Source organism: Methylobacterium sp. E-041, from assembly GCF_022829665.1.
GTDB lineage: Bacteria > Pseudomonadota > Alphaproteobacteria > Rhizobiales > Beijerinckiaceae > Methylobacterium.
Genome location: NZ_JAKSYQ010000076.1, coordinates 54506 through 110423, shown reverse-complemented (window position 1 = coordinate 110423; position 55918 = coordinate 54506). Strand labels below are relative to the sequence as shown.

Annotated in this window: 52 protein-coding genes, 1 tRNA gene and 1 pseudogene (2 of these 54 cut by a window edge); 17 read left to right on the top strand and 37 right to left on the bottom strand. The window is 69.7% G+C overall.

What is annotated here, in order from left to right:
* Both MKK70_RS07445 and MKK70_RS07440 read right to left on the bottom strand, forming a co-directional pair.
* Nucleotides 1-98 carry the 5' portion of a hypothetical protein gene (locus tag MKK70_RS07445; protein ID WP_187276161.1) on the bottom strand. 67 nt of this gene lie to the left of the window's left edge, so 98 of the gene's 165 nt are visible here — the first part of the coding sequence; the start codon lies at nucleotides 96-98; its stop codon lies off the left edge, out of view.
* 251 nt (nucleotides 99-349) lie between these two features.
* Complete coding sequence (locus MKK70_RS07440) at nucleotides 350-1435, bottom strand: site-specific integrase (RefSeq protein ID WP_243937952.1); 1086 nt, start codon at nucleotides 1433-1435, stop codon at nucleotides 350-352.
* 114 nt (nucleotides 1436-1549) lie between these two features.
* Here MKK70_RS07440 and MKK70_RS07435 point away from each other — a divergent pair, with 114 nt between their 5' ends.
* Nucleotides 1550-1687, top strand: a complete 138-nt coding sequence (locus tag MKK70_RS07435; protein WP_187275488.1) for a hypothetical protein — start codon at nucleotides 1550-1552, stop codon at nucleotides 1685-1687.
* Between the two features lie 85 nt (nucleotides 1688-1772).
* Here the strand turns inward: MKK70_RS07435 and MKK70_RS07430 are convergent, their stop codons facing one another.
* Together MKK70_RS07430 and MKK70_RS07425 are read right to left on the bottom strand one after the other, a co-directional pair.
* On the bottom strand, nucleotides 1773-3329 hold the full coding sequence (locus tag MKK70_RS07430) for an NACHT domain-containing protein (RefSeq protein WP_243946632.1): 1557 nt from the start codon (nucleotides 3327-3329) through the stop codon (nucleotides 1773-1775).
* Entirely contained in the window at nucleotides 3283-3576 is a 294-nt protein-coding gene (locus MKK70_RS07425; protein WP_243946630.1) for a hypothetical protein, read from the bottom strand. The genes MKK70_RS07430 and MKK70_RS07425 overlap by 47 nt, the downstream gene beginning before the upstream one ends.
* Nucleotides 3577-3848: 272 nt before the next feature.
* Here MKK70_RS07425 and MKK70_RS07420 point away from each other — a divergent pair, with 272 nt between their 5' ends.
* Both MKK70_RS07420 and MKK70_RS07415 read left to right on the top strand, forming a co-directional pair.
* The gene (locus tag MKK70_RS07420; protein ID WP_243946628.1) at nucleotides 3849-4739 is read left to right on the top strand and encodes a metal-dependent phosphohydrolase; all 891 of its coding nucleotides are present in this window, start codon (nucleotides 3849-3851) and stop codon (nucleotides 4737-4739) included.
* A gap of 56 nt (nucleotides 4740-4795) precedes the next feature.
* Nucleotides 4796-5020: a hypothetical protein gene (locus MKK70_RS07415; protein WP_147728059.1), complete on the top strand. Its 225-nt coding sequence runs from the start codon at nucleotides 4796-4798 to the stop codon at nucleotides 5018-5020.
* 187 nt (nucleotides 5021-5207) lie between these two features.
* Here the strand turns inward: MKK70_RS07415 and MKK70_RS07410 are convergent, their stop codons facing one another.
* The 3 genes from MKK70_RS07410 to MKK70_RS07400 all read right to left on the bottom strand — a co-directional run bounded on the left by MKK70_RS07410 (nucleotide 5208) and on the right by MKK70_RS07400 (nucleotide 7301).
* Nucleotides 5208-6152 (bottom strand): ribose-phosphate pyrophosphokinase, encoded by a 945-nt coding sequence (locus tag MKK70_RS07410; protein WP_147728058.1) that lies wholly within the window; start codon nucleotides 6150-6152, stop codon nucleotides 5208-5210.
* Between the two features lie 171 nt (nucleotides 6153-6323).
* Entirely contained in the window at nucleotides 6324-6551 is a 228-nt protein-coding gene (locus MKK70_RS07405) for a DUF4170 domain-containing protein (protein WP_147728057.1), read from the bottom strand.
* 147 nt (nucleotides 6552-6698) lie between these two features.
* Nucleotides 6699-7301, bottom strand: a complete 603-nt coding sequence (locus MKK70_RS07400) for a PAS domain-containing protein (protein WP_243946626.1) — start codon at nucleotides 7299-7301, stop codon at nucleotides 6699-6701.
* A 156-nt stretch (nucleotides 7302-7457) separates the two neighbouring features.
* Here MKK70_RS07400 and MKK70_RS07395 point away from each other — a divergent pair, with 156 nt between their 5' ends.
* Entirely contained in the window at nucleotides 7458-8207 is a 750-nt protein-coding gene (locus MKK70_RS07395) for a GNAT family N-acetyltransferase (protein ID WP_243946625.1), read from the top strand.
* Between the two features lie 35 nt (nucleotides 8208-8242).
* Here the strand turns inward: MKK70_RS07395 and xseA are convergent, their stop codons facing one another.
* Nucleotides 8243-9925 (bottom strand): exodeoxyribonuclease VII large subunit, encoded by a 1683-nt coding sequence (xseA, locus tag MKK70_RS07390; RefSeq protein ID WP_243946624.1) that lies wholly within the window; start codon nucleotides 9923-9925, stop codon nucleotides 8243-8245.
* Nucleotides 9926-10056: 131 nt separating this feature from the next.
* Between xseA and purD the strand changes: the two genes are divergently transcribed.
* Entirely contained in the window at nucleotides 10057-11337 is a 1281-nt protein-coding gene (gene purD / locus MKK70_RS07385) for a phosphoribosylamine--glycine ligase (RefSeq protein ID WP_147841946.1), read from the top strand.
* Nucleotides 11338-11387: 50 nt separating this feature from the next.
* On the opposite strand, the gene rlmB is transcribed toward purD, so the two are convergent.
* On the bottom strand, nucleotides 11388-12332 hold the full coding sequence (gene rlmB / locus MKK70_RS07380) for a 23S rRNA (guanosine(2251)-2'-O)-methyltransferase RlmB (protein WP_243946623.1): 945 nt from the start codon (nucleotides 12330-12332) through the stop codon (nucleotides 11388-11390).
* A gap of 230 nt (nucleotides 12333-12562) precedes the next feature.
* On the opposite strand from rlmB, the gene MKK70_RS07375 reads away from it, so the two are divergent.
* Nucleotides 12563-12637: transfer RNA gene (locus MKK70_RS07375), tRNA-Glu, on the top strand.
* Between the two features lie 448 nt (nucleotides 12638-13085).
* On the opposite strand, the gene MKK70_RS07370 is transcribed toward MKK70_RS07375, so the two are convergent.
* Genes MKK70_RS07370 through MKK70_RS07325 form a run of 10 tightly spaced genes read right to left on the bottom strand, consistent with a single transcriptional unit; the run spans nucleotide 13086 to nucleotide 24872 of the window.
* A complete protein-coding gene (locus MKK70_RS07370) occupies nucleotides 13086-14222 on the bottom strand; it encodes an acyltransferase family protein (RefSeq protein ID WP_243946622.1) in 1137 nt (378 codons plus the stop codon).
* The gene (locus tag MKK70_RS07365; RefSeq protein ID WP_243946621.1) at nucleotides 14219-15460 is read right to left on the bottom strand and encodes a glycoside hydrolase family 5 protein; all 1242 of its coding nucleotides are present in this window, start codon (nucleotides 15458-15460) and stop codon (nucleotides 14219-14221) included. Before MKK70_RS07365 ends, MKK70_RS07370 begins: the two co-directional genes overlap by 4 nt.
* A 55-nt stretch (nucleotides 15461-15515) precedes the next feature.
* Nucleotides 15516-16670: an FAD-dependent oxidoreductase gene (locus MKK70_RS07360; RefSeq protein ID WP_243946620.1), complete on the bottom strand. Its 1155-nt coding sequence runs from the start codon at nucleotides 16668-16670 to the stop codon at nucleotides 15516-15518.
* On the bottom strand, nucleotides 16667-17944 hold the full coding sequence (locus MKK70_RS07355; RefSeq protein ID WP_243946619.1) for a GNAT family N-acetyltransferase: 1278 nt from the start codon (nucleotides 17942-17944) through the stop codon (nucleotides 16667-16669). Before MKK70_RS07355 ends, MKK70_RS07360 begins: the two co-directional genes overlap by 4 nt.
* A complete protein-coding gene (locus MKK70_RS07350; RefSeq protein ID WP_243946618.1) occupies nucleotides 17941-18816 on the bottom strand; it encodes a hypothetical protein in 876 nt (291 codons plus the stop codon). The genes MKK70_RS07355 and MKK70_RS07350 overlap by 4 nt, the downstream gene beginning before the upstream one ends.
* 4 nt (nucleotides 18817-18820) lie before the next feature.
* Nucleotides 18821-20062 (bottom strand): glycosyltransferase family 4 protein, encoded by a 1242-nt coding sequence (locus MKK70_RS07345; RefSeq protein ID WP_243946617.1) that lies wholly within the window; start codon nucleotides 20060-20062, stop codon nucleotides 18821-18823.
* Nucleotides 20059-21294, bottom strand: coding sequence for a glycosyltransferase family 4 protein (locus MKK70_RS07340; RefSeq protein ID WP_243946616.1), 1236 nt, complete (start codon nucleotides 21292-21294; stop codon nucleotides 20059-20061). The genes MKK70_RS07345 and MKK70_RS07340 overlap by 4 nt, the downstream gene beginning before the upstream one ends.
* Complete coding sequence (locus MKK70_RS07335) at nucleotides 21291-22097, bottom strand: polysaccharide deacetylase family protein (protein WP_243946615.1); 807 nt, start codon at nucleotides 22095-22097, stop codon at nucleotides 21291-21293. Before MKK70_RS07335 ends, MKK70_RS07340 begins: the two co-directional genes overlap by 4 nt.
* Nucleotides 22090-23418: an O-antigen ligase family protein gene (locus MKK70_RS07330; protein ID WP_243946613.1), complete on the bottom strand. Its 1329-nt coding sequence runs from the start codon at nucleotides 23416-23418 to the stop codon at nucleotides 22090-22092. Before MKK70_RS07330 ends, MKK70_RS07335 begins: the two co-directional genes overlap by 8 nt.
* Nucleotides 23418-24872 (bottom strand): GumC family protein, encoded by a 1455-nt coding sequence (locus MKK70_RS07325; protein WP_243946612.1) that lies wholly within the window; start codon nucleotides 24870-24872, stop codon nucleotides 23418-23420. Before MKK70_RS07325 ends, MKK70_RS07330 begins: the two co-directional genes overlap by 1 nt.
* Nucleotides 24873-25067: 195 nt before the next feature.
* On the opposite strand from MKK70_RS07325, the gene MKK70_RS07320 reads away from it, so the two are divergent.
* Both MKK70_RS07320 and MKK70_RS07315 read left to right on the top strand, forming a co-directional pair.
* Nucleotides 25068-26342, top strand: a complete 1275-nt coding sequence (locus MKK70_RS07320; protein ID WP_243946611.1) for a lipopolysaccharide biosynthesis protein — start codon at nucleotides 25068-25070, stop codon at nucleotides 26340-26342.
* Entirely contained in the window at nucleotides 26339-27496 is a 1158-nt protein-coding gene (locus MKK70_RS07315; RefSeq protein ID WP_243946610.1) for a GNAT family N-acetyltransferase, read from the top strand. The genes MKK70_RS07320 and MKK70_RS07315 overlap by 4 nt, the downstream gene beginning before the upstream one ends.
* 107 nt (nucleotides 27497-27603) lie before the next feature.
* On the opposite strand, the gene MKK70_RS07310 is transcribed toward MKK70_RS07315, so the two are convergent.
* From MKK70_RS07310 to MKK70_RS07285, 5 genes are all read right to left on the bottom strand, one after another.
* The gene (locus MKK70_RS07310) at nucleotides 27604-28638 is read right to left on the bottom strand and encodes a glycosyltransferase family 2 protein (protein WP_243946609.1); all 1035 of its coding nucleotides are present in this window, start codon (nucleotides 28636-28638) and stop codon (nucleotides 27604-27606) included.
* A 530-nt stretch (nucleotides 28639-29168) separates the two neighbouring features.
* A complete protein-coding gene (locus tag MKK70_RS07300) occupies nucleotides 29169-30431 on the bottom strand; it encodes a right-handed parallel beta-helix repeat-containing protein (RefSeq protein WP_243946608.1) in 1263 nt (420 codons plus the stop codon).
* 88 nt (nucleotides 30432-30519) lie between these two features.
* Entirely contained in the window at nucleotides 30520-31713 is a 1194-nt protein-coding gene (locus MKK70_RS07295; protein WP_243946607.1) for an O-antigen ligase family protein, read from the bottom strand.
* A gap of 455 nt (nucleotides 31714-32168) precedes the next feature.
* A complete protein-coding gene (locus MKK70_RS07290; protein WP_243946606.1) occupies nucleotides 32169-32885 on the bottom strand; it encodes a WecB/TagA/CpsF family glycosyltransferase in 717 nt (238 codons plus the stop codon).
* A gap of 74 nt (nucleotides 32886-32959) precedes the next feature.
* Nucleotides 32960-33940 (bottom strand): UDP-glucuronic acid decarboxylase family protein, encoded by a 981-nt coding sequence (locus MKK70_RS07285; protein WP_243946605.1) that lies wholly within the window; start codon nucleotides 33938-33940, stop codon nucleotides 32960-32962.
* A 401-nt stretch (nucleotides 33941-34341) separates the two neighbouring features.
* Between MKK70_RS07285 and MKK70_RS07280 the strand changes: the two genes are divergently transcribed.
* The 3 genes from MKK70_RS07280 (at nucleotide 34342) to MKK70_RS07270 (ending at nucleotide 39490) form a co-directional block, all read left to right on the top strand.
* Nucleotides 34342-35574 carry a glycosyltransferase family 4 protein gene (locus tag MKK70_RS07280; protein ID WP_147859803.1) on the top strand — a complete coding sequence of 411 codons (1233 nt, stop codon included), beginning with the start codon at nucleotides 34342-34344 and terminating at the stop codon, nucleotides 35572-35574.
* Nucleotides 35575-35811: 237 nt separating this feature from the next.
* Entirely contained in the window at nucleotides 35812-37116 is a 1305-nt protein-coding gene (locus tag MKK70_RS07275) for a polysaccharide biosynthesis/export family protein (protein WP_243946601.1), read from the top strand.
* A 151-nt stretch (nucleotides 37117-37267) separates the two neighbouring features.
* Nucleotides 37268-39490, top strand: a complete 2223-nt coding sequence (locus MKK70_RS07270; RefSeq protein WP_243946599.1) for a GumC family protein — start codon at nucleotides 37268-37270, stop codon at nucleotides 39488-39490.
* A 261-nt stretch (nucleotides 39491-39751) separates the two neighbouring features.
* On the opposite strand, the gene MKK70_RS07265 is transcribed toward MKK70_RS07270, so the two are convergent.
* The gene (locus MKK70_RS07265) at nucleotides 39752-40387 is read right to left on the bottom strand and encodes a phospholipase A2 family protein (protein WP_409568252.1); all 636 of its coding nucleotides are present in this window, start codon (nucleotides 40385-40387) and stop codon (nucleotides 39752-39754) included.
* Nucleotides 40388-40886: 499 nt separating this feature from the next.
* Here MKK70_RS07265 and MKK70_RS07260 point away from each other — a divergent pair, with 499 nt between their 5' ends.
* Both MKK70_RS07260 and MKK70_RS07255 read left to right on the top strand, forming a co-directional pair.
* Complete coding sequence (locus MKK70_RS07260; RefSeq protein WP_243946597.1) at nucleotides 40887-41852, top strand: helix-turn-helix domain-containing protein; 966 nt, start codon at nucleotides 40887-40889, stop codon at nucleotides 41850-41852.
* 132 nt (nucleotides 41853-41984) lie between these two features.
* Complete coding sequence (locus MKK70_RS07255) at nucleotides 41985-42398, top strand: RNA polymerase sigma factor region1.1 domain-containing protein (protein ID WP_243946595.1); 414 nt, start codon at nucleotides 41985-41987, stop codon at nucleotides 42396-42398.
* Nucleotides 42399-42662: 264 nt separating this feature from the next.
* Here MKK70_RS07255 and MKK70_RS07250 read toward each other — a convergent pair whose 3' ends face one another.
* The 9 genes from MKK70_RS07250 to MKK70_RS07210 all read right to left on the bottom strand — a co-directional run bounded on the left by MKK70_RS07250 (nucleotide 42663) and on the right by MKK70_RS07210 (nucleotide 48427).
* Nucleotides 42663-43145 (bottom strand): YidB family protein, encoded by a 483-nt coding sequence (locus MKK70_RS07250; RefSeq protein WP_243936430.1) that lies wholly within the window; start codon nucleotides 43143-43145, stop codon nucleotides 42663-42665.
* Nucleotides 43146-43302: 157 nt separating this feature from the next.
* Complete coding sequence (locus MKK70_RS07245; RefSeq protein WP_243946593.1) at nucleotides 43303-43737, bottom strand: BA14K family protein; 435 nt, start codon at nucleotides 43735-43737, stop codon at nucleotides 43303-43305.
* A gap of 172 nt (nucleotides 43738-43909) precedes the next feature.
* Complete coding sequence (locus MKK70_RS07240) at nucleotides 43910-44293, bottom strand: CsbD family protein (RefSeq protein ID WP_243946591.1); 384 nt, start codon at nucleotides 44291-44293, stop codon at nucleotides 43910-43912.
* Nucleotides 44294-44364: 71 nt separating this feature from the next.
* A complete protein-coding gene (locus MKK70_RS07235) occupies nucleotides 44365-44568 on the bottom strand; it encodes a CsbD family protein (protein ID WP_147859832.1) in 204 nt (67 codons plus the stop codon).
* A 117-nt stretch (nucleotides 44569-44685) separates the two neighbouring features.
* Nucleotides 44686-45606: a PhnA-like protein gene (locus MKK70_RS07230; protein WP_243946589.1), complete on the bottom strand. Its 921-nt coding sequence runs from the start codon at nucleotides 45604-45606 to the stop codon at nucleotides 44686-44688.
* A 105-nt stretch (nucleotides 45607-45711) separates the two neighbouring features.
* Nucleotides 45712-46215, bottom strand: coding sequence for a CsbD family protein (locus tag MKK70_RS07225; RefSeq protein ID WP_243946587.1), 504 nt, complete (start codon nucleotides 46213-46215; stop codon nucleotides 45712-45714).
* A gap of 54 nt (nucleotides 46216-46269) precedes the next feature.
* Nucleotides 46270-46431 (bottom strand): CsbD family protein, encoded by a 162-nt coding sequence (locus MKK70_RS07220; protein WP_147843255.1) that lies wholly within the window; start codon nucleotides 46429-46431, stop codon nucleotides 46270-46272.
* 94 nt (nucleotides 46432-46525) lie between these two features.
* Nucleotides 46526-47986 carry a helix-turn-helix transcriptional regulator gene (locus MKK70_RS07215; RefSeq protein WP_243946585.1) on the bottom strand — a complete coding sequence of 487 codons (1461 nt, stop codon included), beginning with the start codon at nucleotides 47984-47986 and terminating at the stop codon, nucleotides 46526-46528.
* A gap of 141 nt (nucleotides 47987-48127) precedes the next feature.
* Nucleotides 48128-48427 (bottom strand): LysM peptidoglycan-binding domain-containing protein, encoded by a 300-nt coding sequence (locus MKK70_RS07210; protein WP_405043211.1) that lies wholly within the window; start codon nucleotides 48425-48427, stop codon nucleotides 48128-48130.
* A gap of 357 nt (nucleotides 48428-48784) precedes the next feature.
* Between MKK70_RS07210 and MKK70_RS07205 the strand changes: the two genes are divergently transcribed.
* Together MKK70_RS07205 and MKK70_RS07200 are read left to right on the top strand one after the other, a co-directional pair.
* Nucleotides 48785-49456, top strand: a complete 672-nt coding sequence (locus MKK70_RS07205) for a sigma-70 family RNA polymerase sigma factor (protein WP_243946583.1) — start codon at nucleotides 48785-48787, stop codon at nucleotides 49454-49456.
* Nucleotides 49457-49827: 371 nt separating this feature from the next.
* A pseudogene (locus MKK70_RS07200) lies at nucleotides 49828-51245 on the top strand (TAXI family TRAP transporter solute-binding subunit).
* 66 nt (nucleotides 51246-51311) lie between these two features.
* Here the strand turns inward: MKK70_RS07200 and MKK70_RS07195 are convergent.
* From MKK70_RS07195 to MKK70_RS07185, 3 genes are all read right to left on the bottom strand, one after another.
* Nucleotides 51312-51686, bottom strand: a complete 375-nt coding sequence (locus tag MKK70_RS07195; RefSeq protein WP_147843253.1) for a hypothetical protein — start codon at nucleotides 51684-51686, stop codon at nucleotides 51312-51314.
* A 153-nt stretch (nucleotides 51687-51839) separates the two neighbouring features.
* The gene (locus tag MKK70_RS07190; protein ID WP_243946581.1) at nucleotides 51840-52466 is read right to left on the bottom strand and encodes an alpha/beta hydrolase; all 627 of its coding nucleotides are present in this window, start codon (nucleotides 52464-52466) and stop codon (nucleotides 51840-51842) included.
* A 66-nt stretch (nucleotides 52467-52532) separates the two neighbouring features.
* The gene (locus MKK70_RS07185; protein ID WP_243946579.1) at nucleotides 52533-53462 is read right to left on the bottom strand and encodes a ring-cleaving dioxygenase; all 930 of its coding nucleotides are present in this window, start codon (nucleotides 53460-53462) and stop codon (nucleotides 52533-52535) included.
* A gap of 253 nt (nucleotides 53463-53715) precedes the next feature.
* On the opposite strand from MKK70_RS07185, the gene MKK70_RS07180 reads away from it, so the two are divergent.
* Nucleotides 53716-54978, top strand: a complete 1263-nt coding sequence (locus MKK70_RS07180) for a hemolysin family protein (protein WP_279593214.1) — start codon at nucleotides 53716-53718, stop codon at nucleotides 54976-54978.
* A 49-nt stretch (nucleotides 54979-55027) separates the two neighbouring features.
* A protein-coding gene (chrA, locus tag MKK70_RS07175; RefSeq protein WP_405043208.1) for a chromate efflux transporter crosses the window boundary here: on the top strand, nucleotides 55028-55918 show its 5' portion. It continues 522 nt past the right edge of the window; 891 of the gene's 1413 nt are visible here — the first part of the coding sequence; it begins with the start codon at nucleotides 55028-55030; its stop codon lies beyond the right edge, outside the window.

Genomic DNA, 55918 nt, shown 5'->3' with positions numbered 1-55918 from the left:
CAAGGCGTCCCGGTGCCGTCGTTGAGCGCCTTGAGGGCTTCATCCAGCGCCTCTTGGAGGCTGGGTAGCTCCCTCGGCTCCGTGGCCTTCGTGCTCATGTCGGCAGGCCATACGGTCAACGATGCCGGGCCTGAGAGGGAATGGTGGTACTGCATCATAATTCTGCGCTGGCCAATTTCCGCCGCTCGATGGCCGGCGATTAAGGCAATATATGGCACATCCCACTCGGAGAAGGCCCTGCGGCGATAGAGCGGGCTTAAAGCGTCAGAGGGTTACTGGCACCATGGGACAACTACTGTGCGGCGGCCGGGCGGGATGCCGTTCGGCTTAGACCTCCCACCGCAGAGCCTCACCTGCCTCGCCGCTTGGCGCTCGCCGGCTCAGGGGCCCATCGTGACCGCCGCAAGAGTGCGGGCGCCGAAACCACCGTAGGCGCCCCGAGCTTCGCCAGTTTGTCCGCCAACGCCTCGGGCCTCAGGTGGGTATACCGCATCAGCATCCGGGTATCGCGGTGGCCGCTGATGAGGGCGACCTCAGGGATGCTCAGGTTCAGCTCGAAGAACCGGCTCACAGCCTCGTGCCGGAGGTCGTGGTACCGGAAGTCGGGGAGGGGGGCCCGCTTCATCACCCACCGCCACGCCGTCTTCACCGCGTCCTCAGTCGTCGGAAAGACCCGAAGCTCCCCCGAGGCCGCCACCGCCATCCGCTCCCGGAGCACCGCCAAGGCCCGCCCAGTCAACGGTATGGTCCGCGCGTGGCCATTCTTCGCGGTCGGGATGAGCAGGGTGCGCTTGGTCCAGTCGATATCCTGCCACTGCATTCGGAGGACCTCTCCGCGCCTCATGGCGGTCTCTAGGCCCAGTTCGACCATGGGCAGGACGTTCGGGTTCCGAGATCGCCGGCACCCCTCCCGCAAGACCTCCCACTCACCGGCCTCCAAGCGTCGAGTCCGGGCATTGAGCACCTTGGGCTTCACTACGAGGGCGAATGGGTTCTCGGAGAGGGGTACGTCCCAGACCTTCCGAGCAACCTCGAAGGCATGCCGGTAGAGGGCCAGTTCCCGGTTGATGCTTGCGGGCTTCACCGTGCGGAGCCTGAGGTCTCGGTGGGCAGCCACCTTGGCGACCGTGAGGGCGCTCAGGGGCACCTTCGCGATGGCATGCTTGAGCAGCACCTTCACCGCCATTGCCTCCCGGACGGCTCCCCTCTTGGTAGGGGTCACGGTGTCTCGGTAGCGCACCATGATGTCACCCACGGTGAGGGTGTCGAGAGTCCTGAGGCCAACCGGGAGACCCCTCCTGTCTGCCTGGGTCTCGGTCTGTCGTGCCCAGGTCTGAGCATCGGCCTTGGTGAGAAACGACCGGGTCATCGTAGCGGACCCCTTACGCCTCACCTGGACGTGCCACTTGTCGTTCCGCTTCCTGATGGTGGCCATGGGTCTCACTCACTGTGCCCAGATTGTGCCAGCGAGTTCCGCGAGGGTATCCTGTCGCCTCCTACCCCTACCTACCCCCTAGACCGGGGTGGTGCCCTAAGGCACTATCAGTGCATGGCTTTGTACGTCGTCGCCATGAACCTCGAGACCACCGAGGAAGACCTGATGCACACGGTCTTCCCGCACCCGACGCTGTCCGAGATGATGCACGAGAGCGTGCTGGATGCTTATGGGAAGGTGATCCATACTTGAATTCTAAGATTGCAAAACATAATTCCTTCGGCAGCTATACATGAATGGAATATGATTTGCGTCGCGCAATTAAACGGTTGTTTAATTAGGGGTCCCTATCGAACATATGCAATAATAGTTCCTCTTGGCTATTTTGTCGTAGCTCAAGATTATTATTAATAGCCTGAAGTCGATGAAATAATAGACTGATATGATTGAATAATGGAGTGCCAATAATATCTATATTAGTTGGATTATCGATTTTTAAAATCATGTCGTCTTCAGCGTCTTCTTGCCGTTCGATAATTTCCGACCAGTCGAAATCACTCCCATCGAGATTATATCCGCCTGCGCTTGGATAACAGCGTTCAATCAAAGCTAGTAATCCATAATATTCCGCATAGAACATTCCAGATTGACTAGACTTTCCGACTAGAAATTGAATACTACTTTCATGATCAACCATATATCCTAAATAAAATAATGAAAATATTTCCGCCGGATTATTCTCTAGATCTATCTCATCAAATTTTTGCATGAGAATTTTCATTTTAGGTCTAATATACTTAATTTCTAGAGCCTCACTATTAATTTCATAGAGAAGCTCAATCACCTGGTCTTCTGATCGCGATGATGAAATTTTATTGATTGTACTCTCTATGTCTTTAAATGTTCTTTCGGCCAAGAATATTGCAGTAAAGTATTCTTGGAATGATCGATGGATAAAAGATAGTTCGTCACCCTCTAACAATAAGAAGGAAATCGATTCGCTAAGATCCATTATGAAATTTGCGGGCTTCTCTTGATTTGAGCAATGGTCGATAGATTTCTTTGCAAAATCTGCCGCGCTATTTTCTGTAAAAACGAATTGCTGCTTCATATAGGTAAGGGCGCAAAAGACTGATAGTATCTTTTTGAAATCATCGACTGCAAGTTCGGTATAAAACTTCCTTTTGAATGATGCCTTCATGCGATCATGTCTACTAAAAAGAACATCAAAAGCATGAGAATAGAACACATGCATTTTGTTTGGTATTTCCGCGAATTCTGTGAATGTCATCAGCATCATAGTGCACAGAAGCGGATTTGATAAGAAACTTTGATGAGTTTCGAATATTCTTGACTCGACTTCTTCGATAAAATCGATCTTTATAGTCTCGTCATAGTCAATTCTACTAATGAGCTCTTTCACTTTTTGTATGGAAAGGGGCTCAATGTGCCCTACGTAGAATTGATTCCACCCTGCAAATCTTCCATCCGGGCGACTGGAAACTATTATAGGAGTTCCGTCATATTTTTCAAACATATCTACAATATTTTTACTAACGTCATCGCGCTGATTTGAGTCTACCTCATCAAGGCCGTCCAGAAGTAAGATGAATTTCTTATTTTTAAGACCATATTCCAATTGAAACTTTGTAAATCCTTCGATGGAATTTGATATTTGTCTAGAAATATGCTCTATTATATCAAGATTGTCGGATTCAAGAGATCTTAGTTCGACAAATATGGGTATTAGGCCGATGTTATCACTACAAAATCTTATGAATAAATGCTTCATAAACATAGATTTGCCAGACCCGGCAATCCCTGTGATGACTATTCCGGTCCTATCCTCAATATTTTGTACAAATTGCTCTTCGTCCTCTGCTTTTTTTTCCAAACATAATGTTCGGGGAGCTATATATAGATTTGATATTAATTGGCTGATATCTGTGTAATAATGTTTTTACGGATGAATACTTTCTGATATTCTTTTGTATATACTCTTGGAAACCAACTTCAAATATAACTTTAATTTTTTCAATTTCTGTATGTGTTTTACCGGCAATGAATCTCATAGAAATTTTGCAAAAATCTGATATCAAAGCGCCTGCGCCTTTGATTGCTTCCTGCTCGAGGGGATCCATACCAAACTCCGTCACAAATTTCTTAAATTTATCTGCTCGGAAACCAACCACGTCCAGAGTGTTACTCTTACAATTTTAAATGGGCAACCACCTCTGCACCTTCTTTTCTAAAAAGAATAATCTCTATAGTTTTCAGATCAAGCTTTTGTTTCTTGAATTATGCAATAGGTGTATTATCGCCTCAATGACTAATATGTTTGATATAATCGAATTGTATAATAAGTCGCTCCACACAGCTAGTCAATTCATGGTTTTTCATTGATGGATCGCACATGCTCGACGCCACAAAGCTCCTCGCCGACGCCCTCGGCGAGCACCTCGCAAAAATCTACCGGCGCACTTTCGGCAGCCGGGAGCCGGGCTATGTCGAGGTGATCGAGGAATCGGCGCGGCTGACGATCGAGCGGATCGTGCAGAGCGACGCGCTCTACCACGACGCCTACCACACCACCCTGGTGACACTGGTCGCCCAGGACATCCTGCGCGGGCGCTTCGTGGCGCAGGGGGTGTCGCCGCGGGACTGGCTGCACGCGATCCTGGCCGCGCTCTACCACGACATCGGCTACGTCCGCGGCGTCTGCGCCGGCGACACGCGCACCCGGTTCGTGATCGACCGCGCCGGCACCACCGTCGGGCTGCCGCGCGGGGCCTCCGATGCCGGGCTCACGGCGCACCACGTCGAGCGCTCGAAGATCGCGGTGTGGGAGCGCTTTTCCGACCACGAGTTCGTCGACGCCGGCCGTGTGGCGCGCGCCATCGAGCTGACGCGCTTCCCGGTGCCCGACGACGGCGACCACGCCGAGACCGCGACGGAGGCCGGGCTGATGCGCGCGGCCGACCTCATCGGCCAGCTCGGCGATCCGCTCTACCCGCGCAAGCTCAACGCGCTGTTCCACGAGCTGAAGGAGGCGGGCCTGTGCGAGCCGCTCGGCTACGTCGACCCGGCGGATCTGGCCGAGCGCTACCCGAGCTTCTTCTGGGGCAAGGTCGAGCCGGTGATCGGCGACGCGATCCGCGCCCTCGACCTTACCGTGGAAGGCCGGCGCTGGGTCGCCAACCTCTACGCCCACGTCTTCGCGATCGAGCACGACCGCCGGCGGATGGGGCCGCATCCCGGCTCGGGCGAGCCGCCCCCGTCTGCGACCCCTTCCGCGACCCCTTGACCGAACCTTAACCAATCTGGTGTGTTCTCGTTATGTTCTCAAACGAGTCGCACCCCATGCCCGTCGCCTCCGCTCCCGCCCGCCGGGCCGACCTGCCGCCCGGCCGCTGCCCGGTCGAGGACATCGCCCGCGCCTACCTCCTCACCAGCGCGGGCGACGCCGACCTCGCCCTGCGCTGCGTCATCGCCGACGCGCTCTCCGACCTGCTCGAAGCCGACCGCCGGGCGCGCGAGCGCAGCCGGCTGATCTCGCGGGGCTTCGTGCGGGGACGGGACGGCTGAGACGAGCATTCGTCCCATCCATCTCCCTCATCCTGAGGTGCCCGCCTCAGCGGGCCTCGAAGGAGCCCTCCAGAACCCGCGGCGAAGGCTGGAGGGCTCCTTCGAGGCCTCCGCTTCGCTGCGGCGCCTCAGGATGAGGGGGATGGATGGGGGGAGGGCGTCCTTCTTCGGGCCGCCCGGCAAAGGCTTAGTCGAACAGGCTCGACACGCTGGCCTCGGTCGCGGTCCGGCCGATGGCTTCGCCGAGCAGCGGGGCGATCGTCGCGACGCGGATGTTGCGGGCGAGCTTGACGGCCTGCGTCGGCTGGATCGAGTCGGTGATCACCAGCTCCTTCATCCGGGAGGCGGCGATGCGCGAGACCGCGCCGCCCGAGAGCACCCCGTGGGTGATGTAGGCCGAGACCTCCTTGGCGCCGGCGTTGAGCAGGGCTTCGGCCGCGTTGACGAGGGTGCCGCCGGAATCGACGATATCGTCGACGAGGATGCAGGAACGGCCCTCGACGTCGCCGATGATGTTCATCACCTCGGACTCGCCGGCGCGCTCGCGGCGCTTGTCGACGATGGCCAGCGACGCGTCGATGCGCTTGGCCACCGCCCGGGCGCGGACCACGCCGCCGACGTCGGGCGAGACCACCATGCGGTCGGTGCTCGTCAGCCGCTCCTTGATGTCGCGCACCATCACCGGGGCGGCGAACAGGTTGTCGGTCGGGATGTCGAAGAAGCCCTGGATCTGGCCGGCATGGAGGTCGAGCGTCAGCACGCGGTCGGCGCCGGCCTCGGTGATCAGGTTGCAGACGAGCTTGGCCGAGATCGGGGTGCGGCCGGAGGTGCGCCGGTCCTGCCGGGCGTAGCCGAAATACGGGATCACCGCCGTGATGCGCCGCGCCGAGGACCGGCGCGCGGCGTCGATCATGATCAGCAGCTCCATCAGGTGGTCGTTGGCCGGGTAGGAGGTCGACTGGACGATGAAGACGTCCTCGCCGCGCACGTTCTCCTGGATCTCGACGAAGATCTCCATGTCGGCGAAGCGCCGGACCATGCACTTGGCGAGCGGCAGTTCCAGGTATCCGGCGATCGCCTCCGCCAAGGGCCGGCTGGCATTGCCGGCGATGATCTTGATCGAAGACTTCATGCCTGCGGGCTCAACATTTGGGGTCTCGGGCCGAGACACGTCCTGAAGACCTGGAACGACCGGCCGATCGACAGGCCCGTCGGCATCCGCGTCGATCGGGCTCTTATCAGCGCGGTCGAACCGTCACAATGGCCGGCGCCACGCCGGCCCGCGCTCTGCACAGCCGGCGCCCTACGGCTCCAGCAGGCGGTGGAGGTGGACGACGAAGTACCGGGTCTGCGCGCTGTCGACGGTGGCCTGGGCCTTGGCGCGCCACGCCGCCTTGGCCGAGGCGTAGTCGGGAAAGATGCCGACGATGTCGAGGCCGGCGAGGTCCTTGAACCGGATGCCCTCGATGTCCTCGAGCTCGCCGCCGAAGACGAGGTGGAGCAGCTGGTCGCTGGCGATCGTCGTGGTCACGGGTCTCTCCTGGTCGCGGCACGCGCGCCCTCAGGCAGGACGCGTGCCGCAGGGCGCGGCATCGCCGGGCGCGTCGCAAACCCCATCGCCGCCGTCAAGCCCGCCCGGCGCGGACCCGCCAAGCGCAGACCTGCCGGGCCGACGCCATCAGTGCCGGGAGGCCTCGCGCTCGGCCTGCGCGATCTCGCGGCCGATCTGGAACAGCAGCCGGTCGGTCATGCCGCGCAGGGCCTCGGACCCGCTCTCGGCGACCGCGGCGTGCAGCGCGATGCAGAGGTCGGCGGCGCGCAGCAGCGGCGCCTCCTGCTCCGGATCCGGCGCGGCCACCACGTAGCCGGCCTCGGCCTTCCGCCCTTCGGTGATGTCGATCAGGATGCCGGTGCTGCGCACGGGCCGGCCATGCGGATCGTGGAAGACCCGCCCGCGGCTCAAGACCCAGCGCGGCTGCCCGGAGAGCATCCCGGCGCGGTACTCCGCCAGCACGAGGCCGCCGACGCGCATCGCGCGCTGCACCTCGGTCGTCATCCACGGCAGGTCGTCGGGGTGGATGCCGGCGACCGCCTCGTCGAACTCGAGTTCGCGCCCGGCCAAAGCGGCGTCGCCCGCCAGGAGCTCGGCGGCCCCCCGGTCGTAGCGCACGCGACGCGTGACCGGGTTCCAGTCCCAGGTGCCGACGACGCCCGACGCCTGGAGGGCGGCATGCAGCTCTTCCGCCGCATGTCCTCTCTCGTCGATGCCGTCGAATTCCATCGGCCTGCCAAAGGTGTCATGAGGATCGGAAACGTCGAGCAACAATTCACATACGGTTTCGACTTCGTCGATACAACCACACGTTAAGAGTCTGGGCGGTCGGGTCCGCCTCCGTCCGTGATAGGAACCGCCCCCCGGGCAGCCCGCGGACAAGGCATGTCACAGCACGACGACCTCGCTTGGACGGCGGAAGCGGCCTGCCGCGACGCATGGCCCGCGACCCGTCAAGATCACCTCGACGGATGGCTGCTGCGCGCCTCGGGCGGGCCGACCCGGCGGACGAACTCGCTCAATCCCACCCGCGGGCCGCGCGGGCCCGCCGCCACGGCGATCGCGGCCTGCGAGCGCGAATACGCGGCGCTCGGCCAGCCGTCGATCGTGCGGGTGGTCAGCCTCGCGCCGGAGCTCGACCAACCGCTCGCGGACCGGGGCTACGGCGCGGAAGGCCATGCGCTCACCCTGTTCGCCGCCCTCGACGGGGTGCCGGCCGGGCTCGATCCGGCCGTGCGGCTGATGCCGGCGCCCGACGCCGGCTGGCTCGCGCTCCGCGCCCGGCTTGCCGGCGCGGGCGCGGAGGCCGCCGCGATCTACGCCGCGATGACCGGCCGCATCCGCGGCCCCCGCGCCTTCGCCGCCCTGGAGCGGGCGGGCGAGACCGCCTCGATGGGCTACGCGGTGATCTGCGGATCGCTCGCGGTGATCGAGTCCGTCGCGACGCCGGAGCGGCTGCGCGGGCAGGGCCACGCCCGCCGCACCGTCGGCGCCCTGATGCGCTGGGCCCGCGCCAACGGCGCGACCGGCGCTTGCCTCCAGGTGGTGGCCGTGAACGAAGCCGCCCGCGCGCTCTACGACGGTCTCGGATTTCGCACCGAGCTGCTGCGCTACCACTACCGCCGGCCGGGCTGAGCCCGCGCGATCAGCGGACCTTTTGTCGTCGGGATCTACGCCTCGAACAGCGAGCCCTGCGCGGCGGTCGGCGCGGGTGCGGCCGGCGCGGCCTTGGCCCGGCGCGGGGCGCGCTTCCGCGCCGGCGGGGCGCCCTCCGGCGGGGGTGCGGCCACTTCCCCCTCGGTCCTGGCCGCCACGAGCCCGTCGGCGAACTGCAGCGTCACGGGCGTGCCCGCCGGCAATCCGAGGCCGAAGCGCAGCGCAGCGCCCGCGCCGTCGCGGACCAGCACGTAGCCGCGGGCGAGCACGGCGCGGTAACCGAGGCTGCCGAGGAGGCCGCCGGCCCGTTCGAGCCGGGCGCTGCGGCGCTCGATCAACCCGGCCCCGGCCTGCACCATCCGCGCGTGCGACGCGGCCAGCCGCTCGCGCGACCGGGCGGTCTCGGTCTCGGCCCGGCGCAGCGTCGTCGTCCGCGCGACGACCAGCCGGTAGCTCAGCGCGGCGAGCGCGTCGCCCTTGCGGGTCGCGTGGTTGGCGAGCGACTGGCGCGGCCGATGGTCGATCGCCGCGAGCCGCGCCCGCGCCCGGGCCAGAACCAGTTCCGGCGGATGCCGCACGAGCCGGTCGAGCAGGCGCGAGAACCGCTCGCGGAAGGCGCGGGCGTTGCCCGCGAGCGCCGGCGCGAGCCGGGCCTCGGCGAGGTCGAGCCGCTGGCGCTTGCCCGCCAGGAACGCGTCGGCGCCGGGCATCGCCCGCAGCGCCGAGCGGAAATCCGCGCCGAGGCGGTCGAGCTTGCGCTCCACCGCGCCGCGGCGGCGGCGGGTCAGGTCGTCGAGGGTGAGCAGCAGATCGCCCCGCACCGGCACCGCCATCTCGGCGGCGCCGGTCGGCGTCGGCGCGCGCCGGTCGGAGACGAAGTCGATCAGCGTGGTGTCGGTCTCGTGCCCGACCGCCGAGATCAGCGGGATCCGGCTCTCGAAGGCGGCGCGCACCACCGCCTCCTCGTTGAACGCCCACAGGTCCTCGATCGACCCGCCGCCGCGGGCGACGATCAGCACGTCCGGCCGCGGGATCGCGCCGCTGGCCGGCAGCGCGTTGAAGCCGCGGATGGCGGCCGCGATCTCGTCGGCCGCGCCGTCGCCCTGCACGCGCACCGGCCAGACCAGCACGGGGCGCGGGAACCGGTCTTCCAGCCGGTGCAGGATGTCGCGGATCACCGCGCCGGTCGGCGAGGTCACCACGCCGACGACCTGCGGCAGGAAGGGGATCGCCCGCTTGTGCTCGGCCGCGAACAGCCCCTCGGCCGCCAGCGCGCGCTTGCGCTCCTCCAGCAGCGCCATCCAGGCGCCGATGCCGGCAGGCTCGAGGCTCTCGATGACGATCTGGTACGAGGACTTGCCGGGAAACGTCGTGATCTTGCCGGTGGCGACGACCTCGAGCCCCTCCTGCGGCTTCTGCCGCAGGCGATTGAAGGTGCCCTTCCACACCACCGCGTCGATGCGGGCGTTGCCGTCCTTGAGCGAGAAGTAGGCGTGCCCCGAGCCGTGCTGCCCGCGGAAGCCCGAGATCTCGCCGCGCAGCCGCACGTGCCCGAACGCGTCCTCCAGGGTACGCTTGAGCGCTGAGGCGAGGTCGCCCACCGACCATTCCGGCTGGTTGGCGACGAGCACGGCCGCGGGCGGGACGTCCGCGGCCGGCGGCGACCTGCGGGGGGCGGGGGGCGGGACGAGGGCCATGGCGAGAGTGCTATGCGGACGCGGCGCCAAGGTCAAAGGCCGCCGCGCGGCGGTGGATCCGGTGCACGACGCGCGCCTTCGTGCGAAACGGCCCTTTCCCCGCTTCCGGATATCGGGAACATCCTGATCGCATGAACATCCTTCTCATCGGCAACGGCGGCCGCGAGCACGCCCTCGCCTATGCCCTCGCGAAAAGCCCGCTCTGCACCCGGCTGCTCACGGCGCCGGGCAACCCCGGCACCGCGCAGCACGGCGAGAACCGGCCGGAGCTGAACGTCGCCGACCATGGCGCGGTCCGCAGCTTCTGCGAGGCCGAGCGCATCGGCCTCGTCGTGATCGGGCCCGAGGCGCCGCTGGTCGCCGGCCTCGTGGACGACCTGACGCGGGCCGGCATCCGCGCCTTCGGCCCGACGAAGGCCGCCGCGCAGCTCGAAGGCTCGAAGGGCTTCACCAAGGAGCTGTGCACCGAGCGTGGCATCCCGACGGCGGGCTACGGCCGCTTCGCCGCGCTCGATCCCGCCCTCGCGCACGTGCGCGCCGCGGGCGCCCCGATCGTGGTGAAGGCCGACGGGCTCGCCGCCGGCAAGGGCGTCACCGTCGCCGAGACGGTGGAGCAGGCCGAGGGCGCGCTGCGGGCGCTGTTCGCGGAGGCGGGCGCGGAAGTCGTGATCGAGGAATGCCTGTTCGGCGAGGAGGCGAGCTTCTTCGCCCTGTGCGACGGCACGCGGGCGATTCCGATGGGCACGGCGCAGGACCACAAGCGGGTCTTCGACGGCGACCGCGGTCCCAACACCGGCGGCATGGGCGCGTATTCGCCGGCGGGCATCGTCACGCCGGCGATCGAGCGGACCGTGATGGAGACGATCATCCAGCCGACGCTCGACGGCATGCGCGCGCGCGGCACGCCGTTCACCGGCATCCTCTATGCCGGCCTGATGCTGACCGCGGACGGCCCCAAGCTCATCGAGTACAACACCCGCTTCGGCGACCCGGAGGCGCAGGTGCTGATGCCGCGGCTCGCCTCCGACCTCGTGCCGGCGCTGCTCTCGGCCTGCGACGGCGACCTCACCGGCGTCTGCCTGGAATTCGACGCCTCGCGCGCGGCGCTGACCGTGGTGATGGCGGCGGCCGGCTATCCCGGCACGGTGGTGCGCGGCTCGACGATCCGCGGCATCGCCGATGCCGAGCGCGACGGCGCCCTGGTGTTCCAGGCCGGAACCCGGGCCGAGGGCGAAGCCATCCTCGCCGACGGCGGCCGGGTGCTGGCGGTCACCGCGCTCGGCGACAGCGTGCTGGAGGCGCAGGCGCGCGCATACGCGGCGGTCGCCCGGATCGACTGGCCGGAAGGGTTCTGCCGCCGCGACATCGGCCGGCGCGCCGTCGCCCGCGAGGTCGCCGGCCACGGCATCTGACCGTTTGCGACCGGGCGAGGCGGGTGTGTCCCGCGTCGCCAGATCGCAAACTAACGGCCGAGGGCGTAGAGGGCGATCGCGGCGGCGTTCGAGACGTTGAGGCTGCGGATCTCGCCGGTGAACGGGATCTTGGCGAGCACGTCGCAGCAGGCGCGGGTGCGCTCGCGCAGCCCCTTGCCCTCGGCGCCGAGCACGATCACCGCCGGCCGCGTCGGGGTCAGCGTGTCGAGGCCGGTCTCGGCGTCGGAATCGAGGCCGATGCGGGTGAAGCCCTGCGCGCCGAGGGCGATCAGGGCCTCGGCGAGGTTGCGCACCACCAGGAACGGCACGTGCTCCAGGCCGCCGGAGGCGGATTTCGCCAGCACGCCGGTGGCGCCCGGCGCATGGCGCGCGGTCGTGACGATGCCTGTGACGCCGAAGGCCGCGGCGGTACGCACGATCGCCCCGACATTGTGCGGATCGGTGATCTGGTCGAGCGCCAGCAGCAGCGCGTCGGCCGGCAGCGCGTCGAGGCCGGGCGAGGCGAGGGGTTCCGCCTCGAGGTAGAGGCCCTGGTGCACCGCATCCGCCCCGAGCAGCCGGTTGATGTCGGACGGCCGCACCAGCTCGGGCTCGATCCGCAGGGTGCCCAGCTCCTCCACGAGGCGCGCGGCGCCGTTCTCGGTGGCGAGCAGCCGGTGCAGGATCCGCTCGGCATTGCCCATCGCCTGCACCACCGGGTGGAACCCGTAGATCACCGCGGCGCCCTCGTGCGCCGGCTGCGGCCCGGCCGGCCGCGGCCGCTGACCGTAGGCGGGCTTGCCGAAGCCGGGTTTTCCGAAAGCGGGTCTTCCGAAGCCGGGCTTGCCGTAACCCGGCTTGCCGTGGCTCGGCTTGCCGAAGCCGGGCTTCCCATACCCTGGCTTGCCATGATCGGCCTTGCCGAAGCCGGGCTTTCGCACCTCGGACCCGGTCGGCCGCCCGCCGTCGCCGCCGTCATCGCTCTCGCTCGCCATCCGCCCAACCATTCCAGACCCGTGCTGCGCGCGACCGCGCAGGAAGACAGCGCCCCGCCAAGGCGCGCGAAGCGGCAGCGTTAGCACGGGCGGGACGAAGTTGCCGCACCCGCCCGGCGCCGCCATCCCGCCCCATCCGCGACAAACCGGCCCGCCGCCGCCGCACAAGCCACGATCCGCCCGTTGCCCTCCGCCCGCGGCCCGACTATAGAAATCTCGGCCCAGCGCCAGCGCCCTTCGTCTATCGGTTAGGACGTCAGCCTTTCACGCTGAAAAGGCGGGTTCGATTCCCGCAGGGCGCGCCATTTCCGTACAGAACTGCGAACGCCGGGTGCGATGTGAGCATCGCCGCCCGCGATGACGACTTCGCGGTGCGCCTCGTCCCCATCGATCCGGATGACAACGCGATCGACGATCGCCTGAAGCCTGGCCTTGCGGAACCGGATCTCACCAGGCGGCACGGTCTCGCGCATCGGCGCCCGGTGTTTGGTCCCGGCATTTGGCCGAGCGGATCTGACGTGAAGCGGTCCTTCTCGGCGGACCGCCCGTGCAGATGGCCTCATAGAAGCGCGACCGCTCGAGCTGATCGCCGTCGACCACCGGCCGTCGGCCGATGCCGCGGCGCTGCCGTCGAGAACCTGGCCCATGGGGCGCTCATCCGTGCGGACGTGAGGATCGCACCGTCAAAATCTCGGATCCAACACGCGACGATACTTGATGGCGAGCCGTGCCCCAGCCTTCTTCGGCAACCGGCTAAGTGTTGGAACCGCCCATTGCGACGACATCCGCCCGCAGGATGCGGTCTGCCGATCCTCGCGACAGGCGCCGGCCCAACCGGATCATCGGACGCTCGATGCGCATGTAGACCATCCAGGAGACGACCAGCGTCGACAGCGTGCAGATCGCCATCGTCAGCGCGTCCGGCATCGATCCCGTCAAAGGCATCAAGCGGTAGATGGCGACGTTCACGCTCCCGTGAAGGAGATACATCGCGTAGCTGATCAGCCCGATCCGCGCGAGCATCGAACGCGGGCGACGCGCCCGAACGGCGATCCAGAACGTGGCCACCGCGAGCGCGTAGGCGCTCATGACGGGGATGCGTCCGTCGATGACGAACAGGTCGGCACGCGCGAGGGAGTAGTCGGCCACCAGCAGGACAGCGCCCCCCTGCGCGAGGACGAGGAGGAGTACGGCCCCCATCGCCCCCCGGCGCCGCTCGACCATGCCGAGGCGCAGCAGAAGCCCGACGAACAGCCAGGCGAGGTGAAGCCCGAGATACTGCACGGGCAGGTTCGCCAGCCCGTGGATGCGCAGCGTCACGGGCAGCACGGTGGCGACGATCAGCCCGAGCGCCACGGCGAGAAGCACGCCGACCCGCCGCAACGCGCCCGCCGAGAAGAGCAGCGCGACGAGGAGGTAGAAGACGAGCTCGACGAACAGCGTCCAGTAGATCGGCGACAGCCAGGGCTGCCCGAGGATCATCGGCGCCATGGTCATGTTCGCGAGGACGGTCGCCGTCGCCGGCGGCTCACCGGAAACCCACGCCGTCGCCGTGAGGACGGCCAGCGCGAACCAGAGAGCCGGATAGAGCCGGAACAGCCGCGAGATGGCGAAGTGCGCCAGCGGGCACTCGCCGCGGATGCTGAACGGCACGACGAAGCCGCTGATCAGGAAGAAGATCGCGACGCCGTAGCGGCCGAGGCTGACGCTCTGCGACAGCGCCATGCCCACCACGCGCATCGGCCCGGCTCCCGGGGCGGTCTGCCGCAGCAGGTCGCCGAACATGTGCTCGACCATGACGCAGAGCGCGGCGACGGCGCGGAGCCCGTCGATGTTGGCGAAGCGCTCCCGCGGCACGGGCCGAGCGCAGGTGCTCCCCGGACGGGTCATCGGACCAGCCCGAGGGCGCGGAGCGTGGCCGCGTCGAAGCCCGGGCCGGCTTCGTTCTCGGCCAGGGCGAAGCCCCCGGGGCCCACGTAGGTCCAGCAGGCCCAGGCGAAGCCGTGCCGCTCGGCGCAGGTGCGCATGTCGTGCAGCCAGCGCGCGCGGGCGGCCGCCCCGTCCCGGGTCCGCCCGTAGGGCGTGAGGCTGACGCCGAACTCCCCGAGCAGCACCGCGTGCGCGGGCAGCCCGCGCGCCGCGCGCCAGGCCGTCACGCGCGCGAAGGTCGTCTCCAGCGCGGCCGCATCGAATCCGGAGCGGGCGTAGTCCGCCAGGTTGCGCGGCGCCGCCCGCGCCTGCTCCCGTCCGGTCTCGTCGAGCGCGAGGCCGGCGATCCGGGCCTCGGTCGCCCGCAGCATGGCCTCGGGCGTGGCCGGCGCCGGGTAGGGCACCGCGTCGAGGACGTAGGCCGGGTTGCCGCGCAGGCCCTGATGCGTGAACTGCCAGGGCTCGTAATCGTGGAAGGTGTAGAGCAGCGCGCCGTCGCTGTCGAAGGGGCGCGGATCGATCGCCTCCAGGGCGGTCGGGGCGTTCATCGAGCCGCCCCCGAGCACCAGCGGCAACCGCGCCGCGCCGGCGCGGGCCGCGCGGTAGGCGGCTTCCAGCATCGGCTGCCACGCCGCGGGCGAGACATCCGGCTCGTTCAGGAGCTCGAGAGCCAGTCGCGGCGGCCCCGGGGCCCGCGCAGCCGCGAGGGAACCGAGACGCGCGGACAAGCGGGTCAGGAGTGCCAGCACGGCCTTGAACGGCGGCGTGTCGACGCCGCCGGTGAGCGCGTCCGGGCGATAGGCCGGGTGCATCCGGCTCGGATGCAGATCGACGACGACGCCCAGATCCGCGTCGAGCAGCGCACCGACGATGCCGAGGAGATGGTCGTCCAGCCTGTCGCGCCGCGCGCCCGTCAGAGCCAGGAACGGGCCGATATCGACGACGAGACGCACGAAGTCGAAGCCCGCCTGCCGGATCGCCCCCATTTGCTCCGCGCCGAACCGAAGGCGCGGCTCCGCGAAGGGCGGCTCGGCGTACGATCCGCTCGCTCCGACCTCCGCCCAGCCGAGCGCGTGCGAGACGCCGATGCCGCGGCGGAAGACGGGGATGACGCCGGCGCCGGCCGCCGGATGGGCCGGCCCGACGGCGGACGCGGCAAGCAGGCCCGCGAGCCGGGCCAGGATGGAGCGGCGGTTCATCGTGGGGCGGCGTCCTGCGAGGCGGCGAGGGGGCGCTGGCGCATCGGACGGCCCTTCAGTGCCGCGGGAGGAGGCGGCCGAGGGGCGACCGGTACAGGGCGCGCACGATCGTTTCGCTCTTGAAGCGGCGGATCCGCCAGGGCAGGGCCGTGTCGACCTTGATGGAGCGGGCCCGCAGGCTCGCGTGCACGGCCGAGCGGTCCCGGGCCCGCTTGACCGGATCGGCATAGAAGCGCGCGATCTTCGCCGCGCCCGTCCCGGGCGTGGCCAGCCATGCCGGGATGTGGACGTGGCAGAGCTGGTCGACGTCCGTCAGCGCCTTGTCGATCCCCGTACCGGTGATCGGGCACACCGTGCAGAAGGCATCGCCCACGACGACAACGCCGTCGCGCCGCTCGTGCCCGCGCACGCGCATCAGGTCTATCGGCCGGGTCACGACGGGCCCCGCGATCCGGATCCGGCCGAAGCGGCCTTCGAAGCCGGGCATGAGACCGTGCAGCACGGTCTCGGGCGCTTCGCGGAAGGCGCGCGTCCAGGGTTCCGACTGCTTGCGGTAGACGTAGAAGTTGGCGCGCACGGCATCGCCGAGCGGGAACAGGGTCAGGTACGAGACGCGGTCGCCGAACTGCTCGCCGGTCCAGACCAGGGAGGGGAACGGGAACGCGGAGATCGGCGTCTCCAGATCGAAGCCCGCGGCGAGGGTGTGCGCGGGGCTGAAGACGTCGCGCGCGATGCCGAGCTGCTGCCGGATGCCGTCCGCGAGGCCGGTGGCGACGACGAGCAGGCGCGCCTGGATCACCCGCCCGTCGGCCAGGGTGATCGTCTGCAGGTCCGCCGAACAGGCAATCGCCTCGGCCTTGCCGGTGACGGTCCGGACCGATGGCGGGAGCGCTCGCCGGAGCGCGTCGATCAGGCGGGCGTAGTCGATCCCGTACTCGCGCTCGCTGGCCCGGTCGACGATGCGACCGAAGCGATGCACCCAGACGCCGTCGAAGGCGGTCGCCTCCGCCCGGGCCGCCGCGCCGAGCCCGAACCCGTCGAGAAGCCGCATCTGAGCGGCCCCCATCTTCTCGGCGCGGAACTCGTGCGGGTGCCGCTCGTGGCGGGCGATCAGCGCGACGGAGATGCCCTGGCGCTCCAGGGCGGCCGCCGCCGCCGTCCCGGCGATGCCGGCGCCCAGGATCGCGACATCGACACGATCGACGCTCATGGTGCCGCCCCGCCTCCGTCCGTGCGATCGCCGGCATCGCGCGAGGGTGCGCCGCCCGCCCTGCCTGCCGTCTCCGATGCGCCGCCGCGGTTCTCCTCCGCGCCCCGGAGCGACCGCAGGATGCGCCACTTGTAGGGCCGCAACCGTTGCCAGGGCGTCGATCGGCGCAGCCGCGCGACCGCCCCCTGCAGCCGCAGGTGCGCCAGCCCGCGCCAGCCGACGACCTCCGTGTGCACGCGCAGCGGAACGGTCCGATCGGACTGGGCGAGCTTCCAGGCCTCGTCGCCGATGCCGAGATCCAGGACGGTGCAGCCCTGCGCGTGCAGCGCCCGCATCAATTCGAGGTAGAGGATCCGGCCGGGGGAGTGGCGCGCCCAGTCTCCGGCCTCGAAGCCGATCATCAGGCCGTAGTAGTGCCGCCCGTGGACGAGCCCCCAGGCGCACGCGACGACCTCGGTCCCGACCTGCAGGGCGGACAGGTGCAGCCCGCCGCGTGCGGCGAACGCCTCGGTCGCCCGCTCGAAGAAGGCGCGTTTCTCCGGATGCGCGTCGAAGCCGGGAACCTCCGTTTCCTCGAAGCGCCGCTGCTTCTGGGCCAGCAGGACGGCGAGGAGCGCGCTGCGGTCTTCCGCCGTCTCGGCGACGACCAGGCGTGTCGGGGCGATCCGTTCGAGCGCGCGGACCTTCTTGCGCAGGGTCCGCAGCCCGTGGATGTCCTGCTCGATCTCGGCCCACGGCCGGGCGAGATCGTTGAGGTGGCAGGATTCCGGGTTGGCCGTCTCGCTCAGGAGGTACAGCGGATTGATCCGGTCGCCGACCGCGGCCGGCATCTTCTCCAGCACGACGAGATCGATGGGGGGCAGCGCCGCCTTGACCGCCTCCCAGAGCGGGGCCGCCATGCCCGGATTCCATGCCCGGGCGGTCGGGAACAGGACGGGCGCGTTGTAGTCGCAGGCCGTCGCATCGAGGAAGGTGAGGACCCGCGCCGCGCCCTGCGAGACGATCGTGAGCGGCAGGAGGAGGAGCGGGGTCCCGTCGGGCTCGCTCACGTGGACGAACACGGCCCGCGCCTTCGTCGCCCTGCCGTAGGTCTCCCGCCAGCAGGCGATGAAGTCGGCCGTCTGGAAGACGTGACAGGCCGCCGCCTCGTCGGCCCCCGCGCCGCGCGGCCAGAGCGCCGCAAGAGGCGCGAGATCGTCGTGGACCGCGACGACGAAGCCGGAACCCGGCGAAGGCGCATCAGGCCGGGCATGACGGCTGGCGAGACGGCTCACGGGCGGCGTCCCGTGAGCGCGCCGTCGAGGACCGTCATGTCGGCCAGGCTCGAGAACGGCCGCGCCAGGCCCGCGAGCGAGGGCCCGCGGAGGGGGGGCTCGATCGTGCGCGACGGCGCGAAGCGGACATGGGCCCACCCTTCGGCCTCGAACGCTCCGACGTAGTCGGCCGGGCGTTGCCGGTTGGGCTGCCCCGGGAACCGGAAGAGGCGGTAGACCGCGTCGGGGTAGCGATAGATGTTGTTGGGATCGCGCTCGCGGATCCATCGGGAATGGGTCTGGAGATCGATGATGTGGGCCGTCTCGCAGCCCACGCGCGCGACCCGGGTGAGCCCGGCGACGGCCTTGGGCACGCTGTCGTAATGCTCGAACGCTGCGCAGCTGACGATGAGGTCGAAGCGCCGACCCTGCGCGAGCCGGGGAATGTCGAAGCTGCGGTCGACGGCGTAGCCGAAAGCCGCAGGCTCCCGGATGAGCGCGCGTGCGCCGTCGGCATCGATTCCGTCCCCCGCGCCTTCCGCGAACCGGTCGAGCAGCCGGTCGTAGAAGCCCGGATCCTCGCGGCCCGCGAGATCGAACGCGTCGATCGCGTGGTACGACCGGGCGCCCAGGGCGAGGAAGAGCGCACCGTTCCCGCGCGACGAGCCCGGGCTCAGCTCGAGCACGTCCCGCCCGCGGAGATCGAGGTCGGCCGGCAGGAAGCGGCGCAGGGCGGCGAAGATGTCGAGCTGGTAGGCGATCCGTCCCTCGTGGTCCGACCTCGCGACCGTGTTGGGCGTGGCGTAGCCGTGGAGCCGGTCCTTGCCCCAGGCCAGCCCGAGAAATCCGAGCCCGATCGCGCTCATGCCGAGATTGCGCACCCGATAGGTCACCGATTCACCCCGTCGCTCGCTCGGCTACCGGCTTGATCGCGTCTCTCAGCCCGGCATCGCCCGTCTCGGGCCTGTCCCTGGGTCCGGCTTCGACGACGATCCGGCTTCCCGCGACGACCGCCGCGTAGACGGCCGCCGTCTGGTCGGCGATCCGATCCCAACCGAAGGCGGCCTCGATCTCGGCGGCCCGCGCGCGCTCGCCGGCGCGGGCGGCCTCCGCGCGCGGCGCAAGCTTCGCCTCCATCGCGGAGGCCCAGGCGCCGATGTTTCCCACCGGAACGTGATCCGCCGGCGAAAGGCCGATCGCCCGATTGGCGGGGATGTCGCTCGCCAGGACGGGAAGACCGTAGCCGAGCGCCTCGAGTAGGGCGATCGGCATGCCCTCGTGGCTCGACGGCAGGACGAAGAGCGCCGCGTGCGCGTAGAGCTGGGCGAGAGCCTCGCCCGCCTGGAAGCCCGTCAGGACGACGCCCGGCGTCGCCGCGGCCGCGGCCGCGACGGCGTCGCGGTAGGCGCCGCCATGCTCGGCGCTGCCGACGATGGCGAGCTTGAGCGTCGGGTCGTTCAGCTCGCGGAAGGCGGCGATCAGGTCGAGCTGGCGCTTCTCCTCGACGATGCGCGCCACCGACAGGACGTAGCGGCCCGGCGCGAGGCCGAACGCCCGAAGGTGGGTGATGCCCTGCTGCGGCGGATGGATCTCGACGCCGTTCGGGATGAAGGTCACCGGGGTCCCGATCCGATCGGCGACGGAGTCGGCGATCGCGCGCGCTATGGCGATGCGAGCATCGGCGCAGGTCATGCCGACGCGCTCGCCGAGGCGCAGGGCGACGCGGGCGAAGAAGCCCCATTTCTGGCGCTCGTAGTCGAAGCCGTGATGGGTGATCACGACGCGGAGCCCGAGCAGCCGGGCCAGCGGCGCGAGCAGCGCGGGCCCGATGGCGTGGATGTGCACGATGTCCGGCCTGCGCCGCGCGGCCAGGAGCACGCCGAGCGCGGTGTGGATCAGCGCCTCGAGGTACCGCGAGCGCGGCGCCCAGAGCGGCGTCACCCGCACGCCGTTCCAGCGGCGCGGGCTGCCGGGCCGGAGATGGGCCCGGCGCGCGAGCACCTCGATGTCCCAGCCGCGCCGCGCGAGGCGGGGGGCGAGGGCGGCCACGTGCGCCTCGATGCCCCCCTGGACATCCGGGATGCCGCGAAGCCCGATGATCATGATCGAGCGCGGATCGCTTGGCGTCTGCCCGGTCATGACGATGGCCTCAATGCTGCGTAGAGATCGGCGATGCGGGCGCGGTAGGCCTCGGGCCGGAACGCCTGCTCGACCCAGGCGCGGCCGGCGCCGCCGAGGCTGGCGCGCGCCGAGCCGGACAGTGCGGCGACGCGGGTCATCGTGACCGCCAAGGCGCGCGCGTCGCCGGACGGGAAGCGGAATCCCGTCTCCCCGTCGCGGATGAGCTCGGGGATGCCGCCGATATCCGCTCCGATCACGGGGCGTCCGAGCGCGTAGGCTTCCAGGACGCTGACGGGCGCGTTCTCGTACCACTCGGACGGCAGGATCAGGGCTTGGGCCTCGCCGACGAGACGGTGGAGGGCCGGGCCTGAGACGTGGCCGGCGAACCTCACGTCGGCGTCGAGGTCCTGCGCCAGCCGGCGCAGGGATGCCTCCTCGGGGCCCGTCCCGGCGATGACGACGCGTCGGCCGGAGAGTGCGGCGGCGCGGACCAGGGTGGCGAGCCCCTTTTCCGGCGCGAGGCGTCCCGCGTAGGCGAAGTAGTCGCCCTCGTGGGCGCAGGGCGCGAACCGCGCCGCGTCGATGCAGTTCGGGACGTGCGCGATCCGCGCGGGGTCCCAGCCCCACGCGACCAGCTTGTCGCGGTAGAACAGGCTCGGCGCGATCAGCCGGTCGAGCGTGCGGCGGTAGAGGCCCAGGGCCCGGTGGACCAGCGTCTCGAGAAGGACGAGGCCGCTGAGCGCGACGGACTCCTTCACGCAGCGGTGCCGCAGGACGTTGTGGACGCGCCCGCCCCGGCAGCGCTCGCAGACCCGGCCGCCGCTCAGCATCTTGTAGGCCGGGCAGGCGATCTTCAGGTCGTGCGCCGTCATCACGACCGGCACGCCCTCCGCCTTCAGCGCGCCGAAGATCGCCGGCGAGATGTGGTGGTAGACGTTGTGCGCGTGGGCCACGTCCGGCGGGGCGCGGCGGACCAGGGCCCGGATGTTCCGGCGCGCCTCCAGCGAGTAGATGATCTTGGCTGCCTGCGCGGCCTTCGTCAGCGGCCCGGACCTGCGCCCGTACTCGATCTCGGAGACGAAGTAGTCCGACCACGGGCTCGGCAGGTTGTCCGGATGCCGCATGGCGAAGGGCACGACGTCCCAGCCCGCGGCCTCGAACAGCGCGATCTGGTCGAGGAAGACGGTCTCCGCCCCGCCCCGCCGGTAGAAGTAGTTGTTGATGGCGAGGAGCCGCGGCCGGGCCGTCATCGCGCCTGCTCCCGCAAGCCCATCCGGTCGAGCGCCGCGTCGACGCCGAGGACGTGGCATCCGCGCGCGCGCGCGTGCGCGACCAGCGCCTCGAAGGTCTCGGGGGTGCAGCCGTACGGCGTCGGCGCTGCGGCGATGTCGTGGGTGAAGAAGATCAGCCAGCCGGGCTCGGCCGCGAGGGCGTCGATCCAGCGGGTCAGGCCGCGCGCATGCGCGTCCGGCTGGCGGATCTCCACCGCCCGGAGAAAGGCCGGGTCCGTGCTCCCCCGGTTGATCGCCTCCCCGCCCGCGCGGCAGGTCCGGAACCGGGCCGCGAGCTGCCGGCGCTTGCCGAGCGAGCCGCCGTTGTAGGGGAACGCGAAATTGCGCCGCCCCCGCGGGGGATCGATCGCGTCCAGGTAGCGGGCGTTCCGGGCGAGGTCCGCGGCGAGTGTCCGTCGGCCGAGGTGGCGCAGGTCCGAATGGCCGAAGGTATGGCAGCCGATCTCGTGGCCGCGGGCCGCGAGCGCGCGGCATCCCTGCGCGTCGATCAGCGTGCGGTCCGGCTCGACCCGGCCCGCGAGGCCGCCGGCGATGTAGAAGGTGCCCCGCGCGCCATGCGCTTCCAGGATCGCCGCACCGGCGTGAAGGGCCGTCTCGGGGACGTCGTCGAAGGTGAACGAGACGATCGCCTCCGCCTCCGGCACATGAACGGTATCCCGCGGGGTCGCGCGGATGATCCGGTTGGTCAGGCGGCGGCCGAGGCGGTCGAGTCCCCGCGAGACGCGGCCGGCCGCCGCGAGGGCACGGGCGAGCTCACGCATGAACGGGCCCTCCCGCAGGCCGGGGCGCGTCGGCGCCGGCGACGAGGGTGGCGCGCCCCTGAAGGCGCAGCCCGAACACCGCGATCAGCATGAAGAACCAGACCAGGCTGCCGGACTGGAAGAACAGGCTCTCGACGCAGGCCGAGAACACGCCGTAGAGCCAGATCCGCGTGAAGAGGCGGGTCAGGGCGGGGTCGTTGCCGGCCGCATCGGCCCGGCCGACGTCCTTCAGGGGCAGCCAGAGCAGCCAGAGCAGCGTCAGCGCGAGGCCCGGCAGGCCGGTGGTGACCGCCGCGTCGAGATAGGCGTTGTGGCCGTTGAAGGCGGCGACGGCCCAGCTCGCCCCGCCGCCGGTGCTGTAGACCAGCTCGTCCGTCTGCCAGAACAGCTGGAAGCCGTAGCCCGTCAGCGGCCTTTCGGCGATGGCGGCCACCCCGATGCGCCAGATGTCGATGCGGTTGGTGAAGGTCGGATCGATCCCCAGGGCCGCCACCGCGGCGCGCATGTCCGCGGAGATCGCGCACCCGATGGTGAGGGCGTTGAACGCCGCCACGCCGCCGAGGACGATGGGTGCGCGCAGCGCCGGGCGGCGCTCGAACACCCAGGCGAGCCCCAGGATGCCGGGCAGCGCCGCGCTCGCGGTCTTGCCGCCGGTCTGCTGCAGGAAGATCGCGGCGAGCACGACGATCGCCAGCCCTTCCAGGCGTCGCCCGGCGCTCCGCAGATGCAGCCCGATGAAGGCCAGCAGGACCATCGCGCCGGCGGCGGCGTTCTTGTGCGCGAAGTGCCCGCGCCACAGCCCCGCATTCATCGGCTCGCGGATCTCGGTGGCCTGGTGGATCGCGAGCCGGGGCAGCAGGAAGACGCCCAGATAGGCGACGAGGAGCGTGGCGAGGCACCCCAGCCCGAGCAGCCCCGCGAAGTGCCGTTCCGAGCGCGGCAGGATCAGGACGATGCCGGCGTTGGTCACCGTGAGCGTGGCGAGCACCACCCGCCTGAGCGCGATGTCGGGATGCGCCGAGATCGCCGAGGCCGCCGCGAACCACAGGACGAGGGCGAGGATCAGGCCGCGGGGGCCGGCCACCAGCGTCCGGGCGGGCGATCGGGCGGCGGCCAGCCACAGGCCGCCGGTCAGCGCCAGGAAGACGATCTGGTTCAGGGCGCTGGTGCGATCCGCGGCCGGATCGGCGGAGGCGGCCGCGGTGAGGTCGATGAAGGGCGACAGCGTGATCAGGTAGAAGAGCAGCGTCCCGACGACGAGCAGGGACGCGAGCGCGCTGCCCGACGCCTCGGCCGAACCGTCCGCATGAGCCTCCCGCATCAGGCCGCCCTCGCCGGATCGCGGCGGCGCGCCCCGAGACAGCCCAGGCCCCCGATCGCGCCGGCCGCGAGGACGAGGCCGATGAAACCGCTGCCGGCCACGACGACGGGCGTGCGCGGCGGCCAGGACGGCCGCGGCGGCGGCATGGCCGCCGAGATCACGCGCACGTCCGTCGCGTCGATCTGCTGGCGCTCCGCGGCCTCGCCGGCCCGGGTCAGGAAGGCCTGGTAGAGCGCGGATTTCGTGCGCGCGTCCCGTTCGAGCTCGCGCAGCTTCACCTCGGCCAGCCCGTCCTCGGAGACCGTCCCGCGCAGCTGCATCGTCTCGCTGGTGAGCGCGTCGAGCGCCTGCCGGGCTTGGGCCATCTCCAGCCGCGCCGCGCCGCGCAGCCGCTCGGTCTCGGCGCGGATCGCCCGCGCGATGGCGTCGTGCTCGACCTGCGCGTTCACGAGGCTCGGATGGCGCGGGCCGAAGGTCTGCGACAGGGACGCGACCTGCCGGCGCAGGGCGGCATCCTCCCCGAGCAGCCCGGTCAGGGCCGACGACTGAACCGCGCCGGCCTGCGAGCCCGACTTGTCGAGCGCGCGAGAGACCGCACGGTAGCGCGCCTCCGCTTCGGCCAGGCGTGCGTGCGCGTCCGTCACCTTGACGCTCATGCGGTCCATCGCCTGGGTGCTGGTGAGCTCGCCGCCGGCGACCTGCAGCAACCCGTGCGCGCTGCGGAAGGCTTCCACCTTCCGGTCGGCCTCCTCGACCTTGGCCTTCAGCAGGCCGAGGCGATCGGAGAGGCTCTCCGCCGCCAGCCCGACCCGTTCCGCGTCGCCCCGCGCGATCTCGTCCCGGAACGCCTCCGCGATCGAGTCCGCGAGCTTGGCCGAGAGATCCGCCGTGCTCGCCCAGACCGAAACGGTCACCACGTAGGACCGCTCCTGGCGGACGACCTTGATCCGCTCGCCGAGCGCGGCGGCGACGGACCGGTCGGACGGGCCGGAGCCGGCCTCCGGATCGAGGCCGAGCATCGCGCCGAAGTCGATCAGCGCGGCCTTTCTGTTGAACTCGGGGGCGTTCGCGAGGGCGAGCCTGTCCGCGACGCGACGCAGGACGTTGCTCGACGTCACGACCCGCATCTTGCTCTCGACGTCGAGGATCTGCGCGTCGCTCTGCAGGTTCTGCGCGTAGAGATCGTTGGTGACGACCCGAAGGTTCGACGGTGCCACGACCAGGTCCGTCGTCGCGGTGAAGCGCGGGGTGACCGAGCGGGTGAACAAGTAGCCCGCGAGGCCTCCGAGCAGCGTCGCGACGAGAAGCCAGGCCCAGCGGCGCAGCAGCCATCCGCTCACCTCGGCCAGATCCGGCGCACGGGGCGTGCGCGCGGGGCGAGCCGCCCGCGGGGGGACGTCGCGCGCCGGCGCGGGCGTCGCGTCGCCGATCCAAAGCTGGGCGCTCTCGGTCACCCTGTACATCTCTCTCGGCCCTGGCAGCGCATGCGTCGATCTTAAGCGTTTGGCTGCTTTGTTCGGCTATAAGATCGCCAAGAGTCAAGAATATAACGTTAATATACCGGTTAATCCGGCAATGCTCGCTTGAGATGTATGGCAATAACTGCTGGTTGTGGTGGAGGAATTCAGGTGTCTTGGCATAAGACGACGATGGGAAGAGCGATCTCGCTGAAACCAATATTCTCCAGCTACGCGATGTCGGGCGGAGCTTTGGCGTCGGCCAGCATCGCCCAGCTCGCAACGTTCGCGATGCTTGCGCGCGCGCTCGGGCCGGTCGAATTCGGACTGTTCGTCCAGGTCGCGGCGATCAGCGCCATCGGCATTCAGATCTGCGGCCTCGGAGCCTCGGACAGCCTGTTCCGGCGGATCGTGCAGGCACCGGAGCGCTATCCCGATCTCCTGGGACACAACCTGCTGCTGATCGGGCTCAGCGCGGCCGTCCTCGTCCCGCTCGCTGCGGCGGGGCTGTCATTCTGGCTGACGATGCAGACCGGTCCGGGCCTCGGTCTGCCGAGCATCGTGCTCCTGCTCGTCACGAACATCCTGCTCGTGCGGGCGATCCTGCTGGTCGAGACCATCTACCTCGGCCTCGGACGGGAAGCGGCGGCGAATCGGTCCGTCGTGGGCTTCGCGCTGGCCCGCACGGCGACGGCGGCGCTGGCCTGCACCGTCTTCGGCGTCGATACGCTCGCCGGATGGGCGGCCTGGCAGTTCTGCGGCAACCTCCTCTACGCGCTGCTCTGCGCCGCGTGGCTGCTCCCGCTCGGGCGTCCGCGCGCGGTCATCCTGCGCGAGGAGTTGCGCCCGGGCCTCCTGTTCAGCTCCCAGTTCGCGATGCGGGCCCTGCGCCAGAACGCCGACCTCTTCGTCGTCGGCCTGTTCGCCTCGATCGAGACCGTGGCCAGCTACGGCGTGGCCCGGCGCATCATGGACAGCAGCTACATCACGATCGATTCGATGAACCGCCTGGTCTACCGGCGCTTCGTGCGCGCCAGCCGCGACGGGCTGCACCGCGCCTTGCCGGATGCGGGCCGGGTGCTCGTCGGAGCGGTCGTTCTCGGGAGCGGCACGGCGCTCCTGCTCTTCCTGCTGGCGCCCTGGCTCGGCCTCGCGTTCGGCCGCGCCTACGACGAGGTCACGTTCTTCGTCCGCTGCCTCTCCGGCACGATCGCCCTGATCGCCGTCTGGTCGGTGGCGATCGACCTGCTCGGCGCCTCCGGCCGCCAGGGGGCTCGCGCGATGATCCTGAGCACCGTCAACCTTCTGGGGGGCGGCCTCATCGCCGCGGCCTCGTGGCTCGCCGGGCCGTCGGGCGCGATCGTCGCCCTCTACGCGATCGAGGCGGGAACCGCGGCGGCGGCCTGGCTCGTCCTGCTGAGCCTGGCCGCACGGAGCCGCGGGTGCGCCCTGAGCGCGGCCGCATGACGACGCACCCGGACCGGAGCCTGGGAGCAACCGCTTTGCACGACCGGCCGGCGGGCGGACGGGGCGAGGGCCGTCTCAGGCCGATGGAGATCGCGGACGTCGCGGCGGTCGGCCGGCTCTTCCTCCGCCACTTCCGGGGCATCGAGGCGGAGCCGGGACCGGACCTTCTGGCCTATCTCCGCACGCTCGCCTTCGGCGCGCCGGGCCAGACCCGCGAGACGGGCAGCTGCGTCTACGAGCGGTGCGACGGCCGCATCACCAGCGTGCTGCTCTCCGTCCACGTCGCGTTCCGCGTGGGCGAGCGGGACGTTGCGGGACGCCTGTTCTCGGCTTTCATGACGGACGGATCGAAGGACGCGGCCGGCGCCGCCAAGATCAGCCTGGCCATGCGGGCGCGGCGGCAGGATCTCGCCTTCAACGATTCCTCCTCCCCGACGAGCCTGAAGCATTTCCAGGCCGTGGGCGGCACGATCGTGCCGATCCAGAACCTGGAATGGATCCGGACCTTCCGCCCCGCCGAGGCCGCGCTCGGTCGCGTCGTGCGCAGGACGCTGCGTCGGTGGGAGCCGCCGCTCGGGCCGCTCGCCTGGCCGCTCGACGCCGCGATCCGAGCCGTCCGCGGCCGCTCGGCTCGACCGTGCCGACCGGACGTGCGGGTCGAGCCGATGACGGTCGACGACTTCCTCGACCATGCGCCCGGGTTGATCGCGCATCATGCGGTCCGCCCGCGCTGGTCGCGGCCCGAGCTCGCCTGGTTCGTCGCGATGGCGGAGCAGAATCGTCGCCGCGGCCCCCTGGCGATCCGCCGTGTCGTGAACCGATGCGGGGCGGTCGTCGGCTGCTTCGTCTATCACGGTGCGGTGGGCCGGCCCGCCCGGGTCCTCAACGTGCTGGCCCGCCCCGCGCAGGAAGCCGCGATCCTGCACGCGATGTTGCGTCACCTCGACGAGGCCGGCTGCACCGAGGCGATCGGGCACGCGCAGCCCGCGCTCATGCACGGCCTCGCCCACCAGCGCGGCGTCGGCTTCCGGCATCGCGCCTTCGTGTGCGTGCTGACGCGGCATGCCGACATCGCCGCCGCGGCGAAGCGGGGCGACATCTACATCGGCGGCTTGGCAGGCGAGGATTGGAGCCGCCTGATGTCGGACTTCTAGAGAGCATTTTCTTCACGCGAGCCGGGATCCACCTCACTCGAAAATGTTCTGGGACGTCCGCCGAGCCTGCCGCGGTGCGACCGGCGACGCGCCTCGGAGCGTCCCGCTCACGCGTCCGACCCGGCACGGGCGGGCGGACGTGCCGCGACGACATCCTGCAGGATGCGGCTCTCGATCCAGGCCTGCGGCGCTTGCCGTCGCCGGAGGAAGCCGAGGGGCAACGCCGCGGCATGGAAGATCCAGGCGACGACCGCGTAGAGCCCGAGCCGCAGGCTGTGCTGACGCCATGCCATCAGGCCGACCACGCCGACGACGAGAGCGAGATCGAGGCCGAGCCCGAGCCAGGGGTGCGGGGCCAGGAACGGGAGGGCCAGCATCAGGATCAGCCATAGGTAGACCGCGGCCCAGAGCTTCAGCTCGGGCAGCTCGCGCACGAGCCGCCCCCAGCGCGGCGTGCCGAGCGCTGCCCGAAGAACCTCGCCGATGCCGCGGAGATAGCCGGATTTCCAGCGCCGGACGAGCAGGGCGTAGGCGTCGACGGCGTGCCCGAAATGGCTCACGAAGCGCCGGTCGAGCCGATGCAGGCCCCAGCCGCACGCCCGCAGCCGCAGACCGAGGTCGAACTCCTCGTATCCGTGCAGGTTGCGGTCCGACAGATACCCGACCTGCAGCAGGGCTGCGCGGCGGTAGAGACCGCCGCCGTTCATGCGGTCGATCGATCCGGTCCGGTTCTCCGGCGCGGCGCGGCGCCCGCGCCGTACGTATTCGAGGCTGGTGTCGTTCATTTCCGCGACATGCCCGGTCACGCCCGCGCAGGAGGGATGCGCCTGCAGATAGGCCAGCGCCTCCCGCAGGAAGCCGGGGTCGAGCAGCATGTCCCCGTCCATGAGGCAGACGAACGGCTCCCGGCTGTACTGAAAGCCGAGTTGCGGACCGATCCCGCAGCTCGGCCGGACGGCGGGATCGAGCTGGACCACCCGGACCGGGAAGGCCGAGGCGACGCCGACCGTCCCGTCCCGGGAACCGCCGTCGGCCAGGATGATCTCGCCGCCGATCCCGTCGAGCGCTGCCACGACGCTCGCGAGGGCTCCCCCGATCCGCGCCTCCTCGTTCAGCGCCTTGAGAATCACCGAGACCGTCATTGCAGCTCTCACGCCCCGCCACGCGTCGCCTTCCGTCGGGCTGCCTGCGGAGCGCCGTGTCGCCCCCCGCCTGCCCACGCCCGAAGCGGACCCTCGACCCATCCGCTTATAGGAATTCTTGCCGACGAACAGGAGCCAAATCGCCCATCACCGTTTTCGGCGGCTGGGCCCAGCGCAGGGGCGAACCTTTGGCACCCTCCCGGTCGATCCCGAACGCGGACGTCGCATCGACCTGCGGCCGACCGTTCGGCTGCGACGCCGACCGCTCGGCTCCGGCGCGATCCACAGATCCGGGTGGCGGCACGGGATTGCCGGGCCGAAGACGCGCGGGGGATCACGATAGGCAGGCAGGCACGGGCGGCGAGTGCGGATCGTGCGCGCCGGTCGCTTGACCGCAGCAACCATGCGTCCGTCCGCCATGGTCGCCATGGGTCGATCCATTTCGATCGCTCCGCGGCCGGTCGCGCTGCCGCGCCGGATCTAGCGCAAGCCCGCGTGCGCGTCGGCCCTGTGTCCGGCCGATCCGCGGTTCAGCGAAACGTGCCCGACAGCTCCTGGCCGTGTGCCGTCATCAGGTCCCGCCCACCGGTCTCGTTCGCCCAGGAGAAAGGGCTGCGGTTGGGGCCGACGATGTAGATGTTCCGGTCCATGCGGATGCTTCGATCGGAAAAGATCCTGAGATCGCCCGTGTCCTGAACGGCGCCGCTGCTGCCTCCCGCCGACACGTCGATCGTATTGTCGTGAATGGAGATGTTGCGCAGCAGATAGGTCCCGAATTTTCCCGCCTGCCGGGATTGCTGGATCAGGGCGATGCCGTTGCCCTTCGTCGCGCCGTCGGACACGATCGTGTTGAAGGCGATGTCGATCACGGCGCCCTCGGTCGCGCCGGAGGCGGCGACGATGATGCCGGCGCACCAGAGCCAGCCAGGACACGTGTCGCCGGAATTGTTGCGGACGACGTTGTGCCGGATCGCTGCGGTCCAGGAAATTTCGTGAAAGATGCCGCCGCAGCAATTGTTCTCGACCAGGTTCCACTCGGCCGTATAGTTCGTGTTGTCGATATCGCTCCAGATGCCGGGCCCCTGGTTGTCGTGGACCCAGTTGTGCCGGACGACGGCGCCGTCGCTCAAGGTGATCTTGCCGCCACCGGCCTCGAAGGCCGGATCGAACTTCTTCTGGTGATTGTTGAACACGATCTCGTTGTTTTCGACGATCGGCGCACCGGGCATGGCGGTGCCGTAGCCCGACTGGGCATTGTGGTGGATGCTGTTGCCCGAGACCACGGTGCCGACGCCCATGGAGACGCCGATCCCGGCATTGCAGCAGATCTCGTTGTCGAGGACGCGCCAGCCGCGTCCGTGGGCGGCATAGACGGCCGCATCCTGGTTGCCGGCCGTATAGTTGCGGATCACGAGGTTTCGGATGACGACGTCGCGGGCGGTCCCGTCGAAGGCGCGGCGGACGCCGTTCCGACCATCGAGGACGGCACCCTTCAGCCCGGTGAAGGATTGCGACGGGAGCGGGCTGACATGTTGGGCCGGGTAGAGACCGGGCTGAAGGCAGAAGGCAGCACCCGGGCCTGCCGCTTCCGCCATCTCCTGCAGCCTGGCGCCGGGTTGGACGCGGATTCCCTTGCAGGCGATGTCCTTCGGGCCGGCCGGTCCGAGCAGCCCGGCCGTCTCCGCCGCTCCCCCGGACGGTTTGTGGGGGGGGCCCGCAGCGCCTGCGGCGGCCGGCGCCGGGATCGAGGACAGGAAGGCAAGGACGATGAGGGCCGCCCGCTGATCGCGCATCGCATTCGCTCTCGGAAGTGGGATTCCCGTCGTGCCTTGCCAAACCGGGCACGGCCTTTTGCCGACGGGCACGTCCCGTCGCCCGTTGCTATTTCGCGGCGCCCGAGAGGGCGTCGAAAGCGAACGATCTTCCGGCGGACCCGGGAGCCGGCCGCTTGTACGGCATCCGGTAGATCATCGATGCCGCGATGCCGAAGCCGAACAGGCACCAGAACCAGATCCCGAGCATCGGGCCCTCGAGAGCGACGTCGAAGGAGGCGTCGATCACGAACGCGAGACCGTAGGCGACGATCCAGAGCAGCACGTTCGACTGGTCGATATCCCCGCGTCGCCGAGCCTGGACGACGTCCCACAGCAATCGACCGAACCAGGTCGCGAGCAGCAGGATCCAGAGCGAGACCCCCGGCACGCCGGTCCGCGCCAGGAACGTCATGTTGACGTTGTGCGGGCTCCGCAGGGGATTGTCGGAGCGGGCGTTGCTGATCCCATCGACGACCGAAAGATTGATCCCGAGACCCTTGCCCGTCCAGAAATAAGGCCCGTGCAGCGTATAATCCTTGATCCTCTGCCACCAATGCAACCGCCACGTCTTGGTGTCGTCGAGATTGGCGGACTTGCTCTCGCCGAGGATGCTGTTGACATTGTCGACGATCTGCTCGAGCCCGATTTCGCGATGCGAGCCGTCGGGATTGGGCGGCCCGATCTGCTTGATCCCGAGGACGGCCATCAGCCCGAAAAAGACCAGGCACAGGAGCATGATGCGCACGATCTTCCGCATCTGCCGGCCGACGACGGCGGCGAGCAGGCTCGGGACGAGACAGGCCAGCATTCCGCCTCGGCTCGGCGTCAGCAGGGCCAGCCCGAACAGCAACGCCAGGACCCATGGCAGGCTGACCTTGCGCAAGCCGAGAAGCACGAAGATCGTAGCGCCTGCGACGTGCACCGATGCTTCGCCGGGCCTGATCTCGAACATCGGCGTTCCCGACCATGGCCACTTCGGCACAGCGTCGTTGGTGTACTTGGCCAGGAGGAAGAGCGGTCCGCCGATCAGCCCATACAGCCACGCGAAGGACGCGTATCGGGCCACGAGGACGTCGATGCGGTGCGGCTGCTCCAGCAGGAGCGCGGTGACGAAGAACGCGAACAGCCCGTAGAAGACGAGCATGCTGTCGCGGATCGTGTCGAGGCCGTAGATGCCGATGTCGGGCGCGGCACGAATCACGATCAGGACCATCAACCCGGCAAGGATTTGGTTCTGCACCGGCACGAAGGTCGCGAGCACGCACCGTGTTCGGGTCCAGGCGACGAAACCGAGAAGCAGCAGGATTTCGCCCACGAAAAGGGGCGGCACGCCGAGATAGGCGAATCCCTTTCCCAAGACCGCATAGCCGAGCAGCGCAAAGCACCCGAACCGAAGATACGCGTCGCCGAAGTACGGGGTCGGCCATCGCGACGCACGCGCCCGTCCGGTTGCATAGGTCATTTGCGCGAGACCTGCTCGAGTTCGATCGATCGGAGATCCGGCTCAGGATGCCACCGCGGCCCGCGCGGATCGGCGGAGCATCGGTGTCATTCCCGCGACCCGGAAGGGGGAGGCCCAATCCGGTTCGAGCCGCCGCCCTCGAACGGTAAGGCGGGGGCGGGTCCGCCGAACGCATCGGGTCCCGGACCGGGCCGATGCGGCGGGTCGGGCCCACGCTCCCATCGCGGGTCCGACCTGCCCGCGGCCGGATGGGATCAGACGGTGTTCTCGGCCCGACCGACCGTCCTGTCCCGGCGGATCAGCTGGGCCGTGGCCAGGGCGACGAAGCGCGGGATCATCGAGGCATAGCGACGCCATAGCCGCCTGGGCTCGGTTCCCAGGCGAAACGCCCATTCGAGTCCGTTCCGCTGCATCCAGCGCGGCGCTTGGCGCTTGGTGCCGGCCAGGAAATCGAAGGCGGCGCCGACGCCGATCAGCACCGGCGCCTCGATCCGATCCCGGTGGGCGCTCATCCAGCGCTCCTGCTTGGGCGTGCTGAGGCCGACCCACACGATGTCGGGCCTGCTCGCGTTGATGGCGCGCACGATCGCCTCGTCCTCCTCGGCGGTGACGGCGCCGAAGGGCGGGCTGAACGTGCCGGCGACGACCAAGCCCGGATGGGCGGCGCGCAAGGTCTCCGAGAGCTTGTCCGCGAGACCGGGGCCGCCGCCGAAGTAGTAGTGACGGTATCCGAGGGCCGGCGAGATGCGCGAGATCTCCCGCATCAGGTCGGGACCATAGACGCGCCGCACGCGGGGGCGGCCGAGCCTGTGGGCCATCCAGACCAGGGGCATCCCGTCCGGTGTGACCATGCCGGCGCTCGCATGGATCTCGCGCAGGGCGGCGTCGCGCCGGCATTCCATGATGCCGTGGACCCCGGTGACGCAGACGTAGTGGCGCCGGCGCGACCGGATCCAGGCATCGATCGTCATGACCGCATCCTGGAGGGTGATGGCGCTCACCGGAACGCCGAGGATCTCGACGCACGGAGGCCTTGACGGAGCGCTCATGAGGCGGCCCTCAGAAGCGGGCTGACCGTGCCGCCCGGACCTGCCAGCAGCGCTTCGAAATAGGCGATGGTGCGCTTCAATCCGTCATCCAGAGCGACCTTCGGCGTCCAGTGCAGCAGGTTCCGCGCGCGACCGATGTCGGGGCAGCGCTGGGTCGGATCGTCCTGCGGCAAGGGTCGGTACACGATGGCCGAACCGGAGCCGCACAGGTCGATGATGCGGTGCGCGAGCTCGGCGATGGTGATCTCGACCGGGTTGCCGAGATTGACCGGGGCCTCGAGGTCCTGATCCATCGCCATCAGACGCACGAGTCCTTCGACGAGATCGTCGACGTAGCAGAAGGAACGGGTCTGCGATCCGTCGCCGTACAGGGTGATCGGCTCGCCGGTCAGCGCCTGGATGATGAAGTTGGAGACGACCCGGCCGTCCTGCGGATGCATGTGGGGGCCGTAGGTGTTGAAGATCCGCGCGACCCGGATCGGAAGCCGATGCTGCCGCTGATAGTCGAAGAACAGGGTTTCGGCGCAGCGCTTGCCCTCGTCATAGCAGGCCCGCGGTCCGGTGATGCTGACCCGGCCGCGATACGCTTCCGGCTGCGGATGGACGTCGGGATCGCCGTAGACCTCGCTCGTCGATGCCTGGAGGACGGGAATGCGCAGGCGCTTCGCCAGGCCCAGTATGTTGATCGCTCCCATGACGCTCGTCTTCGTCGTCTGCACGGGATCGCGCTGGTAGTGGATCGGGGAGGCGGGGCAGGCGAGATTATAGATCTCGTCGACCTCGACATAGAGAGGAAAAGACACATCGTGCCGCAGAAGCTCGAAAGCCGATTGGTGGGCGAGCTCGGCGACGTTGCTTCGCGATCCGGTGTAGAAGTTGTCGACGCACAAGACGTCGTTGTTCTCCCTGAGTAGCCGGGCGCAGAGATGCGACCCGATAAAACCGGCCCCTCCGGTGATGAGCACGCGTTTCTTCATTGTCTCCATCCCCGTACGATGATGTCGCGTCCTGCTCTCGATTGCCGATCACGTCTCCCGACCGATGCTTCGGACGCATCGGCTCGGAAACCCTGGCTGCTCGATCGGAGCGTGGCGGCCTTGAGCTTGCGCTTGCCGGACGCGGCGCCAAACCGTTCATCGGCAGGATGCCGAGCGTGGAACGCCACCCTTTCGCACTACTCCCGCTGACGGGCGTGTGCTTATGCGGCGCTCAGCTATGGTTGGTGCTCCGGCCTGAACCGGATCATCATTGCATCAGAGATATCTGATATTTTTTCGATCAAGTTATATGGTATTACATAGTCTTATACGCTTGCGATGAAATTTTTTGTCCGAAAAAACCCGGAAATTCTTCCCTCAATCAAGTCGGCTCGGTGGCGATGACTAGCCTTCGCGTTCTCATCTCTCACAACCGCTACCAGATCCGCGGTGGCGAGGACGCCGTCGTCGAGGGCGAAGCGGTGGCGCTCGCGCGGGCCGGCTGCCGGGTCGAGACCGTTCTCGTCAGCAACGACATCATCGACAGCCCCGTCGCCCGCTTGCGCGTCGCCATCGAGGCCGCGCACGCGCCGCGCGGGATCGCCCGTGTCCTGGAAGCGGTTCGCGACTTCCGCCCCGACGTCGTGCACGTCCACAATACGTTCCCGCTGGTTTCCCCGGCGGTTCATGCGGCGGTTCGCGCGGTCGGCCCCGCCACCGTGCAGACCCTGCACAATTACAGGATCGTCTGCGCCGGCGCGCTCCTCCTGCGCGACGGACGGCCCTGCGAGGATTGTATCGCGGGCACGCCGTACGCCGCGGCCGTCCATGGCTGCTACCGCGGCTCGCGGATCGGATCCCTCGCGGTCGCCCGCATGATCGCCCATCACCGCCGGGTGGGCACCTGGAAGCACGACGTCGACGCGTTCATTGCCCTGACCGGCTTCGCCCGCGATCGCTTCGCTCGCGCCGGCGTTCCCGCCGAGCGGATCTTCGTGAAGCCCAACGGTCTCGCGGATCCGGGCCCCGTCTTCGACGGCCCGCGGCAACGCCTCCTGTATGCCGGTCGCCTCAGCCCCGAGAAGGGCCTGTCCGTGCTGGCCCAGGCCGCCGCGCAGGCAGGGTTGCCGGTCGATGTCGCCGGTGACGGTCCGATGCGATCGGAGGTCGCTGCCGGCCCCTGGCTCGTCCCGCACGGTGCTCTCGCACCGGCCGAGACGCAGGCGGCGATCGCGCGTGCCCGAGCCCTGGTCGTGCCCTCGCTCTGGTACGAGGGCCTCCCGATGGTGATCATCGAGGCGTTCGCCGCCGGCACCCCGGTGATCGCATCGCGCATCGGCTCGCTCGCCGAACTCGTCGAGGACGGCGTCACCGGCCTTCTCGTGGAACCCGACGACCCAGGGGATCTCGCCCGTGCCCTGAGGCGGATCTCCGGCGATCCGGCCGAGGCGCGGCGCATGGGACGTGCCGGGCGCGCGGTCTATGAGCAGCGCTGGGCCGAGCCGATCACGACGAAGGCCCTGATCTCCGTCTATCGGGCGGCGCTCGCGTCACGGTTTCACGCCCTGAAACGCGCGGCATCCGATCACGGTGGTCGGCACGGCTGCGGAGACGGCGCGTCGCAAGTCTTATGACGACGCAGAAGCCGCTCGACGATGCGATCTCGTAGCACGCATCGGTATTAGTGCCCAAAGAGCTGCGCCGCTGTCCCGAAGAATAGCGTCGAGCGAAGCCGAGGCACCGTAGGCTTTCGCGGTCGCGCCGGATGAACGCAGACGCGATTTCGAGATGATCCATTCGGGTCTCGACGGGAAGACAGGTCGGTCGCCATGCATGAGCTCTCTCGATGGGTCGGCCGCCTCGGCTCGGTGGTGCTCGCCGTCCTGGCGGTGATCGCGGTGGGATGTTCCGCCCACGCGCAGGACGCGGTCTATCGGATCTCGTCCGGCGACAAGATCACCCTGTCCGTGTTCGGTCAGCCGGAGCTGGCCGGGGACTACGTGGTCGGCGGCGATGGCAGCATTCTGCTTCCCATCGTCGGCGACGTCGCGGTCGCGGATCTGACGCTGCCCGAGCTTCAGAAGCGTGTGACGGAAAGGCTCGCCGACGGCTACTTCCATCAGCCGGTCGTGAGCGCCCGGATTTCCGAGATGCGGCCGATCTACGTGATGGGCGACGTCAAATCCCCGGGAAGCTATCCGTTCCGCTACGGTGCCACCGTCCAGAGTGCCATCGCCCTGGCAGGGGGATATGCGCTGCCCGAGCAGGCGCAGATCGGGCTGCGCACGGAGTTTCTCCTGGCCGAGGAGCGCGTGCGAGCGCTCGAGCTGACCCGCCGTACGCTCCTGGTCCGCCGCGCTCGCCTGTCGGCGCAGCTCAACGACGCGCCGAGCTTCGCGCTTCCCGCCGAGCTGACCGAGGACGATGGGACGCGCGCCCTCCTGAAGGCGGAACGCGAGATGCTGGAGACCCAGCAGAAGGCTCTGAAGGCCGAGGTCTCGCTGCTCGAGGAGCAGAAGCCCCGGCTCGAAGCGGAAATCGTGGGAAACAAGGCCCAGTCGGCTTCCGAGCAGGTGCAATTGAACCTGATCCAGGACCATCTTGCCGACTACAACAAGCTCATGAGCGACGGTCTCGCGCGGCGCTACACCGGGATCGAGCTCAAGCGCGAGGAAGCGCGCAACAAGGGAAACATCGCGCGCCTCTCCTCGGAGCTGGCCCGTCTCGAGCTGGGCATCGGCGATCTCGCCGTGCGCGTGCTCGACACGCGGAACACCTACAAGCGGCGCGTCATCGTCGAGTTGCAGGAGCTGCGCTCTCGCCTGGCCGAGGTCGAGACGAGCCTCCCCACGGCGCGGGAGGTCCGCGAAGCGCGCATCCAGCAGGGCGGCACCCTCGGCATCGCCACGTCGCAGGAATTGAACCGCAGCGCCTTCGTCACCCGGCGCCAGAACGGGAAGGCGGAGACCGTGCGCGTGACGCTGACCACGGTCCTTGCGCCGGGCGAGATCGTCGAGATCCGCCGGGACGGCGCAGCGTCGGATGCCCTGGCGCAAGGCGGCGCGAGCAACGGCGTCACCGCCAATGCCACGGCCTCCGACCGCGCAGCGCAACGCCCGACCACATGGACCTCCGCGGATCCGACCGACAAGTACCCGGGCGCTCTGCTTCGATAACCGATCGGCGCCGCGGGCATCGTCCGACCGCGTACCCGGCCCGACCGCGAGCGGCGCCCCGGAAGGCGCCACCGATGCCAGACCACCGGGCGGCCGAGCGGATGCTCTACGCCTCGAAGACGATCCGACAGCCTTCAACGACGAGGACGACATGAACCAGTTGCCGCGGTTCGATCCCCACCTCAGGGAGACGAGCGTCCGTGATCACTACGACGGCGTCGCGCAGTCGGCGATCAAGATGATCTTGCGTCGCCGCCGGCTCATCGGGGTGGCGCTGGTGGCCGGGTTCGTGATGGGCATCGCCGGGCTGATCCTCATCAAGAAGACCTATACCGCAGACGCCTTGATCCAGCTGACCTTCAGCCGCGACGAGCAGACGCGGACGGGATCATCGGCGCAATCGACCGGAACGGCGGTCGAAGCGTCGGCCCTCGTGGAGAGCGAAGCGCGCCTGCTCCGCTCCAGGGCCGTCGCCCGCCGGGTCGTCGCCCGCCTCAACTTGGCGGCAGACCCGGAGTTTGCGCCCGCGACCCCGTTCATCCTTCGTTTCGAAAGCTGGCTGCCCGACAATCTCCGCACCATTCGCCCTTGGCAGACGCCGTCCTCGGACCAGACGTTTCGCGAAGACCTGATCGCGCACGCACTTCTTCAGGGGCTCTCCGTCACCAACGACATTCGATCCTACATCATCGGCGTTTCGTATGCTTCGGCCGATCCGGAGCGATCAGCGAAGATCGTCAATGCGTTCCTGGACGAATACATCAGCAACAACATGGAGACCGGCGTCAGGGCTGCCCAGCGGACAAGCGACTGGGTCGCCTCGCAGATCCGTCAGACCCGCGCGTCGCTCGACATCGCCGAGTCGGCCGTGAACGCGTATCGGCGCCAGTCGGGATTTCTCGAGCTGTCGACCGACGGTGGAATGCCACAGCAGCAACTGCAGAACCTGTCCGCCCGTCTCGATGCGGCGACCGCTTTGCGCCTGGCCGAGGAGGCGAGGGTCGCACACGCCAAAGAGGTCTTCGTCGCCGGAGGCGTTCCGTCCGCGGAAGACCTCGCCGGTGCTCCGGTGATCCGGGAACTTCTGGAGAACCGCGAGAAGCAGCGGAGGGACCTGGCGGAACTCGCCCTCAACGGACCGAAGCATCCCGGCCTCTCGCGCGCGCGATCCGCGCTCGACGACACGGAGACGCGCCTCCACGCGGAGATCGAGGGAGCGATCAAGGAATTGGACGGCCGCTTGAGATCCGCCGCCGACGCGGAGGCAGCGCTCGCGGCTCACATCAGGCAGACCAAGGACACCGCGATCGACTCCAAGAAGCGCGAGACCCAGCTGAAGAGCCTTCAACTCGACGCGACCTCGTTGCGTGACAGGCTGAAGGTGCTCACCGAAAGCTATGCCCAGGCCATCGCCGCAGCGGGCCTGGCGTCCACCAGCGCGCAGGTCGTGATGCGGGCCGAGGCGATCCCGCTTCCCTCGGGACCGAACCCAGTCGTGATCTTCGCCGTGGCGATGCTGGGCGCGACGGCGATCGGGATCGGCGGCGCCTACCTGCTGGAGAACCGGCACGACGGCCTCCGCTCGGAGGCCGAGCTGTCGGCCGAGACGCAGACGCCGTGCCTCGGCATGATCCCCGACCAGCCGAAGCGCCCGAAGCCGAGCGACAAGCGCCTTTTCGAGGAGGCGATCCGGTTCCTGGCGGCCTCGATCGACGTGCAGACCGCCGCCGCCTTCGGCCGCGTCCTCCTCATCACATCGTCGGTTGCCAAGGAAGGCAAGTCGGACGTCGGCCGCGCCCTGGCGACCGAGGCGGCCAGGAACGGCGGGAGAGCTCTCATCGTCGATGTCGCGTCGCGGTCGACCGAGGAAACAGGCACCCTATCCCTGCCGCTCGATGCGGCGGTGAGCGACCCTGATGCCTTCCTGAGGGATTTCGCCGACGATCCGGTCGTCCGTTTGGCAGCGCCACGCTGGATCGCTTCCGACCATCTCACCTGCATGCGTCTCGCAGCCTTCATCGAACGGGTGAGGTCCTCGTTCGAGATCATCATCCTCGAAGCTCCGCCGGTTCTGCAGTCGCTCGACTTTCTGCCGCTCGCAAGGCTGGCCGATCTCGTGGTTCATCTCGCCCGGTGGGGCACGACGCCTCGGGAGACCATCGCGGCCGCCTTCAAGCGGTTCGATAGCCTTTCGGTTCGCGTCTGCGGGACCTTGATGACCCACGTCGATCCAGCGACGAACCAGGGCGCCGGCAGGAGCGGTCGAGGCGCGTCGTCCTGGGACCGAAGGGACTCTGCCGCGAAAGGGCCCTTCCTCGGCTCCATCCGCTCGGCGATGAAGCGCACACGGGCTTCGCAGCTGCTGAAACACTGAGGATTCCGCGCTGCCCACGCGAAGGACGGCACGGCGTCGACGACCGTTCCGCTCGGCCGGTCGCTCTCCAGGCCGCGAACGTCCACGAGGCGAATGTTCCGGAGCCGCGCACCGTCCCCGTCGCCCTCGACCGCGACGGATCGGGCGCTCATTTGCGGCGTCTCGACCGGCCCCGACAGGGCGGATGGCGATGCCGAACCGATCCGACCTGTGCCGTCCCAGGGTCCCGGCCGACGAGGGCGACCGCGTGCCGGGCCCGGCTCAGGGCGCCCGGCAATTCATCGCATCGGCGGCCTCGGCGACGCTCAGCGACCGCCGGCGAACCTCGAGCGGGACGTCCGGTCGTTCCGATACCGCCGTCGCCTCGCGCCTAAGTGCCTGGTCGCACGCGCACGAGCGGTGCCCGGCCGCATCGTAGCAGGCGTCGTGGCGCTGGCAGGCGGCGTCGAGGGCGTCGGTCGGCGGCAGGTCGGCGCCGCGCTGGCCCGCACCGCAATAGTTGCCGTGAAACAGTTCCTTGCCCGTTAGCACGTTCGCGAGGTCGCCCTTCGGCGGGGGCGCCTCCTGCGGCGTGCCGCTCGGGTTCAGGTCGTTCGCCGGTCCGCCGGACTTGCTGGCCGACCCACGCAGCGTCTTGGGAATGCCCGATCGCGCATCGGGCTCTCCCAGACTTTCTCCGGTGCGGGAGTTCGGATCGGACAGGTCGGGAAGCGGCGGCGGCGGACCCGGCCTCGCCTCCTCAGAGCTCGTCGAACCCGGATCGTCCTCCGTCGTCTGCGCCACGGCACCGTGTGCCAGGAACACCGCCATGGAGAGGACCAGCGCAACCAGGGTTTTCAAGTCCGACTCCCGTGGAGCGAGGCGAGCACGTCGTTCGGCGCGCCTGGCCGGCGCCATCGGCCCTCCGAGACGGATCGCCTCGAAATCGAAGTCTCCGAACGCAAAAACGGTCCTCGCCTGGGTAGGGGCGGGACGCGGACCAGATACGGCGACGTCGAGGAAAGCGTTCCACGCCCTGTGCCGGAAAGCGCGATCGAACGGGACGACGGGGGGATCGCCGTCCCGACGATGTCGCTCCGCGTCGGCATGACCGCGACCGCGTGGAGCCCGCGGTAAATGCCAGAGAGCGACCAGGCTCACCCGTTCGCCGGCACGGAGGCTGCCGACGACAGCCTGCCTGCGCGACGGATGGGAAGCGGGATGCCGGGCATCAGCCGGCTCGCCGACGCGGATTGCGCAGGCCGCACGTGGCTGCCGGCGAGGAAGCCACGATCAGAGATCACGCAAAGGTGAAGTCAGGCTTATCTAAGGTTGCCGATATCAAGCGGAACAATGCCCGAAGCCGTGCCGTTGCTTGGCGTCTGACGGCATGCCTCGGGCGCGTTGGGGTCTGCAGTTGGACGTCGAGAATTTCGAAGCTTATCACCGCCTCTACGGCGGTGTCGCCGACCTGTCGCGGATCGGCGCCGGCTTCAGCGCGCGCCTCAACGTCATCCGCCTCCCGCGCCTGGTGCTGCATGAACGGCGCGTGGAAGGCGTCTTGTCGAACCGCACCTGGGCGTGCGTCGGCCGCCACGGCTTCGATCACATCACGCTCCATCTCCTCAGATCCGGGGATTTCGTGTCCGGTCCGCCCGGTGCCGAGCGGCGGCTTCAGCCCGGCGAGGTCGTCGTGCTCGACACGAGCCGCCCCCACGTCTCCCGCATGACGACGCGCGCGGACCTGCTCTCGATTCAAATGGCACGCGCCCACGTCGCGGAGGCGATCTCCGATCCGGCCGGGATCCACGGCACCGTCCTGCCGGCCGCGGCTTGCGGCCTGCTCACGGATTTCCTGGCCTCGCTCACGCGGCGATCCGCATCGCTGCGGCCGGATCCGTCGGCCCACGTCGCAGCGGCGGCGATCAACCTGCTGAGCCTAGGCCTCAGGGGCCTGCCGGCCTCGGCCGAGGCGCTTCCGGCCGAGGCGGGGGACGCGCTGCGGCGCCGGCGTGCCGAGGCCTTCATCGCGACGCGCCTGCCGGACCCGAACCTCGACGCGCATGCCGTCGCGGACGGGATCGGGATCTCGCGCTCCGTCCTGTACCGGGTCTTCGGCGTGGATGGCGGGGTGAGGCGGTTCATCCAGCAGCGACGCCTGGACGAGCTGCGCCGCGCCCTCCTGCGCCCCGGCGAGACGCGCCGTCTCGGAAGCCTCGCCTACGCCCACGGCTTCGCCACCGAAAGCCATTGCAGCCGCGCCTTCGCGGCGGCCTTCGGCCTCCCGCCGGGGCAGTTCCGGACCGAGCTGACGCGCCCGGATGCCGACGAGGCGATCGATCGCGAGGACAGCCTCATCGGCTTGGCCAGGGCGCTGTACTGACGATCGGCCCCGGCGCCAGGATCCGCGCACGCGCCGCATCGAGCCCGCGCGCGCCCGCGCGCGCCCGCGAAGGTCCGTGAAACCCGCTTGCCCGGTGCCACTTATCGCAGGGGAAACGGCGGGAGGAAACGGATGGCAGGCACGATCGACCGCGCGACGCTCGACCGTCTGATCGCCCTGGGGCGCGAGCGCGGGGAGCTGACCGCGAGCGAGCTTCAGGCGGCTCTGCCGGTCGAGACCTTCGACGTCGACGCCCTCGTCCTGGTGATGCTGGAATTGGAGGCGGCGGGGGTGAGCGTGGAGCCGGATGCGTTCGGCCCGCGCGCCGAGACCGACGCCGCGCCGCGCCTGACCCTCGCGAGCCCGGAGCCCGGCGTGCCCCGCGTGATCGCACCGACCGGCGAGGGCGAGCCGGTCGCGGCCGCCGCGCCGGCGGCCGAGGCGGCGGAGCCCGAGGCCGACGAGACCGAGCCGGTCGGACGCGTCGTCCTGCTCGCCGGCCTCCTGGTGCTACTGGTGCTCGGGACGATCCTGGTCCTGGCCTAAGATGCGGAGCGAGGCGGCCGGGCTTGTCGATCCGGTCCGCGCGCCATCGCGTTGGCGCCTCGCAGCCGGCGCTGCGCCGCGCAGGCCGAGACGTCACGAAAGGCTACGCTTCGCGGCCACCGAGCCGTTGACGCAGTCGACGCACCCTTCCCGCCGTACATCGGACGGCCCCGATCCCGGGCCGCATGCGCGACGATCCACGAGACGACGCGGCGCGCCCTGACGGCCGGCGTCTTCGCGCGCCGGCCGCATCGTCGTTCGGCGTCAGGCGAGCTTGCGACCGTCGGCGGCGTAGCGGTCGATGGCCGAGGGCAGCTCGCGCGAGAGGCGCGACAGGAGCGCGGAGCGGCTCAGGCCGGTCTGCTGGGTCAGGTGGTCGAGGGTCTCCGGGCCGATGGCGCGCTCGAGATCGGCCTCGTGGATGTCGCGGTTGGCGCCCTGGTTGATCCAGGAATTCGCCGTCTCGCCGTGGCCGCCCTTGGTGAAGTGGTCGACGAGCTCGCTCAGGCCGCTGGCGATCAGGCCGCCGACGCCGGCCGAGCCGACGCCACCGAGGAGCCCGCCCAGGCTCGAGAGGCCGCCGCTGCCGGACGAGGTCGTGGAGCGGCTCGACACCGGCGGAATCGTCGCGTGCCCCGGCGTCGCATCATGCCCCTTTAGGAGCTCGGCGAGCTTGTCGCGGTTCTGGTAGCCGGCCACGGCCAGAAGGCCCAGCAGCGCGGTCATCGAGGGATAGCCCTTGCTCATCGGTCGTCCTTTTGGGTTGGAAGGTGGAAGGTCCGGCACCGGACCGGTGCTCGAAGGGAGCGGGAGCGAGCGCCGCCCGCCGATCCGCGCGGCGTCCCGCGCGCTCAGGATCGGGGGACCGGACCCGCAGCGTTGGCGAGCCCGGCGGGGTCTGCGATCACGGGCAGGGGTGACGGTCGCCGTCGTTGCCGAGGTAGGTCCCGCTGGCGGCATCGTAGGAGCGGAAGCGGCGCGCGCAGGCGGCGACCGCCTCGGGATCCGGGCCGCCCTGCACCACCACCGGCGCGGCCTGCGCCTGCGCGTTCGCGATGGCGCCGCCGATGATCGCCCCGGCCGCCAGGCCTGCGACGCCCGCGCCCACCGCCGCGCCGACGCCGGGCCCGCGACGATGGCCGTAGCCGCGTCCATAGCCGTACCCCCGCCCGCCGCGCCAGCCGTGACGATGACCGAAGCGGCGATACTGCACGTAGCCGGTCGGCAGGTCACCGCGCACCAGCGCCTCGACGGGGGCGCTGGATGCCGGGGCGGCCTGGGCCGGCAGACCGACCAGGGTGGCGGCGACGGTGGCGGCGCGGGCGAGGGTCAGCTTCATCGTGGATCGTCTCCTGATGGGCGGGGGAAGGGGGATGCTTCAGTAGCCGCGGCGGTTCGGCGGGGCGGCGGAGCGGCCGGCGAGGCGGCGGCTGACGTAGGCGATGACCTTCGGGAGCAGAAAGGCGGTGAGCAGCTTGCGGATCATGGAATGCGTCTCCGATGGGATGGGTTCAGGACCTGGAACGGGACAGCCAGCCGACCGCGAAGGCGACGGCGGCGAGGCCGACCAGGGCGGAGACGCGGTTGTCGTCGGCGTAGCGCGCTGCCTGCTGGCCGTAGGACGATCCGCGCTTGCGGGCGTGGCGGGTGAGATCGCGGCCCTCGTCGATCCAGCGGCCGGCCCGGTCCTCGACCGCGTGGGCGAGGGCGCGCCCGTCATCGAGGAGGTCCTCGGCCCGGTCGCGGGCGCGGCCGTAGGCGTATTGCGCGCCGCCGGCCGCCTGGTTCACGGCGCCGCGGACCTGGCGGCCCGGGTCGCCGGTGAGGCCGCCGAGCGCGCTCTGGGCACGGCCCTTGAGGTGGCGCGATGCGCCGCGGAACTGGTCGCCGTTCATGGATCTCTCCTGGCTTTCGAAGTATCGGGCGGCGGTCGGGCCCCGGTCGGGTCGCCCGCCGCCGTGCCGGATCAGCGCTTGCCGCCGACCTTGTCGACCAGCGACGACACGCCGTCCTTGGCCTCGCCGACGGTGCGCTGGGCCTCGCCCTTGAGCTCCTGGGCCTTGCCTTCGACCATCAGGCCGTCGTTGCCGGTGACCTTGCCGGCGGCCTGCTTGATGTTGCCGGCGGCCTCGTTGGCGAGGCCCTTCAGCTTGTCGGTGGTGCTGCTCATGGGATGGCTCCTTGCGCGGGAAGGGACGGGTTCGGGGGGGCCGGCCGGTCGCATGGACCGGCCGGTCGTTCGCCGAGCGTCGGGCTGAGCCGAGCTCGAGTTCAGCCGGGACTCGGCTCAGGCGCGGCGGGCGTCGTAGCCGGCGACCAGGGTCGGCGGCTTCGGGGCACCGAGGCGGCCGCCGAGGAAGCCCGCGAGCGCGCCGAGGATCAGCGCGAGGGCGCCGTAGAACGCGCCCTGCGTGGCCGCACTGCGGGTGGCCTCGGCTGCGGCGGACGCCTTCTGCTTGGCGTCGGCGAGCGCGGCGTCGTACTGCTTCTCGTAGTTCTGAATCTGCGTCTTGGCCTGGTCGACCGGGATGCCCTGGGCCTTGGCCAGCGCGTCGGCGGCGCGGTTCTCGGCCTGGGCCTTCTGGGCCGGGTCGCCGGACAGCAGGGCACGGACCGCCGAGGCGGCGGCATCGCGCAGGGCCTGCGGGTCCTGGCCGGCCGCCTGCTGGCGCACCGACTTCTCGATCCCGTCGAGCGGGTTCGAGATCTGCGCCAGCGACGGGGCCGCCGCCTGCGCCGCGGTCTTCACGGTGCCGCCGACGAGCGAGCCGGCGCCACCGAGCGTGCTGGTCACGCCCGAGAAGGCGCCGCCGATGAGGCCGCCTGCGGCCGAGGTGAGCAGGTACAGCACGACGAGGGTCGTCACCGCCCAGGCGACGAGGCCGTGCAGGCCGGCAGCCCCCGTGACGGGCTTGCCCGAGAGGCGCCCGGCGATGAGCCCGCCGGCGAGCGAGGCGACGATGCCGGAGCCGACGAACCAGAGGCCGGCGCCGAGCGACAGGGTCGAGGCGGTCGGGTTGTCGACCGCCGGGCCGCCGACGCTGGACAGGCCGACGCCGACGCCGAGCATGTTGAGGATGACCTGGGTCACCAGCGCCGTCGCGGCGCCGGCGAAGATCGCGCCCCACGACACCTGGTTCAGCAGGACGGTTCGGACGTCGGCCGAGGCCGCGGCGGGAGGGGTCGCGAGGAGGGGGGAAGTGGACACGTACGGGTACTCCGGGTCGTCGGTCGTCCGAGAAGCTCGGTCGTTCGAGGGGTCGGTGGGTGGAGGCGGGATGAGCGGCCGCGCGAGCACGCGCGGCCGGGCCGATCAATCGCGGCCGTGGATCAGCAGGCCGAGGCCGTAGCCGAGGAGGCCGGCCACGAGCAGCGCGGCCATCGGGTGCTCGGCGATCCGGCCGGCGGCCTCGCGCCCGCCCTGGCGCAGGGACCGGGCGCCGGTCTCGTAGGCGTCCTCGGCCCGGTCGTAGGCGTTGCCGCCGGCGCTGCGGACGTAGCGCTCGCCGCGCTCGTAGCCGTCCTCGGAGGCGCCCTGCGCCCGGCGCGCGCGGTCCTCGACGTCGTCGGAGCCGACGAGGCTTCCGACCGCATCGCGCACCCGGCCGCCGATGTCGCGGGCGGCGTCGGCGACGTGCTCGGCGGCGTCGCGCACGGTGTCCTTGGCCTGGCCGTAGAGGTTCTCGGCGAAGCCCTGCGCCTCGCGGGCGCGGCCCTCGACCGAGTCCCGCTTCGAGCCGGTGAGGTCGCCGACGGCGCCCTGCACCTTGCCGCCGAATTCCTTGGCGGCACCCGTGACCCGATCCGTATCAACCATGATGTTTGTATCCTGAGTTAAAAACGTTGCAGGAGGTGCGCAGTGTCGTCGATGCTACGTCTTGGGCCCGACGTTCGGTTTCACCGCATCACTCGGTAATTTCTGCTGAGCCTTGCCTTCGGTCTCGGCCTTTTCGTCGCCGATCAACTTGCCGATGGCTTCCTTGACCGAGCCCTTTATCTTTTCCGAAGCCTCGGATGACTTTTGTGCGCTCATCGGTGTCTCCGCAGCGACCGAGACGAAGTTCGTTGCCTGAGATGGTCCGCCGATCCGGCGGGACAATGATGCAGACGTACCAGTCGGGTAGTCTTTATTTCTCGGTCGGCGACAGCGGGAACCCGTTGTCCCGCCCCCAGACGATGGCCTCCGTGCGCTTGTGGACGTTGAGCTTCCGGTAGAGCGACGCGGAATGGTTGCGCACCGTGTTCTTGGAGAGGTTGAGGCGCTTGGCGATCGCCTCGTCGCCCTGGCCCTGGCAGATCAGGTCGAGGATCTGGCGTTCCCGGACGGTGATGTTCGGGGCGATGCCGTCCTTGTGGCCGGTCCCCGGTCGCCGGAGGTTGGCGAGCTTCTCGATCAGGCCGCGGCTGAACCAGGAGGTGTCGGCCATCACCGCCTCGACCGCCTCGAACATGTCCCGCTCGCTGCGCTTGCGGTCGGTTATGTCCTGCAGGACGAGCAGGGCGAAGACGGCGTCCCCGATCTCGACGCGCTCGGCCGAGGCGAGGCAATCGAGGTTCGTCCCGTCCTCGTGGCGCAGGCAGACCTCCAGACCGAGCACGAAGCCGGTGCGCAACAGGGCGGTCTCGAACTTGGACCGCGCCGCATCGTGGACCCACAGGCCGAACTCGGCGGGCGAGCGTCCCAGGACGGCGTCGGCGGCGTAGCCGAAGACGCGCGCGAAGGCGTCGTTCACGCCGGTGATCCCGAAGCCGTCGGCGCGCGCGAGCAGGGTCGGCACCGGCGTCAGCCGGAACGCCTTGGCGAAGCGCTCCTCGCTCTGGCGCAGCGCCGTCTCGGCCTTCTTGCGCAGCTCGAGGTCGGCGAAGGTGAACAGCATGCACGGCTCGTCGCCCAGCTCCATCGGCTGGCCGGCGACGATCACGAACCGTGTGCCGCCGTCCGGCAGGTCGAGGCACGCCTCCATCTGCGGGATCGTGGCGCCGGCGTTGAGCCGGTTGACCGCCAGGTCGCGGTTGCGGGCGTTGGCCAGCACGTCGACCTCGTAGACGCTGCGACCGATCACGGCATCGCGGGTGTAGCCGGTCATCTCGAGGAAGCCGGTGTTGACCTTGACGTGACGCAGGTCGGACAGGCGGCAGATCACCGCCGGGGCCGGGTTGGCGTTGAAGGTGGTCTCGAAGCGGTCCTCGGCCTCGAACTGCTCGGAAACGTCCTTGAGGATCAGCGCGAGGCAGCTCGGCGTGCCCGCGTGGTCGGTCGCCACGAGGCTGCGCAGGGAATGGACGAAGTCGACACCGGGCCGGTCGGTGCGCTTCACGTCGACGATGACGTCGTGGAAGCGCTCTCCGGAAACGACCCGCTCCATCGGATACTGGTTCGGGGTGTGGTTGTTGCGGTAGCGCAGGGCGAAGCGCTCGCGGTAGATCTCCACCGTCTCGCCGAGCTCGCCGAGGGATTCGGCGCCGTGCATGGCAAGCGCTGCCGCGTTGGCGTAGGCGATGGTCTGGTCGGGCTCGACCAGGATCACCCCTTCGCTGAGGCCGGCGACGATCTGCCGGAGCTCGTGCCTGTCGACGCCCGCAACCACCCTGCCCACCTTCTCGACCGCAAGAAAACCGAAGCGCGAAACAGCGACGTCCGCCCGCGGTTCCAGGATTTGTTTTCGGCCGAACTGGTACAGTCGGACGCCTGTGCTGGGGGCGCGCCGCCAGCCGCCCCGCCTCATCCTTCAAGGCGTCGCCTGGACGACCGCCTCGACCGGTCGGCCGCGCCTCTCGTCCTTCTCGGCCATCGTCGCGTCTTCGCCCGGCCGCACGAAGATCTGCCCGGGATCGATCAGGCCGGGATCGCGGATCTGGCTCCGGTTGGCGTCGTCGATCACCGCGTACCGGTCGCCCGCGCCGTAGGTGCGCCGGCCGATCTTCCACAGGCCGTCGCCGCGACCTGATCGAGCCGGACCGTGCAGGCCCCCGGCTCGACGCCGCGCCCGCGGCCCGATCCCGACAAGCAGGCCGATGAGCGAAAGCAAGGCCGCGTCCCTGCACCGCGGTCCTCGACGCCGGCCGGCAACGTCAGAACGCGACGAACAGGAGCGGCATGCAAACCGATCGGCAGGCCGCACCATGCCCCGTGGGCGCCATCGTCGGCGCACGGCTGTTCCGGCGAACGCGCGCGCCAGGGGCATCGGCGTCGGCGTCGGCCGCGGTCCGAGCGATGCCCGGGACGACGTCGCGATGCCGGGGTTCCGCGGCCGGGCTCGGCGTGAACTGGTATAGCTGGATCATTGACGTGAACGTGATCGATCATCCAGAACCCGGGGCACGAGCCGGACCGTAGAGGGGCAGGCAAAGCGACTTCCTCTACGAACAAAGGACGCCCCCTCCTCATGCACATCAGTACTGCGTCCGAAGAACTCTCGCCGAACGAGGGGTTGCCCCGTCATGTCCAGGACATGATCGGCCGGCGACTGGACGAGCTCTTCCCAGCGGTCGCCGACGCCGACCCCGAGACGAGGCTCGGCCAAGTCCTGCTTCGGCTCAGGGCCGCCCTGCTGGACGCCCAGGCGGAACGGCAGGTCTCGAAAGTGTTCAGCGACAGCCTGATCGCGGCGGTGCCGCGCCTGCGCCGCTTCGCGATGATGCGCACCCGGAGCGCGGCCGAGGCCGACGACCTGGTCCAGGCGACGCTGCTGAAGGCGTGGGAGCACCGCTCCCGCTTCCAGGCCGGCACGAACCTCGTCGCCTGGCTGTTCACGATCCTGCGCAATGCGCACATCAACCAGGGCAAGCGCTACCGGCGCGAGGTCCGCGACGTCGACGGTGCCTTCGCCGCGGCGCTGACGTCGCCGGCCGAGCAGGAGCATCGGATCGGGCTGATCGAGCTGCAGACCGCCCTGGCCGAGCTCCCCGTCGACCAGCGCGAGACCCTGCTCCTCGTGGTGCTGGAGGGCCTGCCCTACGAGGAAGCGGCCCTCGTCCTCGGGTGCCAGCCGGGCACGGTGAAGAGCCGGGTCAGCCGGGCGCGCGAGCGCCTTTCGCAGATCCTGGGCTTCGCGTGAGGGATGCGGCGGCCGAGGGAGCGCGCGAGCCGACGGCCCCGTTCGATCCGACAGCCGCCTCCACGCAGGACCGGGCGGGCGTCGACGGCGACCTCGCGCAAAGTGCGCCCGCGTTGCGAGATGCCTTCTGAAAGCGGTCGCCCTCGTCTACGGCGGCGCCGCGTTCGGGTTCGGCACGGCGTGCGATCCGTCAGGCCCCCCGGCAAGCAGGCATCGTGACCGTCGGAAGCTCGCGGATCCGCCTCGAGCCCTGACGCCGCTTCACGTTTTCTCGATTTGACCACATCGTCCGTTCCGCGGCGGAGCTGATGCCGCCCCCGGTCGTTCAGGCGATCGGGGCATTCTCCGTTTCCCGTGGATCGATCGCGACGATGCCGAAGGCTCCGCCATGGCTGCTCACGCGCGGCACGCTCGCCGTGGCGGCCATCGCCGTCCTCCTCGCGGCCGCCGCGCTCGCGATCTACCTCGCCCAGGCGACGACGCTGGTCATCGCGGTCGCCCCGCGGGACGGCACCGAGCCCGGACTGATCAAGGCCTATGCCGACGCCCTCGACGCCGGCGGCGAGAACGTCCGCCTCAAGATCCTCCCGTTCGACGACGTCCGCGAGAGCGCTGCGGCGCTCCAGGACGGGCGGGCCGACCTTGCCGTGGTCCGGCCCGACGTCGACCTGCCGACCAACGGCCTGACCCTGCAATCCTGCGGGACCAGGCCATGATCATCGTCTCGCCGGAGGCGGCCGGGATCGACGACTTCCCCAAGCTCGGCGGCAGGCGCCTCGGCATCGCCGCGCACAAGGACGCCGACTTCTCCCTGCTGAAGAGCCTCCTCGGCTATTACGGCCTCACCCTGGAGACCGAGGTCGCCGGGGCGAAGGTCCCGGCCCATTCCGTCCTGCTCGTCCCGGTCGAGGCGACCGAGGTCGGCACGGCCCTCCAGGCCAGGAAGGTCGACGCGATCGTCAGCATCATCGCCCCGTCGGCGCCCAAAGCCTTGGCCCTCGTCGAGGCGGTGAAGGCCGTCAGCAAGGGCGGCAAGGTCAACTTCGTCGGCGTGCCCGACGACGCCGCCCTCATCGAGCGCTTCCCGCGCCTGCAGGCCGTCACGGTCCCCGGGGGATTGTTCGGCGGCAAGCCCAAGCTGCCGGGCGACGACGTCAAGACGGTCGGCGCCTCGTACCGGCTGATGGCCCGAGCCTCCCTGAGCCGGGTGGTCGCGGCCGACGTGACCCAGCACCTATTCGAACTGCGCACCGCCGCGGCCAAGACCAGCGACGCGGCCGAGTACGTGCTGGCGCCGGCCTACGACACGACGGTCGCGGCCACGAGCGCGCGAATCCCGATCCATCCCGGCGCGATCGACTATTACGAGCGCGAGCAGCACAGCTTCGTCGACCGCTACGGCGACACCCTCTACCTGCTGGCGGCCCTGGCCGGCGGCCTGTTCTCGGCCGTGGCCTGGCTCCGCCAGCGGTTGGCCGGCCTGCGTCGCGAACGGATCGACGAGGTGACGGATCGGCTGCTGGCGATCATCGACGAGGCCCCGACCCTGCGCGACCCGGCCGCCATCGAGGCCCTGAACAGGGAGATCGACCGGCTCGCGACGGACGTGGTCTGCTACGCCCGCGAGCGCGCGCCGGAGATGCGGACCATGGCCGCCGTCGGCATCGCCATCGAGACCGCCAAGGCGACCGTGGCCGATGCCCGCAACGCGGTGTCCGGAGGCGACGCCCCCGGCAGCAAGCCGCCCTTCAGGCCGAGGCTTCACCTGGCGGGCGGCGGCGAGGGCTGACGGCGCTTCGCGCCTGCCGAGGATGTGCGAAAGGATGTCGGCGAGACCCCGGCTTCGGCGGCGACGTCACGTCCTCGCGGTCACCGGCTGGCCGGCCGAGCCGAAGCCGCGCTTCGCGCCGGCGCGGTTGACGACGCCGAACCGCAGCACCGCCTGCTCCAGGTAGTCGATCGCCGCCACCAGGTGATCGCGGGCCGCCTCGATCGCCTCGGCCCCGTCCTCCGGCCGGGTGTCGGCGAGCTTCACCGCGGCGATCAGCACGCGGTCGCGCTCGTCCTCGATCCGCCGGTCGCGCTCGACCGAGCCGCGGATCTCGGCATCGAAGGCATCGACCACCGACCACGGGAGGGCGTCCGCGCCGGCAGGGCCGACGAACTTCTCGGCGTGGCGCCGGGCGGCGGCGGTGGCCCGTCGCAGGCTGGAGGCGAGCTCGGCGTCCATGGGGTTGTTCCGATCCTTGTACGCTGCACCGACGGTTTCAGCGCGCGCGCGTTCCCTCCCTACACTCCGACGCGCTGTCATGCAGGCGCCGACCCAAGGCGGAGCCTGACGACGGGATGGCCCTGGGCGGGCGCAACGCGCCCGGCCCGAGCGTCAGGGCAGGGGCGCCTCGCGCGTCATCCAGGCCTCGATCCGGGTGACGTCGGCCTGCGACAGGCCGTGGCCGCCCGGGAGGACCGCGTGCTCGACGCGGGCGCCGGCCGCGGCGAGCAGCGCGGCCAGCCCTGCCGCGTTGTCGCCTGGGACGATCGGGTCGGCCGCGCCCGAGAGCATCAGCACCGGCCGGCCCGAGAGGTCCGCCGGCGCGGGGTCGGACAGCGGCATCATCGCCCGGAGCAGCACGGCGCCCGCCAGCGCCTCGGGGTGCAGCAGCAGCATCGCGGCGGCGATGTTGGCGCCGTTCGAGAAGCCGAGCGCCCACGGCGCCGGAAGCCCGTAGCGCGCCCGCGCCGCGGCGACGAACCCGGCGAGGTCGGCCGCCCGGCGCCGCACGTCCGCAGCATCGAACACGCCCTCGGACAGCCGGCGGAAGAAGCGCGGCATGCCGTTCTCGAGGACCGGCCCGCGCGGCGACAGCAGGGCCGCGCCGGGAGCGACCATGCGACCGAGGGGCAGCAGGTCGGTCTCGTCGCCGCCGGTGCCGTGCAGGAGGAGGAGGGGCGGGACGGGGGCGCGGCCCGGCTCGAAGCGGTGGACGAAGCCGAGATCGGGGTTGGGCATGTTCGGGCTCCCAAAGCGTGGGGCAGGACGATCCCGCCCCGCATTCGCGCGGGGCGGGACGACGGATCAGGCGAGGTCGGGCAGCGCGGCCGCGATCCGCGCCCGGTGCGGCTCGAGGCCGGCGGGCAGCTTCAAGGCGCTGCCCAGGGTGGCGAGCGGCTCGTCGACGGTGAAGCCCGGCACGTCGGTCGCGATCTCGAACAGCACGCCGCCGGGCTCGCGGAAATACACCGAGCGGAAGTACTGGCGGTCGCGCTGCTCGGTCACGGCGAGGCGGTGGTGGGTCGAGAGCCGCTCGACCATCGCCGCCTGGGCCGCGTCGTCGGCCGCTCGGAAGGCGATGTGGTGCACCGATCCGGCCCCCGGCCGCCCGCTCGAACGGTCGGCCGCCGTGGCGAGCGTCACGAACCCGCCGGCCGCCGCGCTGCCGGCGAAGCGGATCGATGCGCCGTCGCGTGCGGCCTCGCGGAACCCGAGGCCGTCGGTGAGGATCGCGGCGGTCGGGCCGGTCTCGGCCAGGAGCAGCGTGACGCCGTGAAGGCCGCGCAACGCGTGCTCGGCCGGCACGTCGCCGCCGTCCCGGGTCGGCGCCGGGCCGGCCTCCTCGACGCCCACCAGGGCCAGCCGCATCCCGTCGGGATCGCGGAAGCGCAGGATCGGCTCGCCGAACGCGCTCGACGGCGCCTGGTGGTCGACATTCATCGCGACGAAGCGGTGGATCCACCAGCCGATCGAGGCCCGCGGCACCCGGAAGGCGGTCTCCTGCGTCTCGCCGACCCCGACCCGGCCGGCGGCCGCATGCGCGATCGGGAAGAAGGTCAGCAGCGTGCCGGGCTGCCCGGCCTCGTCGCCGTAATAGAGATGGTAGGTGCCCGGGTCGTCGAAGTTGACGGTCGTCTTGACGAGCCGCAACCCGAGCACGCGGGTGTAGAAGTCGCGGTTGCGTGCCGCCGGGCCGGAAAAGGCGGTGACGTGGTGGAGGCCGATCTCGGACATGAGGCTTCTCCTGCCTGGCGCCCCTGGGCGCTGGTGATGGACCTCACTTGAGGATTGCCCCGACCGATTGAAATCGAAACGATGGAAACGCATCGTTTCTGATGTCACATCGAACGGTCCGCCCGCCTTCGGCGACCTTCGGCGTGGCCGGGCGACGCTCCGGCTGCTATGGCGGGGCGTTCGACACGCGGGGAGACGGCGGATTTCCGACGATGCATGGGCGACCGCGCTGGGGCTGCTCGCGGTCCTCGTCCTGGTGCTGGCCAACGGGTTCTTCGTGGCGGCGGAGTTCGCCCTGGTCTCGGTACGCCGGAGCCGCGTCGCCGAGCTCGTCTCCGAGCGGCGCGCGAACGCGACGGCGCTGCAGCGGGCGACCGACCGCCTCGATGCGCATCTCGCCGCGACGCAGCTCGGCATCACCCTGTCGTCGCTGGCGCTCGGCTGGGTCGGCGAGCCGGCGCTCGCCCACCTGATCGCGCCGGCGGTCGACGGGCTGCCGCTGTCGCTCGGGCCGGTGGCCGCCCACTCCATCGCGGTGGCGATCGCCTTCGCCCTGATCACGTCGCTGCACATCGTGCTCGGCGAGCTCGCGCCCAAGAGCCTCGCCCTCCAGCGCAGCGAGCGCACCGCGCTCGCGGTGGTCCGCCCCCTGGCCCTGTTCCTGTTCGTGTTCCGGCCGGCGATCCTGTTCCTCAACGGGCTCGGCAACGGCGTGCTGCGGCTGTTCGGACTCCAGCCGGGCCACGGCGAGGGCTCGCTGCACTCGACCGCCGAGCTCAACCTGCTGATCCAGGCGAGCCAGGAGGCCGGCCTGATCCGCGAGGTCCAGCAGGAGGCGGTGGAGCGGATCTTCGCCATCGGCGAGCGCCGGGTCAGCGACATCATGACCCCGCGCCACGAGGTCGAGTGGGTCGACGCCGACGCGGAGCAGGAGGCGATCCTCAAGGCCATGCGCGCCTGCGGGCACGCCCAGGTGGTGGTCAGCCGGGGCCAGGTCGACGAGCTCGTCGGCGTGGTCCGCAAGCAGGACCTGCTCGATCAGGTGCTCGACGGGCGGGCGATCGACATCGCCTCCGCGACGCAGGCGCCGATCGTCGTCCACGAGAGCATGACGATCCTGGCGGTGCTGGAGACCTTCCAGAGCCAGCCGATGCGCATGGCCGTGGTCGTGGACGAGTACGGCACCCTGGAGGGCATCGTCACCCAGACGGACCTGCTCGAGGCGATCGCCGGCGACATCCCGGAGCCCGGCGAGGAGCCCGACGTGGTCGAGCGGGCCGACGGCTCGCTCCTGATCGACGGGATGATCCCGGCCCGCCAGGCGTTCGAGCGGCTCGGGCTCGCCGAGCCGCCGGATTCCGACGACTTCACGACGCTGGCCGGCTACGTGATCTACCAGCTCGGCCGCATCCCTGCGGCGGGCGACGCCTTCGAGGCCGGCGGCTGGCGCTTCGAGGTCATCGACATGGACGGGCGCCGGATCGACAAGGTGCTGGCCTCCCGCGCCACCGCGTAGCACACCGGACGCCCCGGCCGAGGCGGCGGGGTGGGAGGCGAACCCCGACATGGCCGACGGCCCCGAGATCCCGATGCCCGGCCGCGCCGCGCCGCCCCGCACGGCCCCGCCGGCGGTCGGCCTCGCCGAGGCCGTCCCCGTCTGGGGCCGCATCGCCGCGCTCTCCTTCGGCGGCCCGGCCGGGCAGATCGCGGTGATGCACCGCATCCTGGTCGAGGAGCGGCGCTGGATCTCCGAGGACCGCTTCCTGCACGCGCTGAACTTCTGCACGCTGCTTCCGGGGCCGGAGGCGCAGCAGCTCGCGACCTATATCGGCTGGCTGATGCACGGCACGCGCGGCGGGCTGGTCGCGGGCGGCCTGTTCGTGCTGCCGGGCCTCGTCGCGATCATGGCGCTGAGCTGGGTCTACGCGCTGTCGGGCAACGTCGGCGTCGTCGCCGGCCTGTTCTTCGGGTTGAAGGCGGCGGTGCTGGCCATCGTCGCCGAGGCGGTGCTCCGCATCGGCCGGCGCGCCCTGAGGAGCGCACCGATGGTCGCGCTGGCGGCGGCCTCGTTCGTCGCGCTGTTCCTGTTCGACCTGCCGTTCCCGCTGATCGTCCTGGCCGCGGGCCTCGCCGGCTATCTCGGGGGCCGGGCCGGCCTGCCGCAGTTCCGGGTCGGCGGCGGCCACGGAGCGGCCGGCAGGACGGATGCCGGACCGTACCTCATCGGCGACGCGGCGCTGCCGCAGGAGCGGGACGCCCCCGCGCGCACGCTCCTGACGGCGGTTGTCTGGGCCGCGCTCTGGCTGGCGCCGGTCGCGGCAATCGTCGCCGTCCTCGGGCCCGGCAACGTGTTCGGGCAGATCGCCCTGTTCTTCTCGAAGATGGCGATGGTGACCTTCGGCGGCGCCTACGCGGTGCTGGCCTACGTCGCCCAGCAGGCGGTCGGGCAGTTCGGC

Coding starts and splice junctions, on each gene's coding strand:
- MKK70_RS07300 (WP_243946608.1), bottom strand. CDS start 30,431: ATGCGCGATCAGCGGGCGGCCCTCATCGTCCTTGCCTTCCTGTCCTCG.
- MKK70_RS07410 (WP_147728058.1), bottom strand. CDS start 6,152: ATGAAGTCTTCGATCAAGATCATCGCCGGCAATGCCAGCCGGCCCTTG.
- xseA (WP_243946624.1), bottom strand. CDS start 9,925: ATGGCCCTCGTCCCGCCCCCCGCCCCCCGCAGGTCGCCGCCGGCCGCG.
- MKK70_RS07395 (WP_243946625.1), top strand. CDS start 7,458: ATGTCACAGCACGACGACCTCGCTTGGACGGCGGAAGCGGCCTGCCGC.
- MKK70_RS07220 (WP_147843255.1), bottom strand. CDS start 46,431: ATGAGCGCACAAAAGTCATCCGAGGCTTCGGAAAAGATAAAGGGCTCG.
- MKK70_RS07415 (WP_147728059.1), top strand. CDS start 4,796: ATGCCCGTCGCCTCCGCTCCCGCCCGCCGGGCCGACCTGCCGCCCGGC.
- MKK70_RS07335 (WP_243946615.1), bottom strand. CDS start 22,097: ATGCGTGAGCTCGCCCGTGCCCTCGCGGCGGCCGGCCGCGTCTCGCGG.
- MKK70_RS07435 (WP_187275488.1), top strand. CDS start 1,550: ATGGCTTTGTACGTCGTCGCCATGAACCTCGAGACCACCGAGGAAGAC.
- MKK70_RS07235 (WP_147859832.1), bottom strand. CDS start 44,568: ATGAGCAGCACCACCGACAAGCTGAAGGGCCTCGCCAACGAGGCCGCC.
- MKK70_RS07245 (WP_243946593.1), bottom strand. CDS start 43,737: ATGAAGCTGACCCTCGCCCGCGCCGCCACCGTCGCCGCCACCCTGGTC.
- MKK70_RS07370 (WP_243946622.1), bottom strand. CDS start 14,222: ATGACCCGTCCGGGGAGCACCTGCGCTCGGCCCGTGCCGCGGGAGCGC.
- MKK70_RS07340 (WP_243946616.1), bottom strand. CDS start 21,294: ATGACGGCCCGGCCGCGGCTCCTCGCCATCAACAACTACTTCTACCGG.
- MKK70_RS07440 (WP_243937952.1), bottom strand. CDS start 1,435: ATGGCCACCATCAGGAAGCGGAACGACAAGTGGCACGTCCAGGTGAGG.
- MKK70_RS07205 (WP_243946583.1), top strand. CDS start 48,785: ATGCACATCAGTACTGCGTCCGAAGAACTCTCGCCGAACGAGGGGTTG.
- MKK70_RS07270 (WP_243946599.1), top strand. CDS start 37,268: ATGAACCAGTTGCCGCGGTTCGATCCCCACCTCAGGGAGACGAGCGTC.
- MKK70_RS07330 (WP_243946613.1), bottom strand. CDS start 23,418: ATGCGGGAGGCTCATGCGGACGGTTCGGCCGAGGCGTCGGGCAGCGCG.
- rlmB (WP_243946623.1), bottom strand. CDS start 12,332: ATGGCGAGCGAGAGCGATGACGGCGGCGACGGCGGGCGGCCGACCGGG.
- MKK70_RS07225 (WP_243946587.1), bottom strand. CDS start 46,215: ATGGTTGATACGGATCGGGTCACGGGTGCCGCCAAGGAATTCGGCGGC.
- MKK70_RS07320 (WP_243946611.1), top strand. CDS start 25,068: ATGGGAAGAGCGATCTCGCTGAAACCAATATTCTCCAGCTACGCGATG.
- MKK70_RS07250 (WP_243936430.1), bottom strand. CDS start 43,145: ATGAGCAAGGGCTATCCCTCGATGACCGCGCTGCTGGGCCTTCTGGCC.
- MKK70_RS07255 (WP_243946595.1), top strand. CDS start 41,985: ATGGCAGGCACGATCGACCGCGCGACGCTCGACCGTCTGATCGCCCTG.
- MKK70_RS07315 (WP_243946610.1), top strand. CDS start 26,339: ATGACGACGCACCCGGACCGGAGCCTGGGAGCAACCGCTTTGCACGAC.
- MKK70_RS07195 (WP_147843253.1), bottom strand. CDS start 51,686: ATGGACGCCGAGCTCGCCTCCAGCCTGCGACGGGCCACCGCCGCCGCC.
- MKK70_RS07400 (WP_243946626.1), bottom strand. CDS start 7,301: ATGGAATTCGACGGCATCGACGAGAGAGGACATGCGGCGGAAGAGCTG.
- MKK70_RS07240 (WP_243946591.1), bottom strand. CDS start 44,293: ATGAACGGCGACCAGTTCCGCGGCGCATCGCGCCACCTCAAGGGCCGT.
- MKK70_RS07265 (WP_409568252.1), bottom strand. CDS start 40,387: ATGGCGCCGGCCAGGCGCGCCGAACGACGTGCTCGCCTCGCTCCACGG.
- MKK70_RS07190 (WP_243946581.1), bottom strand. CDS start 52,466: ATGCCCAACCCCGATCTCGGCTTCGTCCACCGCTTCGAGCCGGGCCGC.
- MKK70_RS07365 (WP_243946621.1), bottom strand. CDS start 15,460: ATGAACCGCCGCTCCATCCTGGCCCGGCTCGCGGGCCTGCTTGCCGCG.
- MKK70_RS07420 (WP_243946628.1), top strand. CDS start 3,849: ATGCTCGACGCCACAAAGCTCCTCGCCGACGCCCTCGGCGAGCACCTC.
- purD (WP_147841946.1), top strand. CDS start 10,057: ATGAACATCCTTCTCATCGGCAACGGCGGCCGCGAGCACGCCCTCGCC.
- MKK70_RS07285 (WP_243946605.1), bottom strand. CDS start 33,940: ATGAAGAAACGCGTGCTCATCACCGGAGGGGCCGGTTTTATCGGGTCG.
- MKK70_RS07310 (WP_243946609.1), bottom strand. CDS start 28,638: ATGACGGTCTCGGTGATTCTCAAGGCGCTGAACGAGGAGGCGCGGATC.
- MKK70_RS07425 (WP_243946630.1), bottom strand. CDS start 3,576: ATGGATCCCCTCGAGCAGGAAGCAATCAAAGGCGCAGGCGCTTTGATA.
- MKK70_RS07290 (WP_243946606.1), bottom strand. CDS start 32,885: ATGACGATCGATGCCTGGATCCGGTCGCGCCGGCGCCACTACGTCTGC.
- MKK70_RS07280 (WP_147859803.1), top strand. CDS start 34,342: ATGACTAGCCTTCGCGTTCTCATCTCTCACAACCGCTACCAGATCCGC.
- MKK70_RS07345 (WP_243946617.1), bottom strand. CDS start 20,062: ATGACCGGGCAGACGCCAAGCGATCCGCGCTCGATCATGATCATCGGG.
- MKK70_RS07360 (WP_243946620.1), bottom strand. CDS start 16,670: ATGAGCGTCGATCGTGTCGATGTCGCGATCCTGGGCGCCGGCATCGCC.
- MKK70_RS07185 (WP_243946579.1), bottom strand. CDS start 53,462: ATGTCCGAGATCGGCCTCCACCACGTCACCGCCTTTTCCGGCCCGGCG.